General features: G+C 39.2%; 56 protein-coding genes (1 of these 56 running past the window's edge). 29 read left to right on the top strand and 27 right to left on the bottom strand.

The features are described from left to right. Together KIT27_03720 and KIT27_03715 are read left to right on the top strand one after the other, a co-directional pair. Positions 1 to 418, top strand: the 3' portion of a protein-coding gene (locus tag KIT27_03720) for a DUF922 domain-containing protein (protein ID MCW5588752.1). It extends 182 nt beyond the left edge of the window; the window shows 418 of its 600 coding nt (coding positions 183-600); the start codon falls outside the window, past its left edge; the stop codon is at positions 416 to 418. A gap of 5 nt (positions 419 to 423) precedes the next feature. Further along, positions 424 to 981, top strand: a complete 558-nt coding sequence (locus tag KIT27_03715; GenBank protein ID MCW5588751.1) for a DNA-3-methyladenine glycosylase I — start codon at positions 424 to 426, stop codon at positions 979 to 981. Positions 982 to 1131: 150 nt separating this feature from the next. On the opposite strand, the gene KIT27_03710 is transcribed toward KIT27_03715, so the two are convergent. Next, complete coding sequence (locus KIT27_03710; GenBank protein MCW5588750.1) at positions 1132 to 1689, bottom strand: porin family protein; 558 nt, start codon at positions 1687 to 1689, stop codon at positions 1132 to 1134. 174 nt (positions 1690 to 1863) lie between these two features. Here KIT27_03710 and KIT27_03705 point away from each other — a divergent pair, with 174 nt between their 5' ends. Beyond that, the gene (locus KIT27_03705) at positions 1864 to 2409 is read left to right on the top strand and encodes a peptide deformylase (protein ID MCW5588749.1); all 546 of its coding nucleotides are present in this window, start codon (positions 1864 to 1866) and stop codon (positions 2407 to 2409) included. A gap of 10 nt (positions 2410 to 2419) precedes the next feature. Here KIT27_03705 and KIT27_03700 read toward each other — a convergent pair whose 3' ends face one another. After that, the gene (locus tag KIT27_03700; GenBank protein MCW5588748.1) at positions 2420 to 2830 is read right to left on the bottom strand and encodes a DNA polymerase III subunit chi; all 411 of its coding nucleotides are present in this window, start codon (positions 2828 to 2830) and stop codon (positions 2420 to 2422) included. Next, entirely contained in the window at positions 2814 to 4313 is a 1500-nt protein-coding gene (locus KIT27_03695; GenBank protein ID MCW5588747.1) for a leucyl aminopeptidase, read from the bottom strand. The genes KIT27_03700 and KIT27_03695 overlap by 17 nt, the downstream gene beginning before the upstream one ends. 42 nt (positions 4314 to 4355) lie before the next feature. Here KIT27_03695 and lptF point away from each other — a divergent pair, with 42 nt between their 5' ends. Further along, positions 4356 to 5387 (top strand): LPS export ABC transporter permease LptF, encoded by a 1032-nt coding sequence (lptF, locus tag KIT27_03690; GenBank protein MCW5588746.1) that lies wholly within the window; start codon positions 4356 to 4358, stop codon positions 5385 to 5387. Between the two features lie 106 nt (positions 5388 to 5493). Next, a complete protein-coding gene (gene lptG, locus KIT27_03685) occupies positions 5494 to 6570 on the top strand; it encodes an LPS export ABC transporter permease LptG (protein ID MCW5588745.1) in 1077 nt (358 codons plus the stop codon). Between the two features lie 150 nt (positions 6571 to 6720). On the opposite strand, the gene KIT27_03680 is transcribed toward lptG, so the two are convergent. From KIT27_03680 to KIT27_03665, 4 genes are all read right to left on the bottom strand, one after another. After that, positions 6721 to 7383: an SCO family protein gene (locus KIT27_03680; GenBank protein MCW5588744.1), complete on the bottom strand. Its 663-nt coding sequence runs from the start codon at positions 7381 to 7383 to the stop codon at positions 6721 to 6723. A gap of 15 nt (positions 7384 to 7398) precedes the next feature. After that, a complete protein-coding gene (locus KIT27_03675) occupies positions 7399 to 8013 on the bottom strand; it encodes an SCO family protein (protein ID MCW5588743.1) in 615 nt (204 codons plus the stop codon). Then, positions 8000 to 8767, bottom strand: coding sequence for an SURF1 family protein (locus KIT27_03670; protein ID MCW5588742.1), 768 nt, complete (start codon positions 8765 to 8767; stop codon positions 8000 to 8002). The genes KIT27_03675 and KIT27_03670 overlap by 14 nt, the downstream gene beginning before the upstream one ends. Before the next feature lie 246 nt (positions 8768 to 9013). Then, on the bottom strand, positions 9014 to 9316 hold the full coding sequence (locus tag KIT27_03665) for a hypothetical protein (GenBank protein MCW5588741.1): 303 nt from the start codon (positions 9314 to 9316) through the stop codon (positions 9014 to 9016). Positions 9317 to 9450: 134 nt separating this feature from the next. Here KIT27_03665 and KIT27_03660 point away from each other — a divergent pair, with 134 nt between their 5' ends. From KIT27_03660 to KIT27_03650, 3 genes are all read left to right on the top strand, one after another. Next, the gene (locus KIT27_03660; protein ID MCW5588740.1) at positions 9451 to 10317 is read left to right on the top strand and encodes a LysR family transcriptional regulator; all 867 of its coding nucleotides are present in this window, start codon (positions 9451 to 9453) and stop codon (positions 10315 to 10317) included. A gap of 480 nt (positions 10318 to 10797) precedes the next feature. Beyond that, positions 10798 to 11610, top strand: a complete 813-nt coding sequence (locus KIT27_03655) for an SDR family oxidoreductase (protein ID MCW5588739.1) — start codon at positions 10798 to 10800, stop codon at positions 11608 to 11610. Positions 11611 to 11619: 9 nt separating this feature from the next. After that, positions 11620 to 17268: an AMP-binding protein gene (locus KIT27_03650; GenBank protein MCW5588738.1), complete on the top strand. Its 5649-nt coding sequence runs from the start codon at positions 11620 to 11622 to the stop codon at positions 17266 to 17268. Here the strand turns inward: KIT27_03650 and KIT27_03645 are convergent. The 3 genes from KIT27_03645 to KIT27_03635 are packed head-to-tail and all read right to left on the bottom strand — an operon-like array spanning position 17260 to position 19830. Beyond that, positions 17260 to 18390: an FAD-dependent monooxygenase gene (locus KIT27_03645; protein ID MCW5588737.1), complete on the bottom strand. Its 1131-nt coding sequence runs from the start codon at positions 18388 to 18390 to the stop codon at positions 17260 to 17262. The genes KIT27_03650 and KIT27_03645 overlap by 9 nt on opposite strands. Further along, entirely contained in the window at positions 18377 to 18847 is a 471-nt protein-coding gene (locus KIT27_03640) for a VOC family protein (GenBank protein MCW5588736.1), read from the bottom strand. The genes KIT27_03645 and KIT27_03640 overlap by 14 nt, the downstream gene beginning before the upstream one ends. 14 nt (positions 18848 to 18861) lie before the next feature. Beyond that, positions 18862 to 19830, bottom strand: coding sequence for a 2-dehydropantoate 2-reductase (locus KIT27_03635; GenBank protein MCW5588735.1), 969 nt, complete (start codon positions 19828 to 19830; stop codon positions 18862 to 18864). Positions 19831 to 19927: 97 nt separating this feature from the next. Here KIT27_03635 and KIT27_03630 point away from each other — a divergent pair, with 97 nt between their 5' ends. Continuing rightward, the gene (locus KIT27_03630; protein MCW5588734.1) at positions 19928 to 20629 is read left to right on the top strand and encodes a queuosine precursor transporter; all 702 of its coding nucleotides are present in this window, start codon (positions 19928 to 19930) and stop codon (positions 20627 to 20629) included. A gap of 38 nt (positions 20630 to 20667) precedes the next feature. On the opposite strand, the gene KIT27_03625 is transcribed toward KIT27_03630, so the two are convergent. Both KIT27_03625 and KIT27_03620 read right to left on the bottom strand, forming a co-directional pair. Next, positions 20668 to 21231, bottom strand: a complete 564-nt coding sequence (locus KIT27_03625) for a hypothetical protein (GenBank protein ID MCW5588733.1) — start codon at positions 21229 to 21231, stop codon at positions 20668 to 20670. A 51-nt stretch (positions 21232 to 21282) separates the two neighbouring features. Continuing rightward, the gene (locus KIT27_03620; GenBank protein MCW5588732.1) at positions 21283 to 21465 is read right to left on the bottom strand and encodes a hypothetical protein; all 183 of its coding nucleotides are present in this window, start codon (positions 21463 to 21465) and stop codon (positions 21283 to 21285) included. 134 nt (positions 21466 to 21599) lie between these two features. On the opposite strand from KIT27_03620, the gene KIT27_03615 reads away from it, so the two are divergent. Further along, on the top strand, positions 21600 to 21824 hold the full coding sequence (locus KIT27_03615) for a twin transmembrane helix small protein (GenBank protein ID MCW5588731.1): 225 nt from the start codon (positions 21600 to 21602) through the stop codon (positions 21822 to 21824). A gap of 145 nt (positions 21825 to 21969) precedes the next feature. Here KIT27_03615 and KIT27_03610 read toward each other — a convergent pair whose 3' ends face one another. From KIT27_03610 to KIT27_03590, 5 genes are all read right to left on the bottom strand, one after another. Further along, positions 21970 to 22854, bottom strand: coding sequence for a cytochrome c oxidase subunit 3 (locus KIT27_03610; GenBank protein ID MCW5588730.1), 885 nt, complete (start codon positions 22852 to 22854; stop codon positions 21970 to 21972). A gap of 235 nt (positions 22855 to 23089) precedes the next feature. Continuing rightward, positions 23090 to 23659 (bottom strand): cytochrome c oxidase assembly protein, encoded by a 570-nt coding sequence (locus tag KIT27_03605; protein ID MCW5588729.1) that lies wholly within the window; start codon positions 23657 to 23659, stop codon positions 23090 to 23092. A gap of 12 nt (positions 23660 to 23671) precedes the next feature. Further along, complete coding sequence (gene ctaD / locus KIT27_03600) at positions 23672 to 25258, bottom strand: cytochrome c oxidase subunit I (GenBank protein ID MCW5588728.1); 1587 nt, start codon at positions 25256 to 25258, stop codon at positions 23672 to 23674. 36 nt (positions 25259 to 25294) lie between these two features. Continuing rightward, positions 25295 to 26458, bottom strand: coding sequence for a cytochrome c oxidase subunit II (coxB, locus tag KIT27_03595; GenBank protein MCW5588727.1), 1164 nt, complete (start codon positions 26456 to 26458; stop codon positions 25295 to 25297). A gap of 244 nt (positions 26459 to 26702) precedes the next feature. Then, positions 26703 to 28301: a c-type cytochrome gene (locus KIT27_03590; protein ID MCW5588726.1), complete on the bottom strand. Its 1599-nt coding sequence runs from the start codon at positions 28299 to 28301 to the stop codon at positions 26703 to 26705. 208 nt (positions 28302 to 28509) lie between these two features. Between KIT27_03590 and murJ the strand changes: the two genes are divergently transcribed. Next, complete coding sequence (gene murJ / locus KIT27_03585) at positions 28510 to 30084, top strand: murein biosynthesis integral membrane protein MurJ (GenBank protein MCW5588725.1); 1575 nt, start codon at positions 28510 to 28512, stop codon at positions 30082 to 30084. Then, on the top strand, positions 30084 to 31010 hold the full coding sequence (gene ribF, locus KIT27_03580; GenBank protein ID MCW5588724.1) for a bifunctional riboflavin kinase/FAD synthetase: 927 nt from the start codon (positions 30084 to 30086) through the stop codon (positions 31008 to 31010). Before murJ ends, ribF begins: the two co-directional genes overlap by 1 nt. Here ribF and KIT27_03575 read toward each other — a convergent pair. Further along, positions 30985 to 31956, bottom strand: a complete 972-nt coding sequence (locus KIT27_03575) for a hypothetical protein (GenBank protein ID MCW5588723.1) — start codon at positions 31954 to 31956, stop codon at positions 30985 to 30987. The two genes, ribF and KIT27_03575, sit on opposite strands and share 26 nt — an antisense overlap. After that, on the bottom strand, positions 31949 to 32551 hold the full coding sequence (wrbA, locus tag KIT27_03570; GenBank protein ID MCW5588722.1) for an NAD(P)H:quinone oxidoreductase: 603 nt from the start codon (positions 32549 to 32551) through the stop codon (positions 31949 to 31951). The genes KIT27_03575 and wrbA overlap by 8 nt, the downstream gene beginning before the upstream one ends. 65 nt (positions 32552 to 32616) lie before the next feature. Here wrbA and KIT27_03565 point away from each other — a divergent pair, with 65 nt between their 5' ends. Next, positions 32617 to 33816 (top strand): YihY family inner membrane protein, encoded by a 1200-nt coding sequence (locus tag KIT27_03565; GenBank protein ID MCW5588721.1) that lies wholly within the window; start codon positions 32617 to 32619, stop codon positions 33814 to 33816. Positions 33817 to 33824: 8 nt separating this feature from the next. Here KIT27_03565 and KIT27_03560 read toward each other — a convergent pair whose 3' ends face one another. From KIT27_03560 to pilV, 4 genes are read right to left on the bottom strand one after another with little or no spacing between them, the layout of a single operon-like run. Continuing rightward, the gene (locus KIT27_03560; protein MCW5588720.1) at positions 33825 to 38159 is read right to left on the bottom strand and encodes a hypothetical protein; all 4335 of its coding nucleotides are present in this window, start codon (positions 38157 to 38159) and stop codon (positions 33825 to 33827) included. Positions 38160 to 38178: 19 nt separating this feature from the next. Further along, positions 38179 to 38703: a hypothetical protein gene (locus tag KIT27_03555; protein MCW5588719.1), complete on the bottom strand. Its 525-nt coding sequence runs from the start codon at positions 38701 to 38703 to the stop codon at positions 38179 to 38181. 15 nt (positions 38704 to 38718) lie between these two features. Continuing rightward, the gene (locus KIT27_03550) at positions 38719 to 39774 is read right to left on the bottom strand and encodes a PilW family protein (protein ID MCW5588718.1); all 1056 of its coding nucleotides are present in this window, start codon (positions 39772 to 39774) and stop codon (positions 38719 to 38721) included. After that, positions 39771 to 40253, bottom strand: coding sequence for a type IV pilus modification protein PilV (gene pilV, locus KIT27_03545; GenBank protein ID MCW5588717.1), 483 nt, complete (start codon positions 40251 to 40253; stop codon positions 39771 to 39773). The genes KIT27_03550 and pilV overlap by 4 nt, the downstream gene beginning before the upstream one ends. 450 nt (positions 40254 to 40703) lie before the next feature. Between pilV and KIT27_03540 the strand changes: the two genes are divergently transcribed. Continuing rightward, positions 40704 to 42011: a polysaccharide biosynthesis C-terminal domain-containing protein gene (locus tag KIT27_03540; GenBank protein ID MCW5588716.1), complete on the top strand. Its 1308-nt coding sequence runs from the start codon at positions 40704 to 40706 to the stop codon at positions 42009 to 42011. A 63-nt stretch (positions 42012 to 42074) separates the two neighbouring features. Further along, a complete protein-coding gene (locus tag KIT27_03535; GenBank protein MCW5588715.1) occupies positions 42075 to 42344 on the top strand; it encodes a zinc ribbon domain-containing protein in 270 nt (89 codons plus the stop codon). Between the two features lie 104 nt (positions 42345 to 42448). Here the strand turns inward: KIT27_03535 and KIT27_03530 are convergent, their stop codons facing one another. Beyond that, positions 42449 to 43357 (bottom strand): cation transporter, encoded by a 909-nt coding sequence (locus KIT27_03530; GenBank protein ID MCW5588714.1) that lies wholly within the window; start codon positions 43355 to 43357, stop codon positions 42449 to 42451. Between the two features lie 9 nt (positions 43358 to 43366). After that, a complete protein-coding gene (sohB, locus tag KIT27_03525) occupies positions 43367 to 44383 on the bottom strand; it encodes a protease SohB (protein ID MCW5588713.1) in 1017 nt (338 codons plus the stop codon). Between the two features lie 87 nt (positions 44384 to 44470). Between sohB and KIT27_03520 the strand changes: the two genes are divergently transcribed. Both KIT27_03520 and cls read left to right on the top strand, forming a co-directional pair. After that, positions 44471 to 45037, top strand: a complete 567-nt coding sequence (locus KIT27_03520; protein ID MCW5588712.1) for an acyloxyacyl hydrolase — start codon at positions 44471 to 44473, stop codon at positions 45035 to 45037. Next, positions 45037 to 46470, top strand: a complete 1434-nt coding sequence (gene cls, locus KIT27_03515) for a cardiolipin synthase (protein MCW5588711.1) — start codon at positions 45037 to 45039, stop codon at positions 46468 to 46470. The genes KIT27_03520 and cls overlap by 1 nt, the downstream gene beginning before the upstream one ends. A 7-nt stretch (positions 46471 to 46477) precedes the next feature. Here cls and KIT27_03510 read toward each other — a convergent pair whose 3' ends face one another. Further along, positions 46478 to 47029, bottom strand: coding sequence for a cob(I)yrinic acid a,c-diamide adenosyltransferase (locus tag KIT27_03510; GenBank protein ID MCW5588710.1), 552 nt, complete (start codon positions 47027 to 47029; stop codon positions 46478 to 46480). Positions 47030 to 47086: 57 nt separating this feature from the next. Between KIT27_03510 and rimI the strand changes: the two genes are divergently transcribed. The 8 genes from rimI (at position 47087) to KIT27_03470 (ending at position 54799) form a co-directional block, all read left to right on the top strand. Further along, a complete protein-coding gene (gene rimI, locus KIT27_03505) occupies positions 47087 to 47539 on the top strand; it encodes a ribosomal protein S18-alanine N-acetyltransferase (GenBank protein ID MCW5588709.1) in 453 nt (150 codons plus the stop codon). 108 nt (positions 47540 to 47647) lie between these two features. Further along, the gene (locus KIT27_03500; GenBank protein MCW5588708.1) at positions 47648 to 49234 is read left to right on the top strand and encodes a peptide chain release factor 3; all 1587 of its coding nucleotides are present in this window, start codon (positions 47648 to 47650) and stop codon (positions 49232 to 49234) included. Next, the gene (locus KIT27_03495; GenBank protein ID MCW5588707.1) at positions 49224 to 49553 is read left to right on the top strand and encodes a hypothetical protein; all 330 of its coding nucleotides are present in this window, start codon (positions 49224 to 49226) and stop codon (positions 49551 to 49553) included. The genes KIT27_03500 and KIT27_03495 overlap by 11 nt, the downstream gene beginning before the upstream one ends. A gap of 123 nt (positions 49554 to 49676) precedes the next feature. Continuing rightward, positions 49677 to 51404 (top strand): ubiquinone-dependent pyruvate dehydrogenase, encoded by a 1728-nt coding sequence (gene poxB, locus KIT27_03490; GenBank protein ID MCW5588706.1) that lies wholly within the window; start codon positions 49677 to 49679, stop codon positions 51402 to 51404. Positions 51405 to 51611: 207 nt separating this feature from the next. Continuing rightward, on the top strand, positions 51612 to 52094 hold the full coding sequence (gene coaD / locus KIT27_03485) for a pantetheine-phosphate adenylyltransferase (protein MCW5588705.1): 483 nt from the start codon (positions 51612 to 51614) through the stop codon (positions 52092 to 52094). 12 nt (positions 52095 to 52106) lie between these two features. Then, complete coding sequence (locus tag KIT27_03480) at positions 52107 to 52886, top strand: efflux RND transporter periplasmic adaptor subunit (protein ID MCW5588704.1); 780 nt, start codon at positions 52107 to 52109, stop codon at positions 52884 to 52886. Next, complete coding sequence (locus KIT27_03475) at positions 52886 to 54136, top strand: ABC transporter permease (protein MCW5588703.1); 1251 nt, start codon at positions 52886 to 52888, stop codon at positions 54134 to 54136. Before KIT27_03480 ends, KIT27_03475 begins: the two co-directional genes overlap by 1 nt. Before the next feature lie 3 nt (positions 54137 to 54139). Then, entirely contained in the window at positions 54140 to 54799 is a 660-nt protein-coding gene (locus KIT27_03470) for an ABC transporter ATP-binding protein (protein MCW5588702.1), read from the top strand. Positions 54800 to 54841: 42 nt separating this feature from the next. Here KIT27_03470 and mutM read toward each other — a convergent pair whose 3' ends face one another. Next, entirely contained in the window at positions 54842 to 55657 is an 816-nt protein-coding gene (gene mutM / locus KIT27_03465) for a bifunctional DNA-formamidopyrimidine glycosylase/DNA-(apurinic or apyrimidinic site) lyase (GenBank protein ID MCW5588701.1), read from the bottom strand. 55 nt (positions 55658 to 55712) lie between these two features. Between mutM and KIT27_03460 the strand changes: the two genes are divergently transcribed. The 4 genes from KIT27_03460 (at position 55713) to KIT27_03445 (ending at position 57597) form a co-directional block, all read left to right on the top strand. Then, the gene (locus KIT27_03460; protein ID MCW5588700.1) at positions 55713 to 55865 is read left to right on the top strand and encodes a hypothetical protein; all 153 of its coding nucleotides are present in this window, start codon (positions 55713 to 55715) and stop codon (positions 55863 to 55865) included. A 46-nt stretch (positions 55866 to 55911) separates the two neighbouring features. Beyond that, positions 55912 to 56094, top strand: coding sequence for a hypothetical protein (locus KIT27_03455; protein MCW5588699.1), 183 nt, complete (start codon positions 55912 to 55914; stop codon positions 56092 to 56094). A 2-nt stretch (positions 56095 to 56096) separates the two neighbouring features. Then, positions 56097 to 56558: a YchJ family protein gene (locus KIT27_03450; GenBank protein MCW5588698.1), complete on the top strand. Its 462-nt coding sequence runs from the start codon at positions 56097 to 56099 to the stop codon at positions 56556 to 56558. A 205-nt stretch (positions 56559 to 56763) separates the two neighbouring features. Then, entirely contained in the window at positions 56764 to 57597 is an 834-nt protein-coding gene (locus tag KIT27_03445; GenBank protein ID MCW5588697.1) for a hypothetical protein, read from the top strand. Positions 57598 to 57671: the final 74 nt, after the last annotated feature.

Genomic DNA, 57671 nt, shown 5'->3' with positions numbered 1-57671 from the left:
TCCTGAATTAACCGATTTTTGCGCGTATACCAAATGGCAAGTGAATTGGCAGTACCGCTATTTTCCAAGTCAGCAAGGTTGTCGACTGAATAATATTGAAGTGACGGCAAATATAATTATTTTATTACCACGTTGGGAAAATGTGGCGTCAACCGATTTAGTATCGCGACAATCCTGGGAACGCTTTTATCATGCATTAGTGCGCCATGAGCGCGGACATCGAGAAATCGCCATTAATGCCGCCAACGCCATCGCCCGCGAATTAAATTTGCAGCCCATGGCCAGCAATTGCCAAGTGTTAACTCAGCTAGCTAATGAAAAAGGTAATCAATTATTGCAAAGCTATCGAGCGAAAGAAATCGAATATGATAGAATCACTGACCATGGTCGAACGCAAGGCGCGATATTAGGGGGATAATAAAGATGGTTAAACGTTGTGAATGGTGTAATGATGATCCTCTATATCAGCATTACCACGATCATGAATGGGGAAAGCCACTGTACGACGAACAACAATTGTTTGAATTTTTACTCTTAGAAGGTATGCAGGCCGGTTTAAGCTGGATCACCATTTTGAGAAAGCGCGATCACTATCGCAAAGTATTTTATCAATTCGATGCTGAAAAAATTGTGCGCTATGTTCCGCGCAAATTTGCTACGTTAATGCAAGATCCAGGAATTATTCGCAATAAACGTAAAATTGAAGCGATTATTGATAATGCAAAAATATATTTGGATTTCAAACAGCGCGGAATTCATTTTAGTGATTATTTATGGCAATTTGTCGATGGCAAACCCATCATCAATCATTGGAAAAGCCTTACAGAAATTCCTGCAGAAACTCTCATTTCCCAACAGTTATCAAAAACGTTGAAAAAGGCAGGATTTCGGTTTGTTGGCCCCACAATCTGTTATGCCTTTATGCAAGCCGTTGGCATGGTGAATGATCACATGACTACTTGTTTTCTTTATAATGAGTGAAAAATAATAGGTTTTTAACGCTGCAATTTCAGATTTTGTAATCGCTCTAAAGCTGCCCAGTTTTGAGTAGAGAACAGTTTGAAAGATCCGCTCTCTCTTAATCAGACGAGAGCGGATCGCTATTTGCCTATTGCAAAAGAAAAGGCGAACTTAGTTGATGGTATAGGTCAAACCCACAGTACCTAAATACATAGCGGGTACTTGATCATTTTTAGTGGTGGCATTAACTTGCGCACTAATACCAAGATTATTGGTGAGTTGGTAACCTACACCTGCACCTACTAACAAAGCGGCGCGATGGAAAGTACCTGCAGTGGTGACACCTGAAATGCGGTGATGAACAGAGGCAACACCCACTTTACCAAACACACTGAAGCCTTGGCCTACCGGTAGAATGCCTTTTAACGCGGCATCCATAGAGTAGTTTTGGTCACCTTTTACACCAGGGCCAAAATCTTGGTTTTTGTAACGAGTGTAACCTACTTCAACGCCAACGTTTTGGTTGAATAAGTAACCTGCATTAACACTACCGGCTAAACCGTGATTTTTTTGCTTGGTGGCGCCGAGTACTTTTTCGTTGACTTTGCCGTAACCTAAGTTACCTTCGACGTAGACACCATTCGAAGGAAGCTCAGCTGCGAATGCAGTGGCGGCAAATACTACCGAAATAGCCCCAGTTAAAAATGATAATATGAATTTCTTCATCATAGTTAGTCTCTTCCTTATAAAATTTAAATATATGTACAAAAAGCACAGGCAAATCAAACGCTTAGCCCAACGCTTCGGTTGCACATTCTGCACAAGTATCATTAATTAATCAAGCAAAAGTTTGGGTAATTTTGTTACACTAGCGACACCAACACCACAACTTAAGATAAATCCATGGAAGCCTATTCAATTACTCGTATGGGAACACCACTATTGCATCAGCCCAGTGTAGCGATAAACGATTTTTCATCGGTGCAAGAGATTATTGATCGGATGATTAAAACTTTAGAACAATTAGGTGGTGTAGGGTTAGCTGCGCCACAAATTGGCAAGCCGTTACAAATTTTTGTGATGCGAATTTTACCCGAGCGTGCCGAACGTTGCGCGTGTGATCCACTTCCTTTTACAGTTTTTATTAATCCCAGTGTTATCATTAGCGATGAAAAAATAATTACCGAGCCTGAGGCCTGCTTTTCTCTTCCCGAATTAATTGGTGACGTGCCACGTTTTTATTCTTTAAATTATCAAGCTTATGATCGTGACGGTAATCTCTTTCAAGGCGAGTTTAGGGGATTTCCGGCACGTGTTTTTCAACACGAATATGATCATTTACAAGGAATTTTATATTGGCAACGCGTGACCGCCCCTCACCGGTTTGGTTATTTAGACTGTGTGCCAGGGGCGGTTGAACCACGCAGCGGTAGATTGATCATAAAATGATCTTAATCGGTTATTTATGCATTTTTAATTGATAATTCTGTTGTTGATAAAAGCGATAATGTGCGCGCGAAATTGTTTTCCAATTTTCATCGTTGGTAACGAGTTCGGCAATGCGATCAAACTCGTTAAAACAACGGGGAATTTCTTCGGCTAAATTAATTAATACCGCACAATTTTCAGTTCGTGGTGTATTTACCGCTAATAAAATAGGAGCAATGGTTTTTTCATCGATAGAATTGTGCGGCAAAAAGCTAATATCTTCGTGCGTCCATAATAATTTATCGCAATAATCATATTGTGCTGGTGTCCCCAAATTAATGAGCGTTTTTAAATTGCGCTGATACAATTGTTTCACTAAGCGTATTAAAAATGGGTAAGGATCGGAGGTTGTTAAAAGATAAAAATCAACTTGCTTCATCATACGCTTGAGATTCCTCCAATAAAAATTTCCATAATAATGGCATAGGTCGACCCGTGGCTGCCTTAGGATTTGCCGTATTAGCAACCCCCGCACAATCAAAATGTGCCCAGCGATATTGTTGGGTAAAGCGCGCTAGAAAGCGTGCGGCAACATTTGCGCCTGCTGCCGATTTTGGCGTATGCGAATTCATTAAATCGGCAATATTGCTTTCTAGTTCTTTATCGTATTCTTCCCATAATGGCATGTGCCAAGCTCGATCGAGTGAATCATTCGCAGCGGTTAATAATTTTTCTCGGAGACGGTCATCGTCACAATATAAACCACTGGCCAATGATCCTAATGCTACAATAATTCCTCCTGTTAACGTTGCAATGTCAATTACATAATAGGGATTAAAACGCGCAACATAGGTTAAGGCATCGCATAAGACTAAACGTCCTTCGGCATCGGTATTGGTAATTTCCACAGTAATACCGGCTAGGGTTTTGATGATGGAATCAGGCACGGTGGCGGTGGATGAAATTTTATTTTCAGCACTGGCAATGACGCCAACAATATTCATCGGCAGTTTAGCCAGGGCAGCCGCTTTTAAAAGTCCTAACACACTCGCGGCACCGCACATATCATATTTCATGGTAACCATATTAGGACCTGGTTTGAGGGTGTATCCTCCTGTATCGAACGTTATACCTTTGCCAACTAAGACGATTGGAGGTGAATTTTTTTTCCCGCCATCATATTCCAGACAAATCAAACGCGGTGGATGCTCGCTACCTCTGCCCACCGCTAATAGCGTATTAAGCCCCTGTTTTTGCAATTGCTTTTCATTGAGTATGTGAGTTTTTATCGAATTAAATTCTTTTGCTAAATCACGAGCGGCTTGGCTTAAAAATTCTGGCGTGCAAATATTGGGTGGTGAATTCGCTAAATCTTTACATAAAGTTAAACCTTCATTCAGCGCTTGCATGGTTTTGAGCGTTGACATTAATGCTTGATGTTGAGATTTTTCTGCATAAAAATGGGTTTCTCGCCAAGTCGGTTGCGATGCCGCTTGAGTTTTAAATTCAGTAAAACGATATAATTGATGATGAGTGTGCAAGATAAATTGTTCGATAATCCAAGCGAATGAGCGATCTTCTATCAATATGTCATCGAGCAAACACAATACCGATCGAGCTTGGGTGACCATAATTTTATGAATCGCTTGAGTGAAAAGTGCCGGAATTTTGTGGTCTTTAAGAGGTTTATTGGCAGTTATCATTATCAGCCGTTTTGAGGTTAAATGCGGTAACTGATAAAGTACAAATACCTCACCATCGCGATTGGCAATATTTTCTGACTTAATAAACTGGCGTATAGCGCCATCAGTTAGGGTATCTAATTGGGCGGCATGTCCTGTTAACTGCTGAGTATTGGTGAGTACGAGCATAATGGTATCTTGTTTGGCAGTGCTTAATTGACTTGAGGTTAATTTAAATTGCATAGCATCTCCAGCAGGTGTTTGGCATAATGGGTCTATCTGTAAATGCGGAGTATTGTAACTCTTGTGATTATTTTTCGCTATTTAGCTAAAGAAGTTTTATTGACGACGCTCACCGTCACCGTACTACTGGTGCTAATATTTTTGAGTAATCAATTTTTACGGTTGCTCTCAAAAATTGCGGCAGGTAAGTTAGCGTTTAGTTTGCTATTGCATGTTATTTGGTTAGAGGTTCCTATTTTATTAGGCTATTTATTGCCTGTCGGTTTATTTTTGGGGATTTTGCTGGCGTATGGGCGCCTCTATGCTGATAACGAAATGACGGTGCTGCGAGCATGTGGCATGGGGCAGGGGCGTATCTTAAGTTTTACATTGATTTTTAGTATCCCCATAATTATTTTGGTCGCAGTGTTAGTGATGGTAGTGGCACCTAATTTAATTCGCGTGCAAGAAAATAATTTATCTCAGCAAGGTGCCACCTTATTATTGCAAACCATTATTCCTGGGCGTTTTCAAACTTTGCAAGATAATAACCAAGTTGCTTATGTAGAAAATATCACGCGCGATCGCAAAACTTTAAATCATGTTTTTTTAGCACAATACACCAAGCCCGATCCACGTCATCCGGCATGGCATTGGGTGATAACCACGGCGCAATATGCGAATCAACAATACGATCCATTGCAAAATAAACATATTTTAGTGGCCCATCACGGCTATCGCTACGATGGCATTGCTGGTGTTAATAATTATGACATTACTCAATTTGGTAGTTATGGGGTGATAGTACCGCAAAATGAACAGCAAAACGATTTTAAAGTCAAAGCGCTCAGTACGCAAAAAATTTGGCAAGAAAAACATAATAATTTAACTTACGAAGCAGAGTGGCAGTGGCGATTAGCCTTGCCATTTTCTATGATATTATTAATTTTATTAGGTGTGCCCATTTCTTATGTGAAACCGCGGCAAGGGAAATTTGCAAAAATTTTGCCGGCCACATTAATTTATATTATTTATGCAAACATGTTATTTGTGTGCCGTGATTGGATTACAAACCAGACTATCCCAGTTGGTTAGTATGTGGGTAGCTCATGCCCCATTATTATTATTGGCACTGTATTTATTATTGGCAGAAAAATTAAATCGTGGGAGTTTTATTGCATTCAAAAAGGTTGGATAACAAATGAAACAGTTTTTGTTAACACGCTATCTTGTTATTACGATTATTTCCTCAATTCTTTTAGTGTTAACAGTGTTATTAGGCATGGATTTATTCGTGCAATTTTTAAATGAAATTGATGATATTGGTCAGGGACATTATCATCTCCTGCAAGCCATTGGTGTTGCTTTTTTAAATATGCCGCAATCTGTTTATCAATTTTTTCCTATGGCAGGATTAGTCGGTAGTTTATTAGCGTTGGGCAATCTTGCGCAAAACAGTGAATTAATCGTAATGCGCGCGGCTGGCATGTCGGTGTGGCAAATTATTCGCAATGTGATGTTGGCGGCAATTATTATGATGATACCCATTACCTTTTTAGGGGAGTGGATTGCACCGCATGCTCTGCAAGTGGCTACCGATAAAAAAATGCAAGCGATTAGTGGCGGGCAAGTCCTACGTAATTTAAATGGATCGTGGGTGCGAGATAATAATACGTTTATTTATATTCGTGCTGTATTATCCAAGCAAGAACTGCAAGGTATTCATTGGTATCACCTTAATCCTCGTAACATGCAGGTGGATGAAATTGGAGTGGCCGAGCGTGCTCAATTTTCCCAGCAACACTGGCAATTAATTCATGCGAATATCACCACGTTAGATGGGCTACAAAAAGTATCATCTCAACAGTATGCGACTATCTCTTGGCAAGTGAATTTGCATCCACATGTGTTAGTGTTAGGAAACATCGACCCCGATGAAATGAATTTAATTCAATTATGGCAATATATGCAATTTCGCCGCCATAACAATCTTCAATCCAGTCAATATGATTTAAATTTTTGGCAGCGTATCTTACAGCCTTTTGCTTCCATGATTATGATTTTATTAGCCGTGCCATTTATTTTTGGTCCGTTACGTGGCGTGACGATGGGCTTGCGAATTATTACGGGTGTTGGCATGGGAATTTTATTTTATTTTGCTAATCAATTATTCGGACCCTTCAGTATGGTATATCAATTTCCTGCCTTTTGGGCTGCTGCAATTCCCATTATCGTATTTGCAGGAATAGGATTATTTTTATTACGTAAAGCAAACTAGGGCGTGTTGACAATTCTACTCTGCTGGCTGTATCTCGTTGATTTTTTGTGCTCCGCTGCTCATTTACTTCGTGTAAACTGCGCGCTAGTGCTCAAAAATCAACAAGCTACGTCTCAGCATAGCGAATTGTCAACACGCCCTAAGCTAAGTTTATGCTGCCGCAATTTTCTTAAAATCCTTCACCATTTCTTGTGGCTTAAATGGCATTCTGAATAATGCTTGGATATTTCCCTCAGGATTAATTAATAAAACCGAACCACTGTGATCAATATCATAATCAGCAACCTTAGCATTATTTTCTTGGGTGACCGTTTGATAAAAAATACCAATTTTTTGTGTTAATTGTTGAATCGCCTGTTCATCGCCAGTCACACCAATAAAGTTAGGATTAAATTGTTTAACATAACTTTCGACAATGGGCAGTGTGTCACGTTTGGGATCAATCGACACAAAAATAAATTGAGTTACGTTATTCTCTGGTTCTTGTTTTAACAAATTAGCCACGCGATTTAAACTGGCCATGGTGGTTGGGCAAATATTTTGACAGTGAGTAAAGCCAAAAAATAAAAATGACCAATGTTGTTTTAGTTCAGCATTGCTAAATGCGCCTTGTTTGCTTTGTAAATTAAATGCAGGTAACAATCGTGCCGTGGGAAAATACGTGCCATTTTCAATCAGATGAGTTTGCTGATTTTTTTCTTTGACTTGCATCCATCCGGGTTTAATATTGGTGATCAGTGCAAACACCAAGCCTGCTAAAATCATTAATCCTACACCGACAATTTTCCACCAAAATGGTCTGGTATTTTCCATTAGTTTCTCCTTAAATTAACCAATCTGTGATACTTGTAGCAAACGTTTTAAATCCTGATAAATGGGTCTGGGTTTGGTATTATCCTGATACGTTAACATAATATTTTTTAGCGGATCGGCAATAAAAACGTGAGCTTGATTTGGGTTAAAGGATTTTACCTTGATTTGAGCAATAAAATTTTTCCACGCCACAGGATTGACACTGGCTTGGATAGTATCGGGAAAGACTTTGGCGATGGCTTCGTTATTTTGTACGGAGTCGATAGTAGATGGCGTGATGATAACGCGTTGCACGCGGTTTTGATCTTTGCCTAAAGCACGCACAATGGATTGTAAATTTTTTAAATTATCTAAACACGTTTGTGAGCACTGCGCGGGGGTAACATACAATAACAGCCATTTTCCTTGGAGATAGTTTGGATTGACGCTAAATCCATTAACCGTTTTTAGCGTTAAATTTTGTAAAACAGCCGGGGGTTGAATTAGTGTTCCACGATTAACGGTATCTTCAATGAATTCACCTCCACTGCGATATAAACTCCATGCCGCAATCATTGGGCCTATAAATAATAACAGCAATAAAATGGGCAAACCGTAACGTCGAAAAGAGAGATTATTAGGTCGATTCATTCAAGGTGTCCTCCGTGCGATGAATATTTAATCCAATGTATAAACATAATAACACAACTGCAAATGCAAACCATTGAAAGGCATAACCTAAATGTTTATTAGGATCGCGTGTCACCGGTTTCCAGTCACGGACAAATCCGTGTTCTGCATTTTTATTTAATAATAAAATAAAAGGATAGACAGGATGAGGCAGGAGATGGGTTAATTCCGATAAGTCGAGATAGGTTATTCGTAATGGCCATTGCCCTGGGTTTTCAGCGGCTTTTCCGAGGGCATAGGGATTTCGACTGGGAACATCGATAATGCCTTGGACGGTTTCTATGTTCGTTATAGGCGGAATTTGAGGTAATTGTTCGCGATGCAAAGAGGCTTGAATCCATCCGCGATTAATCAACAACCATTGATCACCTGAGTTAGGCTTAAATAAAGTGAATACATAATAGCCCATACGATGTTGATGAATAATATTATCCAAAAACAAGGTATATTGATTTTGATAAAATCCCGTGACACTCAGTGGAGAGTAACGCATTGAGCTGGGATTGGTGTTGAGATCGTTAAGTGTTAAAGAAGGTTGTTGCGCACGATTTTGATAAGTTATCTGTAACTGTTTTTTTTGATGATAACGATTGATTTGCCAAATTCCTAAGGCAATAAATACCGTAAAAAAAATTAAAAATAACAGTGTTAAGCCGATGCTTGGTGTGAAGCGGAGGCGTGATGATGTTGCGCCACTTTGTGAATCTTTGTTCATGACTTTCCCTGTGCGTTGCGATTGCTCGTGAGCCTGAGAATCCAAATCATAGACTGCGTAAACACAGCCAAATTCAATTCATGTGATTGAATTTTCAGGCATTATACTACAATTATTGAATGGCTAACCAGTGTTGAAAATTGGCAAGGCGAGTTAACGTTACGAAGGTGTCTATGCTGAATACACACCTCCGTAGTGTTAACTCGATAATAAAGCCTAAAATTTAATGTGAAGATTATATTGAAATTACCCACCACATTTCATACAAAACGCATGACCATGAACAGCCATACCTGTACCTGGCGAACCGTCATCAGTATGACACTCACCACATACATGCTGCAGATTCTGCTGCAAGTTTACAATTACCGTAGGTAATATTTCGTTTTCATCAAGTTCTGGATATTTTGCTTTCATCTGATGGGCAATAACCACAGCCTTTTGCATAATAGTAAGAGATGTGGCGGTATTACAAGCAGCATGCGAAACAGAGAAAACCATGGTACTCATTATCAATATAGCACTTACTTTTGTAATTAAATTTTGCATTTTTTGCTCCAAAATTAACAGTTAATAATATTTACATATTGATCACACGTGCTGTGGTCCAACAATGTATTTGTAATTTAATAAAAAATACATTATAAATATAATGAATTAATATGCTTATATGATGAAATAAAATGAGTTTACTGAATCCACAGCTACAAGCTTTTCAGGCAATTGTTAAATACAAAACGGTACATGGCGCTGCAAGTGCTATCAATCTTACACAAACAGCAGTAACCCAACGTATTCGTGCATTAGAAACTAAATTAAAAACAACATTATTTATTCGTACTCGCCGAGGAATGATGCTTACATCAGAAGGAGAAGCATTACTCCGTTATTGTCAAACCATTCGAGAAATAGAAGGAGAAACGTTAGCTAAAATTAAAGGAGTTGGAATTGAAGCTGATATTCAATTGAATATAGCTGGACCCACCAGTATTATGCGCTCTAGGATCATTCCGCAATGTGTTACGGTGGCAAAAAAATTTCCCAGACTATCCCTACGTTTTGATATTAATGACAGGGAGGATTATTGCGTTAAGTCTATTCGATCCGGTGAAAACCAATTGGCAATTGTTCAACAGCAAAACGTTTTGCCTGAACTGCAAACGAAACTGTTAAAACCTGAGCATTATGTGCTGGTTTGTACTCCAGCATGGAAACATAGAAAGTTACGAGAAATAATAACCAATGAGCGAATTATAGATTTCGATCCATCAGATAATTTAACTTATGCTTACCTTAAGCATTATAATCTTTTTGACCTAGCTCGCCATGATAGACAATTTGCAAATCGCACCGAATCACTCGCTCTTATGGTTACTGAAGGATTAGGATATGGTTTGCTTAGTAAAGAATTTAGCAAATCTTACCTCGAGGCTGGTGAACTCATTTTATTAAATTCAGGTAAATTTTATATAAACAAGATTTCATTAATATGGTATGAGCGACCTGAACCACCTACTTATTTTTCAGCATTATTAAATGCAATTATTTAATAGGTAATGGTTAACATGGCTAAACCATTGTCATCGATTTCTACTAAACGATCACGAACATTAATTTTATAAAATGCCAATTAAGAGCCAACTGTTACGCACATAATACCTAGCGCGGCTGCTAATTTTCCAAAGACAGCTACCAGCAATCCATTGAAGGAGCGGACTTTTGAAGCAATCTGTGGAGCTCTCCTAACTTCGGGAAAAGTAGTGGGAGTTCTACACGATAGATTGGCTTTTTTATATTTCAGCTCTTAATTGGCATTTTAATTTATTGATATAATTAGTGCTACTGTCATAGCTGCGTATTTGAAGCGCTCTAATTTTTACTTCCCATTTTTTTAGAATATAAGAAACAGTCTATTCATTAAAGAATGAAATCACTACTCATCAACAATTGCTCCCCCGTACTTTACATACAAAAATTATTTCTGTACACTATTTCGACTATCTATTTAGCTACAGAATAAGGAAATTAGCATGAAAGACCTAGCAATTGTTACAGGTGGTACAAGTGGGATTGGAAAAGCACTTGTTGAAAAGCTAGCAAGCCAAGGCATTACCGTGATAACTGTTGGTCGAGACGATGAAAGGCTAGCAGCTCTAAGTGATAGTGAGTTTGCTGAAAACATTATTGCGATAAAAGCTGATATAACTAAAGAGTCACATTTAGGCCGCATTTTAGAACAAATAGCCTCTTTGATGTCTACACATCACTTAACTTTATTGATACATAATGCTACTACATTACTTCCAATTAAGGCTATTACAGACGTTACAGGGGATGAAGCACGTGTGCAAATGGACGTTAACTACACAGGTCCAATGCTTTTAACGAATCAAGTAACCAAATATTTATATAAAGGTGCTCGTATCTTATTCTTATCGACGGGCGCTGCGGAAACAGCAATTCCCAAAATAGTTCCTCACTGTGCTGCTAAGGCTGCTCAATTAATATTAGCTGCTGGCTATAAAGACACATTTAAAAGTAAAGATATTTTTGTTGGAATCGTACGTCCTGGCATGGTTGATACACCAGCGCAGGAATTTGTTAGATCATTCAGTGAGGACGAACTTCCTTTTTCATCAATCTCAAAAGAAACTCATAGTTCTGGAAAATTGATAACGCCGAGCGATTGTGCTGATTTATTGTTTGCTTTGTTACGCAGCACAGACTCTGAAATTTACTCGGCAACTTGGCCTTGGTCTTTATCTAATGAGGAACATTTAGTCACATTAAGACAAATGATAAAAAGAGATAGCGAGCGATCTGTAATAAGTTTAACAAAGTAGTTGTTTCTCATGGAAATGAATTTAATTTCTCTTAATAATGCTCAAAAAAGCATGATTTCCGACTGCTTAGAGTCATCTAATAAATCAGTCTATGTAACACAAGTAAAGATTTGTTTGCGTACTATCAATGATGTAAATTTACTAAAATTTTGTTGCTTGAAAACGATTGAACACTATCCTTTTCTGAGATCATTTATTCAGTTTAAAGAAAATGATTGTTGCTTAGAAATCTCCCCACTAAAGAATGAGCAAGTCATACATCACGATCTAAGGAATTACTCCTATCACCAAGCAAAAATAACACAAGAAAAAATTATTGAAGAAGATCTTGAAGAAGGTATTAATATTGAGAATCAAATTTTAGCCCGCTTTATGCTAATTACACTTAAAGAAGATGAACATGTATTAATATTTACACATCATCATGTGTTGCTCGATTATCAGTCTTTCAAAAAAATTTCGATAGAAATATTAGATAATTTCATAAGATTAACGCAAAATAGAGAGATGGTGTTTTCTAATACTTATATTCAATATCAAACAAAAAATCACTCTCCAACTTATAAACAGCTCCACTTTCATCAAGCAAAATCACTGTCATTACCTGGTCGGATAAAAAAGAGTAAAGACGTAGCCGAGCATTCATTTCATGAATATAAATTATCAAGCCAATTAACGTCAGACATCAATCGCATCGCATCAACTTTAAAAACAACCCCTGGCAGATTGTTTTATCTCACGTGGGGATTGATGCTTTGTAAATATGGTTATTCAAACACAGCAACCTTTAATATCATACGTGATTTCAGGAGTAAAACTATAGGGAAAAAAAGTGAAGTTGGCGTTTTCCTTGAAACATTTCCCATCCAAATAGACTACTCCAAAAATAAGACTGCACGAGATATTGCTGAAATTTTAAATAAACAAATTCTTAGAGCAAATGATAATAGCATTTGCTTAGTCGAAAATATTGTTGATTTTAAAAAAGAGTCATTCCAACAAGAATTAGTCAATCAATTTGCCGATTTGGTGGTGAGCGCAGACTTTCTCAGCTTGACGAGCTATCCATTATGCATGGAGATTTGGACAGACAAAAAAAAATATTATTTACGATTTACCTTTGATAAAACACAGTTCCCCAATCAAGTTATCAAACAATTATCCGAAAATATAGAGTTATTTTTCAAAGAACTTTGCAATAATCACGAATTATCTGTTGCAAATTTTTGCATCGCAAAGCATACAATCAAGAAAAAAATAAAAAAAGAACTTGAAAGGTTTGATATGGTTAGCATGATGGAAAAAAATTTTTCTGCTATGGAAACAAAAGTAGCATTAAGATGTAAAAATATTGAGCTAACATATTTAGAGTTGGCTACTATATCAAATAATCTGATGAGATTAATTAGAAACCAATGTCCTGACAGCCAATTAATTCTAGTATGTTTAGAACGCTCAACTGATTTGGTTATTGCAATAATTACAGCAATTCGATTAGGTAAAACAGTAATGCCAGTTGACAGCACTTTACCACAACAAAGAATTGATAAACTATTACTGTTATCTAATTGTGATTTAATAATAACTGACAACTGCAATATAGATCGATTTAGTCAAAAAATTGCGAAGATATTAAACATCAATACGAAAACGGTCTATATAAATAAATCCATTCATCCAAAAACCAAATATAACGCAGACTATGCCATATTCACATCAGGCACAACAGGAAAACCAAAGGGAGTTCTTGTGCAACGCGCTGGCATTTCAAATACTGTTAAGTCGCTCATCAAACATATGAAACTAACATGTAACGATAACTTTTTATCTGTAGCCAACTTTGGGTTTGATATGGCTATTATTGATATATGGATGCCATTAACTCTTGGGGCCACACTGACTATTGCAACAGAAGAAGAAAGAATAACTCCTGAAACGATAATAAGTCTAATTGAGAAATACAAAATCAATTATATGGGTGCAACACCCGCCTTCTGGCAAGCACTAGTTGATTCCAAACTCACAAAGCCATCGCATAAAATTAAAATTTTGACAGGCGGGGAAACACTTCCGAAAAACTTAGCAAGGTCACTCATCAAGATCGGAAGTTTATACAATATTTATGGGCCTACAGAAAATAGTATATGTTCCACAATAAAAACCGTTATTGACGAAAATGATATTACTATTGGCAAACCAATTAATAATGTGAATTATGAGATAAGAGATATATTTGGTAAAAGTGCTCCGTGTTATGCTATAGGAGAAATTCAATTATCAGGGATAGGCTTGTCCCCCGGATATTTAAATGATCATGAAATAAGCCATACTTATTTGACAGGTGACTTGGCTTTTGTTAATGACAAGTCAGACATCGTTTTTTGTGGTAGAGCTGATCAACAAATAAAAATTAGTGGCTATAGAGTCAACAAAGATGAGGTTGTTGACGAAATAGAAAAAATACCAGGTGTTAAAAAGGCAGTTCTGGTTGACACTAAAAGTAATAATGAAACTTATAAGCAGGTTACCTTAACTGCTTATATTGTACCAAAGGCAGTAACAAAATTATCTGTTTTCAAACAAGAAATCGTCAATCATCTCATCGAAGTGTTTCCTCACTATATGATACCCACTAAATACGCTTTTTTATCGCACTATCCAACCAATCAAAATGGAAAGTTAGATATGAAAAATTTAGGTGAGTTCATCCTGAATGATGAGCCCATCGTACAAAATAGTCAGGATGAAATTATCGGAAAAATTGCTTCCATATGGTCAATAATATTAAATACTAAGGTTGATAAAAATCATAATAAAAACTTTTTTGAGCTAGGTGGCAACTCTATAAAAACTACCAAATTAGTCAGCCTTTTGAAAACACATTTTGATAACGTTGACATTAATGTGGTTGATATTTATCGAAATCCTATGTTATTTAGCCAAGCAAGCCTAGTTGCATCTGGGGAAAAAACCACAAGCAACACTATAAAACGCGACTCCAAAATGCGAAATGAAACTCAGTTTGCGATTATTGGAATGTCTTGTAGAGCACCAGATATTGAATCAACAGAAGATCTTTGGGATGTTCTATCCAATAAAAGAATAACCCTTAGTAAACATCAAAATGAGCATATTAATGCAAGCAACTTCGTTTCTACATGTGGAGTCTATGCAAATACTTATTACTTCGACAATGCTTTTTTTAATATTACGAATAGTGAAGCACGAAATCTTGACCCACAGCACAGAATATTACTAGAAATCAGCTATGAAGCGCTTGATGATGCAGGATATTGTGTTAATAAACCAGAAAAAACTGGTGTTTTTACATCATGTGGTGAGAATTATTATAACTATAATTTCCCAGATCGTGTTAATTGTTTTAGTCTAAATAACATTAAGCATCAACTAAATACATCGCCGTCATTCTCGGCTTCCCATATTGCATACTATTTAAACCTAACTGGCCCAGCCATTCATATTGATACGGCATGTTCATCCTCTCTTGTTGCTATTACAAAAGCGTGTCAAAGCATAAAAGACGGAGAATCCGATATTGCTATAGTCGCTGGTGTATCACTAATACTTCCTGAATTTTCAGGTTATTTATATCACAAAGATGGTATTTTTTCAGAAACTGGCGAATGTAGAGTATTTGATCAAAAATCGAATGGTGCTGTCCCTTCCTCTGGCGCAGGTGCATTGATATTAAAGCCGTTATCCAAGGCTATAGAGGATAAAGACAATATTTATGGTATTATCAAAGGTTACTCCGTTAATAATGATGGGAATAATAAAGCGAGCTATACGGCGCCGTCAGTAGATTCCCAGGTAAGATGCTTAACAGATGCTTTACAAAATGCAAATATTAAAACTGATGAAATAGATTATATTGAAGCACATGGAACGGGAACATATATCGGTGATCCTGTTGAACTGCAGGCTATATGTGAAGCGTATAGTGAACGACAGAACCCAGTTAACATAGGATCTTTGAAGGCTAATATTGGCCATACGAATCAAGCAGCTGGAATATTAGGGGTAATTAAGCTTCTGCTTATGATTAAAAATCAATCTATACCTCCACAACCATCCTTTGATAGTTTAAATAAAAATATTAAAACTGATTTAATTAAAATTGAAAAAGAACGTATAAATGCAAGCATTAACACTTGTGCAATCAGCTCATTTGGGCTAGGTGGAACAAATGCACATGTAATAATAACCCGTTATAAAGACACCAAAGCACAAGAATATACAGCAAAAAATTCATATGTGCTTATTCCTGTTAGCGCAAGAAGTGAAAATTTACTAGAAAAAAAGATAATTTCGCTACGAAATTTCTTAATCAGAATTAGAAGTGAAAGCTCATACGATCAAGCATCATTTCTTTATAATCTTGCGTATACACTTCAATACAAAAAAAACCATTGCCAATCACGTATTTTATTTGTTGTTAGCACCTTAGATCAACTAATTCTCCAGCTTGAGGAGCCATATGATCAGGGAAAAATGATTTATTCCATTCCTGATAAAAAAACCATCTCACTTGCAAGAAATTGGTTGTCTGGAGATATCGTTAACTGGAAAAGTTTGCGCCAGAATCCAAATGCAAAAACAACGCATGTCCCAATTTGTGTATGGGATAAAAACAAGCTTAATATTGCACAGGATATTAATATTAAACATAACAAACTAGGTGATAACAACGCCCTTGCTCAAGAAAAATTAATTGAAATATGGAAATACTATTTCAACGAAAATATTAATGTAACATCTGATTTCTACGATCTTGGTGGCGATTCTTTGATGGCCATTGAAATGGCCGACTCGATTTCGAAATTTTTTTCAATTAAAATAAATCCTAACACGCTCTTAGAAAAAAGAAATATAATAGAATTATCTATGTTAATTCAAGAGCTTGAGCATAACTCAAAAAAACAAAAAATATGCTTTTTAATACGACAAGGCACTACAGGAAAAAACTTATTCTTTTTGCCTCCAATTGGTGGTACATCTTTTTGTTATATAACTTTATCAAAGTATATTTCATCAGAATATAATATTTATGTATTAAATGATCCTGATATAGATAGTATAGAGTGCCAATACAGGTCTATTAGCGATATGGCAAAATTTTATTATGATGAAATACTTCGCATACAACCCAGCGGGAAATACAACTTAGCAGGATTATCGCTTGGCGGCATATTATCAATAGAAATAGCCCTAAAATTACAAGAACAACAAAAGACCTTAGGTTTTATCGGGCTAATAGAAAGCTGGGCAAAAGTGCCGTCTGAGCTACTGGATATGAATATTTTTTATTCCATTATTCAGCATCAGCATGATGTAATACTTAAGCAAATTGAGAATACCCCATACAAAATTAGTAAATCACCATGGTTAAAAGTACAAAATGCTAGAATGAATCAGTTGTTTTTGCATAAACAGAAGCCATTTAATTTTCCAGCTATACTTTTCAAAGCAAATGAGACAAACAAATATTTTGCACCGATCGACGAGGACACTAATCACTGGAGTTTTTACACGCAGAGTAATTTAACAATCCATAAGTGTAACGGAAACCATGAAACAATTCTTTATGGTGAATATGGGAAAGCCCTGTCTATACTTATCAATGAATATTTAGAATAATTCTTTCCAAAGATTAAAGTTTGCAAGACCGTTTTTTATGATGCTATTGTTGCGCAAATTTATGTCCTCTATAGCGTATGTGATCATATTCAAAATTGCTTGGTTTGAATTATCAAATACATACTTAATTCGCTCAATACGGATTTCTTCATAAATATTTATAACACGTTCATCTCTATTGGACTTGATGATATTTGCTAAGCACTCTGCATCTTCTAATGCTTGCGATCCACCTTGTTGCATAGATGGTGCACAGGCATGAGAGGCATCTCCTATTAATAATATTCGGCCTTTTCCCCAATATATACCATCTAAAGTTTCAATCTTTTTTTCACTTAAAGTGGATTTTAAAGTGTTTGACTTTATTAAATTATCTTTTAATGGAAAAGCAAAATTTGATAATGCATGATGAAAGTTATTATATATGTGATTTTTATCAAAGTTACTGAAATTATCTTTGCATACCAAACCACAATATGCCATTGAGTCACTTACTGGATGCAATAGCAAAAAGCAGTTCGTTCCAAGGTAGAAGTGGGGGTGCATTAAATTAGACGGCCGATTAAATAGAGCTCTCCAGCAAGTGACATCTAATTGGGTGACATCGCTATTCTCAAACAATAACTTTCTGGTTTTAGAGTAGATACCATCAGCACCTATTACATAGTTATAAGTTGCTTTTTGACCATTACTGAATATAACATTTACATGATTATCGTCTATATGTATGGAATCTAGTTCCAAATTAAATAAAATTTTAGATTTTTTCGCTGCTTTAGACAATGTATTATGCAATATTTCTCGCTCTACAGAAATAAAAGGTAAATTCTTGTGATATTTCTGAGAAAGCATATCTGTCAAATGTAAACCCTCATTGGTAAACACCTGCCATTTGTCAACAGAAAATGAGGCTTCGATCACTTCTTGAAGTAAATTTAAACTTTTTAAGCATTTAGTAGCATTTGCAGGTAAACATATTGCTGCGCCCGTAGATTTTAGTTCCGAATTAATTTCAATAATGTCCGAGCTAATATCATATTTAGCAAGATTAGCTGCCATGGCTAGACCAGCTATCCCTGCACCAATAATAAGTATTTTCAGATCAGCATTATACTTTAACAATTTCACAGCCTTCTTTCAAAGGGAAACAACCAACTTCCACCTTGATACCATTAGGGTCGGTCATCCATACTTGTAAGTTTGATGGTGCCAGCTCATCTCCTAAGCGATAGGGAATATTGTCAGTATTAAGTTTTTCTGGCAATTCATCAAAACCAGCTTTATTAGTCAAAAAAGCAACGTGATCTATTGCGCCTGTAGTCTTTCTTTTTTCCGTCGAGTTTTCTAAACTTGCATAAAGTTGAAATCCTTTAGGTTTGCTATTATCAATTTTTTTTGCCGTTTCGATATCAAGCATATGAACCACCGCTTGATCAGTTCCCGGAAAATATAAAAATTGTCCAAAGCCGCCTTCTAAAGGTTCTCCTAGTTCCAAACCAATATATCGAGTATAAAATTCTATTGTTGCTGACATATTATCTGTTAATAATGCAAAGTGATTCAATTGTACTGTTTTCATGATCTCTCCTTGGTTTAAAGCATTGATCTCAGGTGAACTAATGACTTAATAAATTTATATCCACTCTCTAAATTTGGAACCTTAATATCGTTTAGTTTTGCACATTTAAATACGTGATCAAAATTAGCATCCAGCTCAAGTTCTTTACCTTGATCAAAATCATTCTTCATACTTGGATAGGTTTTTTGTTTTGATGATCGTAGCAATCCCTCAGTTTTGATAATAAATTCGACATCAACGTCTACTGACATGGCTTTTGCAACAGCAATCAACTCACCTCGTAGCGCCTCAAGTTCATCAGCATATTCACTGCTCTTTAATATTTCATCAGAAGATAAATCATACTTAATTGTCAAAATAAACAAGGGTAAATTCAGAGTTAATTTTGTCCATAAATTTATAAAAAACTCATCGCCTTGAGTAACATCAAAACCAGCACGCTGTAGATCCAAAAACATTTTCCGACCCACATCATTAGATAATTGTTTAAAGTAAGCTTGTGTCTTTCCATGATAGCCAATTGAAAAAAGTTGGTGGCCAAAATGATGTGTAAATTTATTGGATTCAGGAGCATAACTTGCCTTAATCCAGGTAACTGTCGGAAAAATACTTGTATCCGGATATTTACGGCCAATTTGATATTCTATGCCGATACCATTTTGTAAAGTCAAGATAATCGTACGGGGTGTTATAACTTTTTTTAAAAGATTTAAAATACGTTCATTATCATAGACCTTAGCGGCTAATACAACAACGTCAATTTCCGATAGTGAGTCAACACTATTTACTATTCTTATATCGTGATATGTGGCTTTTTCTTGACTACAATCGTCACCATTAAAAAATGCAATTCCATTTTCTGATAAAACATGAAAATTGCTTCTAGCTAAAAAGCATACGTTACAGTCAGCAGCCAATAGCTTTGCGCCAAAAACGCCACCAATTGCGCCAACGCCTACAACTAGATAATTAAGTCTTGGCATATTCTCTCCTCAGCACCCATATTTCGACCTCTTAAAGTTGTAATTTTCATTGATATACACTAGCATTATCCCTCAATTATTATTAACTGAATCCAAGATGAATCAAGCAAGCTATCAAAAGCAATTAACAAACCAACCCAAATACTTAAATTTTTTGAGCATAATTTATGTTGCATTTTTATTGGTTGCATCTTTAATAGTCCATAAAATGGTAACTCTCGGTGGCCTAACTGTTTCCGCAAGCACATTAATTTTTCCCTTCACTTATTTCCTAGGTGATGTCATCGCTGAAGTATACGGTTATAAAGTCTCACGCCAACTCATTTGGGCTGCTTTTTGTGCTATCTTTATCTTTGACATGCTATCAGCACTCATTATTAAGTTACCATCTCCTTCCAGTTGGATACAACAAGCAGCTTACAATACTGTTATTTCTCCACTCCCACGAACATTTTGGGGTGATTTCGTTGGTCTGAATGTTGGTGCATTTGTTAATGTGTACCTCATTACAAAATCTAAGATCATCTTACGTGGTCGATTTTTCTTGCTTAGAAGTCTGTTATCAACAGCAGTTGGTGAGGCCATGTTCAACATCATTGCATTTTCCATTGTATTCATCGGTGTTATACCAATCAATGAAATCTTAGGCGCTATGTTTTTCTCATATATATACAAAGCCATTTTTGCACTGCTGGCTGTTTTTCCAGCTTACTTAATTGCTAAATTCCTTAAGAAAAGAGAAAATCTTGATGTCTATGATTACAACACCAATTTCAACCCTTTTAAACTAGAATTATAGCTATCTGCATAACCAAAACAATTTCAGTTTCTAGCATATTATTTTACTATTCTCAAAATTGGTGGAACATTTGATCGTTTTGACCAATGTTTTTTACCACTCTTTACATATTCAATTCCCGCTAATATACCAATGTAGCATGCCTGAGTTTGATCAAAATTCATAAGAACATATTCATTTCTAACAATATCAAGAGGTAACTCGCGGTGTGTTTGACGAGTTTCAAGATCTATATAAACAATAGGGCCTCGCAATATATGCGATCGGAAAGAATACTTACCTCTGTTTTGTTTTAAAATAATTTGAGGTCGGTTGGCACTCACATTTCCTGCTCGAACGCTTTCTTGATATATTATCCCATAATAATAACCAATCCAGCATGCATGAGTCGAAGGTATTTGTGAAAGCAGACCGGTGTCATCAATGAGATCAGCAAAGCTCAATTTAATAAATGCCTTATTCGTTCGATTAAACAAACGGACTTCCTGCTTTTGTAGATCGATACCTTCTACACGACAAAGTGTAAAACGCGTATTACGGATATACATAGCAAATGCTGTTACTCTATTAAAGTATCGTTTTATTGGCTTAAAGATCGCCATATCATTGTTCCTTATGACTCAATCAAAATCACATCGCGATTGAATAACAGGTTATATGATTTGAATTGTTTCATCGATAAAATCCCGCTTTTGTCGGGACGTTAATGATAAAACAACCGTTGTTCGGCCGTCAATTGAAATCTCTCTTAATGTGGCTTCGTCCGTGTCCTCATAATAAACAACAACGAAATCACCATCTCGCGGTTTTTGAGCAGGCCTAATAATCAGAGTTATTCCTCTTAGAAATGATGGCTCCTAAGCATCTCATTGAAGTTGGATATTTCTAAATTATAAGAGCCAATGAGAAACCTTGTCAGATCAAGGATTCTATGAAATGATCAGTAGACCTACCACAGAGGGATTACGCCATGTTACTAAAACTTCTTATCATCTTCACATTTTTTGCTATTTTATTTAGTTTAGGCAGCGCATTACGCGCTTTGATTAAGTCACGAACCAATCCAGCTTCATCACAGCGAATGGTCAAGGCATTAACCGTGCGAATTAGTTTATCGTTGGTATTATTTGGTTTTATTATTTTGTCGTATTTTTTAGGATGGATAACGCCTAATCATTGGGCTTTTATGCATTAATTGTTTTTTTTATCAAGCCTAAAAGTTAATTGTGAAAAATGTGAAATAAATATCGAAGTGAGAGCGTAGATTGGGGAGGTTGTTTACCAACCCAACCTACGCAATAGAACATGACCACGTCTAGCCGAGTAGAATGCTCAACGCGCTATAGCCAATACACAAAAATAAATAATCCTAACCAGACCACATCGACAAAATGCCAATACCACGAAACGGCTTCAAAGCCAAAATGATTGTGCTCGTCAAAATGACCACGCATGCAGCGGATGGTAATAACAATTAACATAATCGTACCAATTGTTACGTGCAATCCGTGAAAGCCCGTTAATAAGAAAAAGGTGGTACCAAAAATTCCTGAATGTAAGGTTAAGGCTTTTTCGGTATACGCGATATCGTATTCATGGGCTTGTAATGCTAAAAAGCAAACACCTAGTAATACCGTGCAAATCATGCCAATAATTAATTGTTTCCGCTTATTAGCAAGCAGAGACCAGTGCGCCCAGGTGATGGTCACACCACTGCTCAATAAGAGGAGCGTGTTAATCGCAGGAAGTCCCCAGGCTTCCATCACGGAATGAGGACCCACGAATTGTGAACCATCGGGATTTTTCAGTAATGGCCAGTGCGCTTGAAAGTTTGGCCAGAGCAATAAATGGGTGAGGATTGAACTTTCTTGGCCGTTACCCGATAACCAAGGAACCGTAATCACGCGGGCATAAAATAAGGCGCCAAAAAACGCCCCGAAAAATAAAACTTCGGAAAAAATAAACCAAATCATACCCCAACGAAAGGATTTATCGACTTGATGATCAAACAATCCCGCACGGCTTTCACGAATGACGGTGCCAAACCAGCCGAACATCATATATATCAACAATAGCCCACCAAATCCCATTAAATAGGGCGCAAACCAATGATGATGCAATAAATTGGCAAAACCAATTAAAAAGCAAAATAAGGCAATCGAACCAATAATCGGCCAATAAGTTGGTTCCGGTAAATAATAACTACCCTGATGATCGCTTGACATGTATTAACCCTCTCTTTCAGCGATAACAAAAAAATTCGTGTGATTATTGGTGAGTTTAATAGTCTACTGGCGCTTAACTATTTCTCGTTGCTTTTGGGTGTTTCACGGCCCATTTAACCGTGTAAATGGCGTAACCCCAAAAAAATTCAACAATCCATACCTCTGCCTAGTGAATTATTAACCCTACCTAACTCACGAATTCGTTTTATTTTTAAGTGCCGTAGATTAACAGCACTTAACTAATTTTGCCAACTGGTTTGCTATTATTTTGATTATCGTGTGCTTTATACATGGTATAAGACAATGTAATTGTGTGTATAGATTTAGGTAAATGTTCATCAAGATGGAACATTAATGGCATGTCGACAGTTTGATTGGCATTTAAATGTTGTTCAGCAAAACAAAAACATTCCGTTTTCTTTAAATATTTTGCTGCATGCCCAGGTGCAACACTGGGGATGGCACGAACATCGACTTTTTCATTGGCTTGATTGTGCGCGAAGAAATAAACCAGTTTATTTTCGCCAGGATGAATTTCGATGACTTTAGTTTCAGGTCGAAACTCAAAGGGAATATTACTTCCCATCGCGGCAAGAAACTCTACCCGAATTAAACGAGTTTTATCGACGTGACCTGCGTATACAGCGGCTGGATTCGCATTAGTTTTGCCGTTAATGCCTAACACATTACAAAATACGTCGTATAACGGTACCAATGCAAACCCAAAGCCAAACATGAATAGCGCAAATAGAATTCCGTAAATTAATAATTTGCGATTATTACGTTGTTGAATAGGTTTATCCATACTATTTTCCTATCAATCGATTTTAGGTGGCGTCACAAAACTGTGATAAGGCGCAGGGGAGGGGAGTGTCCACTCTAAACCATGCGCACCTTCCCATACCCGATCAGTGGCTTTTTCACCATGACCACGTACTGTGCGGATCACATTATAAAGAAATATTAATTGGGTAAAACCAAAAATAAATGCGCCAACAGTGGCTATCGCATTAAAATTAGCAAATTGCAACGCATAATCAGGAATACGACGTGGCATGCCTGATAATCCTAAAAAGTGCATAGGGAAAAACGTAATGTTTAACGAAATCGCGGTTAACCAAAAATGAATTTTACCTAAGGTTTCGTTATACATTATGCCGCGCCATTTGGGTAACCAATAATAAACGGCAGCAATAATTCCGAATAACGCACCAGGGACTAACACATAATGGAAATGCGCAACCACAAAATAGGTATCGTGATATTGGTAATCTGCAGGCACAATCGCCAACATTAAGCCTGAAAACCCACCAATGGTAAACATGATCACAAAAGCGATCGCAAATAACATCGGTGTTTCAAACGTTAGCGCGCCTTTATACATGGTGGAAACCCAGTTAAACACTTTTACTCCGGTGGGTACAGCAATTAGCATCGTGGTATACATGAAAAATAATTCGGCACTTAAGGGGACACCCGAAACAAACATGTGATGCGCCCAAACGATAAAAGATAAAATCGCAATGGCTGCTATCGCATAGACCATGAAATGATAACCAAATAAGGGTTTGCGGCTAAAGGTGGGAATAATTTCAGACATCACGCCAAACGCAGGTAAAATTAAAATATAGACTTCAGGATGACCAAAAAACCAAAATAAATGTTGGAATAATAAAGGGTCGCCACCACCGGCTGCGTTAAAAAAGCTGGTGCCAAAATGACGATCGCACAACATCATGGTGACAGCGCCAGCTAATACAGGCATTACGGCAATGAGTAAAAACGCGGTGATGAACCAGCTCCATACGAATACCGGCATTTTCATATAGCCCATACCAGGCGCGCGCATGTTCATAATCGTGGCGATAATATTAATCGCCCCCATAATAGATGAAATACCCATCATGTGAATGGCGAAAATCATAAAGTCTGTGCTTTTAGGCCCGTAGGTGGTTGACAGTGGCGCGTAAAACGTCCAACCAAAATTAGGTGCAGGACCGGATACCACCAGTGTGCTGAATAAAATAGTAAACGCAAAAGGTAAAATCCAAAAGCTCCAATTATTCAAACGAGGTAAAGCCATATCGGGCGCCCCAATCATCATCGGGATTAACCAATTAGCAAGACCTGTCATCGCCGGCATAATCACGCCAAAAATCATGATAAGTCCGTGCATGGTGGTCATTTGGTTAAATAAATCCGGTTCCACAAATTGCAGGCCAGGTTTAAATAATTCTGAGCGGATCACCAAGGCCATGGCGCCACCAATAAAAAACATAATACAACTGATCCAAAGATAAAGTGTTCCAATATCTTTGTGATTGGTTGTCGTGATCCAACGTTTACAAAAAGCCCAAAAACCTTGGGTGTGTGGATGTCCGTGATCCGAAACCATGTCACTCATGCGTGATCTCCTCCTGCTCTAGGGTCTTAAATTTTATTAACGTAAGGCTTTAACATCCGTGGGTTGAACAATACCACCCGCATTTTTACCGTATTTGCTTTGATTATCATTGCCCCAAGCATTACGTTCATAGGTAACAATCGCGGCAATCTCTAAATCGGATAATTGTGATCCAAACGCCTGCATTGACGTTCCAGGCACCCCGTTTAGCACGATTTTAATATGATCATTTACGGGGCCAATGACAATTTTACCGCCGATTAATGCGGGGAATGTGGGAGGCATGCCAGAACCATCGGGTTTGTGGCAGGCGGCACAGATTTTGTTATATTCTTTTTCGCCGGTTTGCATTAATTCTTCTTTAGTAAACGTTTTATTTAGAGCAGCAGCAGCGGCTTTCGCTGATTCGGCTTTTGCTTGGGTTTTACTCGCCACCCATTTGTCATAATCTTCGGGTGAAACTGCCTCGATGACAATGGGCATGAATCCATGATTAGCACCACACAATTCCGCACATTGACCACGATAAATTCCCGGTTTTTCAATATAAGCCCAATTGTCGTGGATAAATCCAGGAACAGCATCTTTTTTGAATCCAAGATCGGGTACCCACCAAGAATGGATTACATCGTTTGAGGTAATTAAAAAGCGAATTTTACGATGAATGGGGAGCACTAAAGGATTATCGACATCGAGTAAATACCATTTTCCTTTCGGTGCTTTATTGTGAATTTGATCCAGCGGAGTGGCGAGGTTACTAAAAAATGCAATGCCTTCGTTTAAGTATTCATACTGCCAACGCCATTGATAACCGGTTACTTTTATGGTGACATCAGCCTTGCTCGTGTCTTTCATGTCGATTAAAACTTTGGTGGCAGGTATGGCCATGACAATTAAAATAATAAACGGAATCACTGCCCATAAAATTTCGACGACGGTATTTTCATGAAATTGTGCGGCTTTCACGCCACGCGATTTCCGATGCATGATTAACGCATAAGCCAATACGCCAAAAACAATAATTCCAATCGCCACACAAATATAAAAAATAATCATGTGAAGATCGTAGACATCTCGACTGATGGGGGTGACTCCGCGCGTCATGTTAAGACTGGAGTATTTTTCTTCTGCTAGAGCGCTGGAAGAAAAAAAACTGGGAATCAATAATAACAATGAATTGACTAACGCTTTGGCTCGCATACGTCCACTCTCCTTGTATCAGCCAGTGCGAAATCAAACAATACTGTTTGACCGTTGGAATTTTAGTGAGACCATTGTAAACCGAATTATGGGCACAAGTATAGGCTTAATCATTGATTTATTTGCAAGAAAAAAGCGTATGCCAAACAATTATTGTGAGAGGTAAGAGGATAATTAAATTATCCCACTTAAAGTAGATACTCCAAGTGGGATAACTGTGATGTCATGGGCGTGAAATACGGTTTTACCACAACGATACATTACGATCGGGGATACTTTCTTGAATAATGTATTTCACGGCGGCTTGAATATCCGAGTTTTGACATTCTAAACACGCGCCTTTTTTCGGATGAAGTTTATAGCCGTTAATCGCATGTTCGAATACCGTGGGCATGCCGCCATCTTGGGTTAAGATTTTTTCCCAAGCGTCTTTATCACCTAAAATGGGTGCTCCGTATTTTCCATCGGCATGGCACATCGCACAAGATTGGCCATAAACCTTACGACCTAACTCTAACGAGGTGTCTACAACCGGTGGGGCTGTGCGTGCTGGTTGAGGTGCCGAACTTGAAGCATTTTTTCCTTCGGCTTCATTGACTAAATACCGTACCGCATCTTTGATTTCATCATCCGAGCAACTCATGCACGTACCTTTTGGTGGCATCGAGTTAATTCCTTGAATAGCATGTTTGAATAAGGTATCCATGCCTTGGGCAATGCGTGGTTTCCAATCGGCGGCATTACCTTTAATTGGTGCACCCGCAGCTCCCGTATTATGACAAACACCACAATGCGCATCATAAACTTTTGCCCCAATGGCTAATGCTGAACCACCTTCGACTTTTTCGACTTTAGGTTGAATGGCGGGTACGGTTTTTAAATACGTGGCAATGGCGATTAAATCTTGCTGTTGCAAATATTTCAAGCTATCGCGATCCACTTCTTCCATCGGTCCTTGCACTTTACCACTATTGCCTAACATTTCTTCTTGCGAAAACACTTTCACAATCTCGTCGATGGAATATTTTGCTAAGGTAGCGGAAGTGATATTGGGCGCGTAATAACCATTAACAAAATTACCACTTAAATACAAATTCCGATCAGAAGCGCCAAAGAGATTCATTGGACTGTGACACATAGCACAATGACCTAAGCCATCCACCAGGTAACGTCCACGATTCCACGCGGCGGATTGTTTTGGATCATATTGAAATTGGCCTTTATGAAATTGGAAAAATAATACTTTCCAACCGGCTTGTAAAAAGCGAATATTAAAAGGAAACGCCACTTTATTTTTACGATTACGCAAATTGACGGCGGGAATCGCACGGAAATAGGCCCAAAGATCTTGAATGTCTTGATCGGTAATTTGATTAAAATACACGAAAGGAAATACTGGATAATAGTTTCCATGGGGACCAATGCCATCTCTTAATGCGGTTTTAAAATCCGTCTCTGTCCAATTTCCCATACCCGTTTGTTTATCGGGGGTAATATTGGGTGAATAAAATATTCCAAAGGGTGTTTTAAAAGGTAGACCGCCAGCAAAGGGCGCTGTCCCTTCAGCAGAATTAGTGTGGCAAGCAATACAGTCACCAATTTTAGCGAGATATTCCCCGTGTTGAATAATTTTTACATCCTCGGCAGAATATTTTGAGTAATCAATGGTGGGATATGTGGGGTAACTGACTTGACTTGCACCATGTGCTGCCGTGTTGGGGTGCATGGGCTTTTGCGCAAACGCAGCTTGATAAAAGGCACCGCTTATTAATAATAAGCTGGTTAAACCCCAGTGAATAAATTTATTGCGTGTGAATTGTTTCATGGCATTCTTATATAACATAGCTCTTAATCCCTCTGCTTGGTGGGTCAACCCAGGGGCCAACCTTGCCCGATAGTGTATTGAGTTTTTTTTGAAATACAAGGGTTTTATTTGCGATCGGTGCTACTACTATTGATGAGACACTGATCAAAATTTCCTGCGATGTTACTCGCATCTTCTTGGCGGTTGAGTATAATATCGCCTTTTAAACGCCAATAAGTGTTACTTCATGACAGCCAACACCAACTCCTCTACTGCTCGCAAGCCACGACTCTGGCGCTCAACAATATTGGTGGCAAGCTTAACCTTGGTTTCGCGCATTTTAGGGTTTGCTCGCGATATGGTTATCGCCCAAATTTTTGGTGCGGGAGCGGAAGTAGATGCTTTTTTAGTGGCATTTAAAATTCCCAGTTTCATGCGCCGATTATTCGCAGAAGGGGCTTTTTCACAAGCCTTTGTACCCGTGCTTTCAGAATACCGCAAACAACACGATCATCAAACAGTGCGTAAATTTGTTAGTCATATGTCAGGTTTTTTGGCCTTAATCCTATTTATCGTGACTGTGCTGGCAATGTTAATGGCACCCTGGGTGGTACATGTTTTTGCTCCAGGATTTAAAACCACTGATCTGCGTTTTCAACTCAGCTCTCACATGTTAGTCATTACTTTCCCCTATTTATTTTTTATTTCCTTAGCCGCTTTGACTGCTGCGGTGTTAAATACCTACGATAAATTTGCAATTCCTGCTTTCACACCGACGTTATTAAACATTGTGATGATTATTGCCGCACTGTGGGGCGCACATTTATTTGCTGTTCCGGTCATGGCGTTAGCATGGGGCGTATTTTTTTCTGGATTAGTTCAATTAGTATTTCAGTTACCGTTTATTTGGCGATTAAATTTATTAGTTTTTCCCGTTCCATTATGGCGCGACCCTGCGGTGCGACGGGTGCTAAAATTAATGGTGCCGGCTTTATTTGGTGTGTCAGTGGCGCAAATTAATATTTTAATCGATACCATTTTTGCTTCGTGGTTACCCATTGGCAGCGTGTCCTGGCTTTATTATTCCGACAGACTTAGCCAGTTTCCCTTGGGGGTTTTTGGCGTGGCGATTGCTACCGTGATTCTTCCACACTTATCACGCAAACATGCTGAGCAATCTCAAAATGCATTTGCCGCAACACTCGATTGGGGAATTCGTTGTGTGTTATTTTTAGGAATTCCAGCAACCCTAGGGCTTTATTTATTATCTGGCCCGATTTTAGCCACGCTTTTTCATTACGGCGAATTTAAAATACACGATGTAGTAATGGCTAGTCAAAGTTTACAAGCGTTTTCCTTAGGTATTCCAGCATTTATGCTGATTAAAATTTTAGCGTCGGGATTTTATGCTCGACAAGATATTAAAACGCCGGTCAAAATTGGTGTCATCGCTTTAATCACCAATACTCTGTTAAATCTTATTTTAATTTTTCCTTTGGCTCATGCAGGCTTGGCGTTAGCAACCTCGCTTGCTGCCTGGTTAAATGCCGGTTGTTTAGGCTATTTATTAATTAAACGTAATATTTTTTTCTGGCAAAGTGGGATTAAAAAATTTTTGTTAAGAATTTTATTTGCTAATTTAATATTAGTTATCACTCTTAAGAGTTTACAACCACACATTCAACATTGGCTAACCTGGCCTGCGTGGTATCGTGCAGCTCATTTAGTGTTATTTTTATTTTTAGCAATAGTCAGTTATATCACTGCCTTGTGGTTGAGTGGGTTTAAACTTCAAGAATTATTACAAAATAAGGTTGAATAATGCATTTTCTTCATCGTTTAAATCAGCTTACTCAAATTCAACACTGTGTGGCAACAATCGGTAATTTTGATGGATTGCATTTAGGTCACCATGCAATTTTGCAACGTTTGGTTCATCTGGCTGAACAACGCAATATCCCTAGTGTAGTCATTTTATTTGAACCGACACCTACAGAATTTTTTCAACCCAATAACGCACCCGCGCGATTAACCGCATTACGCGAAAAATTAATGTTACTTAAAAAGTATCATCTAGATTATGTGGTGATGCTGGCTTTTAATCACACTTTGGCTGAAATGAGCGCAGATGATTTTATTGAAAAAATTTTACATCAACAATTAAACATTCAACATTTAATTGTTGGCGATGACTTTCGCTTTGGACATCAACGCCAAGGCGATTTTGATTTGTTACTTAACCGTGGTAAACACTACGGCTTTACCGTTGAAAATACACCAACCCTATTATATGCCGATGAGCGCATTAGTAGCACGCGTATTCGTTTAGCCTTGGCCGAAGATAATTTCAAGCTTGCAGAAACATTATTGGGAAGACCTTATTTTATGAGTGGCCGCGTGCGCCACGGTGCCAGGCGTGGACATACCATTGGTTTTCCCACGGCCAATATTCGGTTAAATCGCTTAGTATCACCGTTGTTAGGTGTGTTTGCGGTAAGGGTAAGTGGAGTGACTCAAGAAAAAATTCAGGGTGTTGTCAATATTGGTAAACGTCCTACGGTCGATGGCATCACTACGGTAGTGGAAGTGCACTTATTTAATTTTAATCAAACAATTTACGGTCAGCACATCACCATGGAATTTTGCCATAAAATTCGCAACGAAAAAAAATTCGCCTCCTTTGAACTATTACAACAACAAATTGTTCAAGATTGTGAAGTGGCTAAGCAGTTTTTTGCCGATAGATAGCTATCAATAAAATAAGTAAGCGTGCGCAAAATATGGTTATTAATGTCCAGCTAGAAAATTCATATAAATAATACCAAGTTTCATTGGACTGTTTAAGAATTTCCATTTTTTCTACGTACAATACTTCGCACGCACCGTTACCAGCATCATCGCGAGTTTTACTGCTACGTCGCCAATAAGGCGCGTGTTTCGATTGATAATTAACTAACATGCCCTGAATATAAATTTGATCGCCTACTCGCAGTTGTTGAATGCGTTGCCGAATAGCCTCATCTTGAGCAATTAAATGATTGTTCGATAACTGGCGTGGATTAAAAGCGGTGTAAGAATTTCCAGGAAAATCGATAAAGCAAGTCCATTGTTTATTCCAAATTTTCCACAGTGGAAATTGATCATTCGATAAATTATCTCCGTATAACACACAAATATCTTTAATATTGACATTATCTTTTTCGTAGCCCCAAAAGAAATTATCGACATCATTTTGCGAGGCGATAATGCCCCATAATTTATAATTCGCCACCGGTTCAACGGTAATATTATCGCCTAAATAATTAAACACGAAAGTTCGATGTTGAGTTACGGTTTGCTCGGGTTCGCGCAATAATAAGGGTGAAATTTCATTTGCATTCGGTAAGCGATCCTTATACCACCAGCTTAATAAAAATATTAGCAGTGAAATGATTAGGATGAGATCAAACATTCGCGCAAAAAAAATGAGTAGCGGATCTTGGATCACGCGCAACGCGTGTTTACGTTGTTGTGAGCGCATGGACGAGGAGACTCGCGGTGCGTGCATGTGAGGATTTTCTACTTTTGCGTAAATAATTCCGCATTGCGGGCACTGCCATTTAGGCGCTTTTTCATGTTCCTGGCGCACGTAAGAACATTCAGGACATTGTTTACCTGCGCCATAATACCATTCTTTAGGAATGTGACTAGTCATGTGGACGCTTAAGTTGTTGGGCAATTAGTGCCAGGCGTTTGCCTAATGCTTTACACAAATTTTTTTCCGCCTCTGCAATGGGTAATTGACTATCGGCTCCCGCTAGGTGACTCGGACCATAAGGTGTACCACCGCTGGTGGTAGAGGTTAATTCGGGCTCGCTATAGGGTAATCCAACTAAAATAGCGCCATGATGAAATAGCGGTAGCATCATCGATAATAGGGTTGCTTCTTGTCCACCATGTAAACTTGCGGTAGAAGTAAATACGGCTGCCGGTTTACCAATTAATGCCCCACTTACCCATAAACTGCTGGTAGTATCGAGAAAATATTTTAAGGGTGCTGCCATATTACCAAAGCGAGTGGGGCTTCCTAGAATCAAACCATCACAACGAATTAAATCGTCATGAGTGACATAGGGCGGACCCGATGCTGGTATGGTATCACTTGAGGTTTCGCAAGTGGCACTCACGGGTGGTACTGTACGTAAACAGGCTTCAGCACCGTTTATTTCATTGACGCCCATCGCAATAAATTCTGCCATTTTCGCCGTTGCCCCATAGCGACTGTAATAAAGAATTAAAATTTCGCTCATGATTTGCATTCCTTATTAAAAAAATCCACAATGATCGAAATTAACATGAGCTAAGAAAATTGTCCATGAAAAAACAAATAGTTGCCCAGTTGAATTTTTTGCAAATAATAATTAAACGTTTTTTTTCCGAAGGGTATTATGAACAAGCCGCCGTGCTCACAGTTACCAGTTTATTGGCCATTGTTCCGCTGATGTCGGTGACTGTCACTATTCTTGCAAGCTTTCCGGTATTTCAACACGTTGCTACCCAAATTCAACAATTTATTTTTTCCCATTTTTTAGTTAACTCAGGACAATTAATTGTCAGTTATTTGCAAAATTTTATGAATCAAGCGGCGAAATTATCGGTTTCGGGTTTGTTATTTTTAATGGTTACTGCGTTATTAATGATCCGCAGTTTAGAAAAATCCTTTAATTTAATTTGGAAAGTTCGGCAAAAACGCCAAGGGTTATCGGCTTTTTTAGTGTATTGGGCAATGCTAACACTGACTCCGATTTTATTAGGCGCCAGTTTCGTGGTGAGTTCCTATGTATTATCATTACCCTTACTGCAAGGCACGGCTAATAAAATGGCACATGCGACATTGATTTTAAATTTGAGCGCCATTTTTATTACTACGTTGGCATTTTATATTTTATATTCCGTGATCCCCAATACTAAAGTGCCATTAAAAGCGGGTTTAGTGGGCGCTGCAATTGCGGCGGTTTGTTTTGAACTGGCTAAAAAAACATTTACAGTTTATATCTTACATTTTTCCAGCTATCAAATGATTTATGGCGCACTTGCGACCATCCCGATTTTTTTCTTATGGGTATATTTATCTTGGATAATTATTTTATTCGGCGTGTTACTCACTCATTCCATAAGTCAGCGCAACGTTTACCGAGCACCTCAAGAGGGTAGTGCGTTTATTCAAGCATTAACCTATTTAAATTTATTTTGGCAAGCTCAACGTCAAGGCCAAGCACTCTCCTTATTTGAATTATTAAAATCCTATACGGGCGATTATCCCATCGCTCCAGAAGATCACATCAAGGTATTGTTGAAAGCGCGCTATCTTCACGTCGTCGATCGCGATCACTATATTTTAAGCCGAGATTTATCAGCAATTAATTTATATCAACTCTACCAAGATTTACCCTGGAAATTACCCAATGAACACGAGCTTACTCACTCCGAAAATTTTCCTAATTTAATCGCTGCCAATCAAGCCATAAAAGAAAATCTAACAATTAGTTTGGCAGAATTATTTAGCGTGCCTTGAGAGTGCTATTAACGGACTTGGATCCATGATTGTCTGCCCCAATCATTTAACCCAGGATTTTCGCCAACAATTTCAATATTACCACTGGTACTGGTTGAATATTTATATTCTATCGTTGGAGTAGAGATAATACTCGGTGGTTGAATTAAACCCGAACTCGATTTTATGCCACTGGCACTGATGGGTGCGCCTGCATAACTGACTTTATCGCTGTCGGTAAAATCATTATCTTTGTTTAAATCAAAGGGCGTATTATCCAAACGCGATCCGTCATTCATATCTAATTCCATGAGCCAACCGGTGCCTCCAAATTCACAGACATTTTGCGAAGGAATAATTGTCGTGAAAATAATTTTTTTGTTGCGAATAATTGAACGTGTGACTTGTCTCTCACCCGTTGCCGGTTGACCACTGACTTGTAAATCTAAATACCAACCGCGTTGTACCGCACTGATGAAATTATTGCTGACCACACGGATGGTAGGATTATCTCCTCCTACGTAAGTTTGTTCCGCTAAAATTTGTTGTTGTAATAATTGCCCCCGAATGGTAGGTGTCGTATGCAAATCTTTGACGCCGTAAAACGTTTGCACGCCTGACGTTGCAGGATTGTTATCAGACGCTTCAATGTATTTTCCGGTGCCAAAAAAGACATAAATGCCGCGCGGTGAATTTTCAACAACCCCTAATGAAGGTTGTGAAGTAATCGGTTGACGATTGCTAGAAGCATCGATAGCTACAAAAAGCGGTTGACCACTAAAGCTTACTCCCCAATTGGCTGGATTGGCATCGCGCAGATCAAATTTCCACAGATTGCCAAATAAATCTCCAGCATAGACATAATCTGCAATAAAATCACCGTCAATATCGGCAACAGCCGGTGTGGCAAGTCCATTCGGTCTGCCCGTGGCGAGTGGATCACTCGAGCTACCCACTCCGGTATCGATTTTTTTGATTAAAGTACCTGTTCTAATATCAACAATATATAAAACGGCATTTCCAGTAGTACTCGCATTACCATCCGCGACCGTATTGTTATAGCCATTACCAAAAATGGCAGCCCATTGACCGTTATTTAAACGCACAATTTGAGGTTGACTGAAGGTGTAACCTAAATCTGCATCATCGCTATCGTTAAATTCCCACAACACAATTTGCGAGGCATTATTTTCATCGGCAAATAAAGTAGGATTGGTAATATCCAATGCGAAAATCGCTTGTCCACCTTTGTTTAATCCGCTGGCTAAAACGGTATGCCATTTTTGATCGGTAGAAAAAAAGACGTCACCGACATTGGGACTACCATCCACAAAATATTGATGAGCATAATCGGGATTGGTTAAGACATTTAAGCGCGGCAACACTGCGGCTGGAATATACGACATTTCAATTCGACCATTATTAGCATTCACAAAATGAAGCATGCCATCATTAGCACCCACGTATAACATCGCCTGCCGATTAATATTATTGGCTTTAAATTGCGCATAGGTTTCAGCAGAACTGCCAGTTTCAGCCGATCCGGAAGGAAACGCTAATGCCGCATAAGGAAAACTCGGATAGGTGACAAATACTGGAGATGAATTGACAATATCTCCCATGACATGATCGCGGTTTCTAAACGTTCCACCATTTTGAATTTCTGCATTGCGTTTACCGCGAATATATTCGAGACGTGCTTGTCCTTGGCTATCTGAAACCCCCGACACCGGATTAATATGATGATAATTTTGCACCGTCGTGCCCACAGTAGACCAATCATATTTTACGCCGGTATTACTGGCTTTTAGATAAGTAATAATTTCACGTCCAGAACTCCAATTTTGATTATCCAAAATTAATCCGGCGTCCCATAATGAACCGAATGGACCCGAGCCCGTAGTAATTAATGCGCCGGTGGCTGGATTAAGGGCAAATGAAAGTAATGACCCAGTCCAATTTTCACTATTAAATTTTGCTTGATAAAGCCTGGTTTCCGAATTTAATGCGCTACTATTTACCGAACTACTGGAGGCGGAACTCGATTGTGCTAAGACATTATTAAATAACGTTGTTAATTGTTGTTCGATAAATTGTGGTTGAGAAACTAAAAAATAATTATCTGGCACGCCATCTCCATCTACATCCCATTCTAATGGATTATCGGGAATATTATTGCCATTAATATCATTAAAACTTCCCCATTTTGCAGCATACCATAGTGGATTGGGTAACACAGGTGTTGCAACGCCAGTTGCGCTCGGGGTAAAAGTTCGAGTGGTATTTAAAGGTAATGCCGTATTATCATTCCAATTACCACCCGGCAATTGCCCTGGGGGGGTATCTAAAAAATAATCGACATCCGCACCTGTGCTAGTATCCGCATCGCGAACTTCTAAATAAGTGCCATCGGCGGTGGTGCCGGAAATCACATATCCCATGTGTTGGATAATACAACCGGCGGCATAGGTACTATTTAGTGTAATACTCACCGTATTATTGGCATTCACTTGATAGCTATAACGCACGATAGCATCCATATCATGATCGGCACCTTGTTCAGCATCTTCAAAATTGACTCGAAATACACCGACTGTTGGGCCTAATCCTTCAACATAGAAATCAACAATGGTATTGGTCGGCATATACCCATTGCCTTTACAGCCGCCCACCGATTTTGCAAAAGGTGCAATAGTAATGGTTTTATCGCCGACTTGAATGGGGATCGTGGCTACAGGAGATGAAAAAGTCATGGTAAATGTTTTGGCCTTTTGATTACCTTGCGCGCTGTTTAAATCGTTAGTTGCACCGAAATACGCCACGCTGGCTGAATAATAGGAACCTTCTTTAGTAGGTTCTTCAGGAGCAAGTCCTCGAATATTGCCAAAACTGGTAATCGTTTTTAAGGTTGGCGCTTCATCGTTATCAGCACCACTCACGCCAATAAATTTTGATTGAGGTCCACCCATTTCATGATCCCAAATGGTTTGACCCAGAGTGCTCACGTTTAATCCCGATAAATCACCGGTAAAAGAACCAAACGCACTACCAGGAAGTTGATCACTGTCGTAAGAGGGATTGGTATCTGAAATTACTAACATATTGGGTTTTGCACAATAAGGATTATTGGCGGGGGCATAGGGATTTTGCCAAGCAGGAGCGGGCATGCCAAGTGCGGCGTCATCGCCACCGAGGTAATAATAATCGGCAGTCGGCGAGCCTTTTCCCGCAAAATAACGCAATGATTCATACATCATTTCCGCAATGGGATTGCCCCAGGCTCGGCATTCTCCTTCGAAAAATTTGCGATCAAAAATATATCCGCAATTCGAGGTATGTTCGTAACCACTACTAAATCCCAAAATACGCATATTATTAATTGTTCTGATGATGCCCGTCGTCGCCGTTAAAATACCGCTGTTGGGATCAATTTCATCAGTGATATAACCAATATTTTTTCGTAGCATACCGCCGGATAAGTTTTTTCCCCAAGAACCCGTGATCAGTCCAAATTTCATCGATTGATTTTCACCAAAGCGATGCAATAAGCCTATGGGTTTAGAATTACCATTAGGATAACTTTGGCAATTATTTTCTTCTAACCCCGACGCGCACACTAAAACGCGTACGTAAAAATCTGTAGGTGTCACAGTGGGACCACTTCCCCCGTTGAGCACTCGATTATTCGCCACCGGACGTTCAATACTCACCCATTCCCAAATGCGATAACCGCTATTAAGTAGTACCCGTAACCGTGGATGTCCGCTGGCATCCGATTGCAATGTGGTATTGGCAAATAAATGTCGGTTGCTTCCAGTGGGTGCGGAATAGGGTGTGTAATCTGCAATATTATAGCCATCGACTGCGATGCTTCGATATTCCTTACCCCAACTATGCGCGTCTTGCACAATACGAGCGCGCTCGAGAATAGTAGCCGTATTGGAATCGGTAGAGCGGAAACCGCCATATAACGATTTGCGTAAAATATCCATGCGCGTCATGGTTAAATAATTTAAAAAATCGCCACTCCATTGCCCACTGCATTTTTTATTTGCCGTGACACTCACAGGATTAAAACGACTACTGCCATAGCTATAACATTTATAAGAATCAAAATAACCATAATAATCGATAGTATCGGGTTTGTAGCCCACATCAATTACGCCATCGCCATCGATATCGGCAGCATCGTTATACGCTTCATAAAATAATTTATGATCACGTCCTAACACCAACATAGTGAGCGGTGGCACCGTATCGGTTAAAAATAATGGACTATCGGCTAAATTTAAGGGCGCGGCTGTTGTCGCACAAGGTATGCCGAATGCCAGCAAACAAAGAAACGTAGTTAATAGTGATTTCATTTTCATCATCGTCACCGTATTAATATCGCCTTGCGACTGTGGCTTTTAAAATCGTAATAGCTTGAGGACTGGTGCCCACGGCTCTGGTAGTAACCCGATAATAATGTTTGCCCTGAGGTACTCCGGCACCAATTTGCATGGAACTATCGGAAACAAAACGTAAATATTCGATCACATATTGCGATGAACCCACGGCACTATTGACGGGCGTTGCCATCGCCGCAGAATTAGCACCCCACCAAATTTCAGTTTGATCTTGCAAATAGCGGTTAGAATCATAGGAAATAACACACGGTTGAGTGGCGCACGCGATCACGGGGATGGGTTCTGTGGTTAAATTTAAAATCCAATTTTCTCCTTCACGCAGACCGGCTTCAGCGGAATGAAAAGACACTTCACTATCGCGCATATTGGCACTCATTTTTTCTTCTAATAGACTCGTCCGAATGCCGGCAGTGCCCAGTAACGATAAAACCAATAACATGATTAAAGCGACAGCCAGTGCGGCACCGCGATGTTGATTAAATTTAATTTCATGTCTCATGTGTAGGTTCCTGGTTTAACGGTTACGTAAAGAAATAAACACATTCCATTGTCGCCTCGATAAATTATCCCCGGGATTGGTAACGGTGCTTCCATTAAAAGTATAGGCGGTTTCCATTTCATTGACGGCTTCAATACTACTGACCAACGCGGCAATATTGACACTGACGACATTGGGCCATTCATTATTACTTTCCACTTGGTCAGCCGTGCGATAAGTATCGGCATTACCATCACTCGTGGTATCCACTCCGTAGACGACTTGAATATTTTCCACCCCTTCAATTAATTCGCGTTCTTCGCCATCTTCCTCTTGGCGATAGAGTGAATAAATAGGATCGCCGGCATTATTCGTGCGGTTAGAGTCTTTAATATAATAAGCCGTTAATTCCAGACGCGTCACTTGCGCGTCGGTTTGATACAGTTTGGATAAATTATCCGACGTATTGCCTGTAGCAGCATGGGCAATCTGATAATCGCTAGCCCCGCCGCCACCCACGGCAGTCGCACGGAAAATATCGGTAAATTGGCAGTCGCTGATCATTAAAATATCATTTGCTGCAATTTGGATGCGATTACCCGGTACAGTGACCACGCTTGATGTGGATGTCATTACGCTGGTTAAATTAACACTATCGCTAGCGCCTTTACGAACAATAATCACATCCGTATTCGGGCGAATACTGGTACCACTTTCGAGAGCGGTAGTTAACCAACTGGGAAGCGCTGGCACCCAAGCGCTGCCACTGTATTCGTGGCCGCTGATCACAGAATTGGTACCAAAGGCCAAATTGGTAGATGCGGGGCTTAATAAATTATTTGGTGTGGTGGTATTTAAATTCGTGCACCCTTGAAATCCTGCGGGGCGAATATCGTTAGTTAAAAATCGATGGAGCATGCGACCATTTTCTTGAATGCGCGCTAAACCTTCTTGAATGCGATAACTGGCTTTATTACTGATAAAAATATCGATAATGCCGAGGACTAACACTAACCCTAATACTAATGCCAGCATCAACTCGACTAACGAAAATCCTTGCTGTTTTTTTAGAGTCAATATCGCAGTACTCATTGTACTAACTCAACAGAAAAACAGCTTAAATTGGTTAAGGGATTACTGCCGCAGACTGGATTGGGGGCATCAGTGGGACGACGATCCCATTTCACGGTAACCGTATAGCGTCCGGTTGCGGCATTAAAACTAATTTCGCCGGCACCACTGGGTAACATAGTCGCGAGAGTTTGATTCCAGGTAAAGGCATCCCTTGCCGCATTATCCGCAGGATTACACGTGGTGCAACCTGGCGCGACCGTGGGGATGCCTCCGCTAAAATCATAATTGCCATTATCCACAGCTTCAGGGTTGGCGCGCATGCGATCCAACATTTCATAGGCATGGCTGGAAGCAATGCTACTTAAATACGCATCTTGGCTATAACGCACACTATTGGTTTGCAACATTGCCATGCCGAGCAAGCCAATCGAAATGACCATCACGCTGACTAATATCTCGATCATGCTAAAACCATGTTGAATATGTATTGTCTTCATTATCATTTCACACTCATCGAATTAAATAGTGTGCGATAATTTACTGAAGAAATAGGGCGGATGATGCTTGAAACGCCAAGCTGAATTTTGCTACTGCTTTGAATCCCACGGGTTATCTCCGATCAAAAATACGAGATAACAATCCAAGAGATTTGCCCAGCTCTCCACGCTTAAATATGCACACTTGCACTTATAAAGCTAGTCAAAAAAAATGTAATATGCAAGTTTGCAGCATTTTTAACGGGTTTTTCGCTGATAAAAAATCAATTTGACAAATTCAAGGAAAATTTTGCCGGATCTTGTCAAGTAAAACGAGCTTGATTATCGTAATCTCACCCATGCACGATCATTCCGATTTTTAATAAACAGCGATTACCAATCATGAATTTCTGGTATGATTGGCCAAACGATAAGCATTCGACGTATCTTATGATTCATACTGGGGAAAAAATGCATTATAGAATTCAAATTAATTTATTATTACTCATGATAACCAGTTTACTGGTAAAAATCGTCTTTAATATCTTTTTAGCGCGACATTTGCCTAGCCATGTTTACGGTGATGTCAACTTAAGTTTGCAATTAGTGGGATTTGCGGCAGTGTTTATTTTATTAGGCACCGACAGTGGCGCTAAACGTTATTTAGCTAAATACATTTCTCGACGCTTGGATTATGCGGTGGAAGGTTATCTTAGTTGGAATTTTAAATTATTAATAAAATTGGTGGGATTGTTTTTATTTTTAGCGTTGATCACCTGTTTTATAACGCTTTTACTCAATATTCACGATCCAGAAAAACTTGAACAATTACACATAGTATTGTATTTAATTTGGATTTCTCCTTTGTTAGCATTGGTCAATTTAATGGGAAGTTATTTGCTCAGCACGCAGAATTTATATTATTCTTATTTTTTTAAAAATATCGCAATTTATCTAGCTTATGCATTGGGGCTCGGGTTTGCCGTCTATGGTTTTGAATTATTGATTTCCAGCGGTTTGATTCTGGTTATTTTTTCGATCGGCTTATTGCTGGTGATTGCCATTCAATTTATTCTCTTTTCAATGTCTTTAAATTCTGCCTTAAAAATTAATTATGTCAATGTTCTCATGAATCCTCCGCTTTATAAACCCAAATGGATTAAAACATCAGTGCAGTTAATTTTTAATAATATGATTTACACCGTTTCCGCTACCCTGGATTTACTGGCAGTTGAAATCATCCATCCTTCAGAAAATGCGGTGGGTTATTATTCGGCAGCATTAGCCCTCACCGCCATCGTTTGGAAAACCACGGATGTGCTGAATTTCTTCAAGCCGAAAATTAGTACCTTGGTGGCGGAAAAAAGTTGGCAAAAACTCCAGGCCGATGTGCAAATTTCTACGCTCATTATGTTGGCTGCTGGCGCCGTATTCGGATTATTAATCATTGTTTTTGCCCAAGGTTTACTGGGAAATCTATTTGGCGCGGAATATACCGCGGCCAAGTCTACGGTGATGTTATTAGTGATTGGAAATTTTATTAATACGTGGGGCAAACCTGCGCGGGTACTTTTATCTTATTCGGATAATGAGCAAGCCGTGTTGCGAATTTTACTGTTAGGCTTAATATTAATAACCGTATCCTCGCTCATATTAACCCATTTTTATGGCATGATAGGCGCAGCCTTCGCCACCATTCTTACCTCGGTGTTTACCACCGTTGGATCAATTAAGATATTGCGCAAACACATTCCTTGTAAAACCTTATTATTTATTTGATAAATCTTGAAGAGAGCGCTATGATTTTGCAGCAAAATATGTTTGGTAATAGGAAGAAAAGCAATGCCATTTTATGAATATCAGTGCCAAGCCTGTGGCCATCATTTTGAAGTATTACAAAAAATCAGCGACACACCGTTAAGTCAATGTCCTCAGTGTGGTAAACCCCAATTGAGTAAACTGGTGTCTGCGCCGAGCTTTCAATTAAAGGGCTCGGGGTGGTACGAAACTGATTTTAAAAATAAACCTCAACCGGAAGCCAAACCAGCGGAAAGTACCACCAGCACGGAAGCGAAAAAAACGGATAGTCCTGCGGAAACCAAAGCCGAGTAAATTTCCGCATTCATTTTGACGTGAAAAGGGTTCAAACGTTTGGAATAGGCTCTTATACATCCTTTAATACGCGATAACAAAGCTTGGAAATCTTGAACAAGTGCTTAATGCTCTTTCAATTCATCGATGGGTTTAAGCACTGCTTCACTCACCATTTCTGGCTGAATAGTAATATGTTCAATGGCAAATTCATTTTTTAATAAATGCTTTATCGATCCTAATATGCGATCCCACTCCTCAAAACGCAAAATAGTCACATGAGCGGTGAGCGCAATCATGCCAGATGATAAAGTCCAAATATGTAGATCGTGAACGGATTTAATTTCTTTAATGTTGGCTAAACGATAACCTACTTCGTTTAAATTAATATGCCGAGGCACGCCTTCCATTAATACGCTTAAAGTATCGCGTAATAAACGCAGACTGGAAATTAAAATTAAAATACAAATAAAAAACGATAAGATCGGATCGATGGGATACCACTGAGTAAAATACACTACCGCACCGGCGATTAACGCAGCCACTGAACCCAACAAGTCACCGAGCACATGCAATAATGCTGCGCGCATATTTAAGGATTGTTCGCCGCGCGCTAAAATAAGGGCAACACTAATATTAACGATTAATCCCACAAAGGCTATCACCATCACGCCGCCACCTGCGATAGGTGAGGGATTTTGTAATCGCTGAATGGCTTCAACGGTAATCGCAATCACGACTAAAATAATAAAAATACTACTGATTAATGCTGCCATAACTTCCGCACGTCCCAAACCATAGGAATGTTTGTGAGAAGGAGGTCTGGCCGCAATCCACGTGGCAACTGCTGCTAAAATTAAAGAGAGCGAATCTGCAAACATATGACCAGCATCGCTTAACAACGCCAGCGAACCCGATAAATAGCCACTAACGGCTTCAATCGCGGCAAAAATACAAGTAATGATGACTGCTAACCATAATTTTTTAATATTTTCACGCTGATGATGGTGATGTTCATGATGGTGATGACTCATAGCACTAACCTATAAAAATACTTGAGATTGCGGTTGTTCTTGCCAGGCCTCTTTACTGTGACGAATAATCATTTGCATCCCCTGACTGATTTTTTGCGCTAAATTTTTTCTTAGTTTAAATCGTACTAAAAGAATTTTTCGTTGAGGATGCAGTGATAATAAATAATCATCACTGGTTTGAATGGCATCGATTAAATTTAATCCTACGGCTTGTTGGCCGTACCAATATTCACCCGTAGCAATTTTTTCTAAGTCGACCGCGGGGCGGTGTTGTTTGATAAATTGTTTAAACAGTTGATGCGTATCTTCTAACTGCTCTTGAAATTTTTGGCGACCTTCCACAGTATTTTTTCCAAGCAGGGTGAGAGTACGTTTATATTCGCCAGCGGTTAATAACTCCACATCGACTTTATGATCTTGTAAAAACCGATGAAAGTTGGGAATTTGAGCAACGACACCGACAGATCCCACAATGGCAAAGGGTGCTGCGAGAATTTTATCGGCAACACACGCCATCATATAGCCACCACTCGCTGCTACTTTATCGACGCAGACGGTTAATTTAATCTGCTGGTTTTTAATGCGTTGTAATTGTGATGCCGCCAATCCATAACCATGCACGACACCGCCTGGGCTTTCTAACACTACCACGACTTCATCTGCGGGCGTCGCCGCCATTAAAATAGCATTGACCTCTTCTTGCAAGTGCTGAACAGAGTTGGCTTGCACATCACCTTTGTAGTGGATCACAAATACAGTATTAGATGTTTTATCCGCGCTATTTTTTTGTAGATGCTTTTTTTCTTTGCGCCATTTTTTTAAGGCAGCTTTATCTAACACCGCTTCTTGTATCGCCTCTTGATAATCGGTGAATTTTTTATTTAAGTTTTTTAATTTTATTTTGCCATTTGCTGCTAATTTATTTTTACCGGCAACCGCCGCGACACTGACTAACACGATAATCACCGCCATCACCAGGGTGAAGGTTTTTAATAAAAACATCCCATACTCTGCAAGAAAATGCATACTGCACCTACCTAAAAACAATGTGTATTTTTATTTGAGCGATTTTATGTTAAAAATCGCAACAAGGCTATAACACGAGAGAAACTTATGACATTTAAATGGAACATCGCAATAGGACTGATGACGTTAATTTTAAGTTTGACTACTTATGCTAGCGGGATCGACAGTGCCTCATTGAGTATAGGTGCTGGTAATCCGGCGCATTTGCGAGGAGCGCGGATTGCTGTTCAGAAACTCTGGAATTTACAGCTTTTTCCCTCCGATGGCTGGTCGATTGGTGGATATTGGGATGCCAATCTTGCTTATTGGCACACCAAAGGTGATAGCAATGGTCGTTATAAATCGATTAGTATTATTGGATTAAATCCGGTATTTCGTTTGCAACCGAATCACAACGTTTTGTGGACATTGCGTCCCTATTTTGAAGCCAGTGTGGGGATTGCCGCCCTGAGCGCCAAAAATTTAGCGAATCGTGGCTTGGGGGCAAATTGGTCGTTTGAAGATTTATTGGGACTCGGTGTGCGTTTTGGACAACACCAACAATATGATGTGAGTTTGCATTACCTGCATTATTCTAATGCGGGAATTAAACCGCCGAATAATGGCATCGATGTCAAATATTTATTAACCCTACGATATTATTTTAATTCTTGATGTTACACCATCTATTTTTTATCACTAGCTTATTATTGCTCCTTATTCATGTGTTAGGGGTAGTCTATGCGGCGCACGCCGTGTTAACCGTGCGCACGGCGCAAGGTGCTATTGCTTGGATTATGGGATTATTGATTTTCCCCTATATTACCTTGCCGTTGTATTTGGTTTTTGGCAGTAAACGTTTTCATGGTTATGCCGAAGCACACCGCAAAATTTATGCAGAATTTCGCGATAACATCAGCAATATTTATTCGCAGTTGGAGCCGTTTCAATATCAATATTTCGAAAAATTTCTTCCTATTCAAAATTTAGCTCGCGATATTCAAGGTGTTGGATTTTTATCTGGAAATTACAGTCAGTTATTAATTAATGGTCAAGAAATTTTTGACGCCATGTTAGCAAAAATTCGTGATGCAACAACCTATATTTGTCTGCAAACCTATATTTTTCGACCGGATGTGGTGGGTAATCAATTTAAGAATATACTAATGCAAAAAGCACGGAATGGCGTTAGAGTTTATTTTTTATACGATGAAATTGGCTGTTATTTTTTGAAAGATCGCTATTTGCAAGAAATGCGCGATGCCGGCATCCAGGTGAGTGCGTTTCAAACGACCCGCGGACATGGCAACCGTTTTCAAATTAATTTTCGCAATCACCGTAAAATTTTAATTATTGATGGTGAATATGGATTTTTAGGTGGAATTAATTACGGCAAAGAATATTTAGGCTTAGATCCTAAAATTGGCAATTGGCGCGATACTCATTTACTAATTCAAGGACCAGCCGTGCAATGTTTGCAAATTACCTTTGCCAAAGATTGGTATTGGGCGACTCATCAATTTGTGAATTTGAATTGGCAAGTAAAAAAAACACCCAACAATCAACCCTGTTTAATTTTACCCACAGGACCTGCGGATCATATCGCTAGTGCTAGTCTAATGCTGTTAGATTTAATCACCAAAGCCAAACATAAAGTGTGGATTGCTTCTCCCTATTTTGTTCCGGATGTGAGCATTCTCCAAGCCTTAGAATTAGCTGTATTACGCGGAGTGGATGTGCGAATTTTATTACCGTCCCGCTATGATCGACTATTTGTTTATTTATGTTCGATTTCATTTTATCCCGAGCTTGCTAAATCCGGCATTCAACTTTATCGCTATGAAAATTGTTTTTTGCATCAAAAAGTATTATTAATTGACGATGAACTCGCAGGCGTTGGCACTTTAAACTTAGACAATCGATCGTTATACATTAATTTTGAAATCACCGCATTAAGCACCGATGCGCAGTTTGTAGCGAAAGTAGCGCAAATGTTGACGGAGGATTTTACTAAAAGTTATCGAGTGAATTTAAATTCGTATGAAGAACATTCTTTATGGTTTAAAATTTTAGTGAAATTCGCCGGATTATTCTCACCGATTTTATAAATCTCGATTAGCTACGCTGCCGGCTCCATAATACTTCTGTCCCACCGTCCTGGCGGGCAAGCGCACGAGCAAAGACAAATAATAAATCGGATAATCGATTCATATAATGAAGCGTTGCTAAATTAATGGGGGCAATACGATTTAAAGTTACTAACTCTCGCTCAGCACGCCGACACACAGTCCGCGCCACATGCGCGTAAGCGGCGGCGGTATTTCCACCAGGTAAAATAAATTCTTTCAAACGCGGTAAATCCGCATTCACGGCGTCTAAATTTTTTTCTAAACGAGTAACATAGTTTTCGGGAATAAACTGTGTGCCAGGCAAACACAATTCGCCGCCAATATCGAATAAGTCGTGTTGGATTTCGATTAGACAAGCAGCTAGGTTTTCAGGTAAATTGGGCACGGTGAGCAGCAAGCCGATGAAACTGTTTAATTCATCAATCGTGCCGTACGCTTGAACACGGATATCGTCTTTGCTAATCCGCGAGCCATCGCCAAGACCAGTGCTGCCATCATCGCCAGTGCGCGTGTAAATTTTTGATAAACGGTGTCCCATAAATAAAAACCTAGTATGAATAAATTGTGGCTCATACTACACGATCGAGACAAATGAATGAAGAGTGAAATAATCATCCGCACCATGCGCCAAGAAGACGTGTGGAACGTCAAGCTCATCGAAGATGAGGTGCAAATTGCGCCATGGAGCGAACAAATTTTTCGGGATTGTATCGATGTTGGCTATTCTTCCTGGGTAATGATGCAAGAGGAGATCATGCTGGGGTTTGCCATGATGTCAAGTGCGGTGGGTGAAGCGCACCTACTCAATATTTCCCTGGCAAAACACGCCCAACATCAAGGTCATGGGCAACGGTTAATGAACTTTATGATTGCCAAAGCCCGCGAATTACAGATGATCAAAATGTTTTTAGAAGTGCGTGTTTCGAATCAAGCCGCCATTCAATTGTATAAAAAACTAGGATTTACATTATTATCGATGCGCAAAGATTACTATCCTGCAACCGATGGGCGCGAAGATGCGTTGGTGATGGTTTTGAATTTAACCTAAGAGCTTCAGAGGGTAAAGGCGTTAAAAACCACGCTTAAAACGCGCGAGTCTATTCGCATCTAGAAATGAAACGAGTATAATCCATTTTTAATTTTGATTGAGAATGCTATGCAAAATTCCCCTATCCACAAACGCCGCACCTTTGCGATTATTTCTCACCCCGATGCCGGTAAAACCACTATTACTGAAAAATTATTATTATTCGGTGGCGCAATTCAATTAGCAGGCAGTGTCAAAGCACGTAAAGCATCGCGGCACGCTACTTCAGACTGGATGGAATTGGAAAAACAACGCGGTATTTCGGTGACAACATCGGTGATGCAATTTCCCTATCGCGACTGTATTTTTAATTTACTCGATACGCCAGGACATGCCGATTTTTCCGAAGACACCTATCGCACGTTAACTGCAGTTGATGCGGCATTAATGGTGATTGATGCGGCAAAAGGTGTTGAGGAACGCACGATTAAACTCATGGAAGTATGTCGATTGCGTAATACCCCGATTATTACCTTTATTAATAAAATGGATCGCGATACCCGTGAACCCATCGACTTATTAGATGAGATCGAAGCCATTTTAAAAATTGGTATTACACCGCTGACTTGGCCGATTGGGATGGGAAAACATTTTCGCGGAATTTATCATTTAGCGCATGATACGATTTATTTATATCAAAGTGGTCTCAACGAACAACGCCAACAAGCACAGCAAATTCAAGGACTCCATAATCCCAAACTCGACGAAGTGTTAGACTATCAGGCGACACAATTACGCGATGAAATTGAACTTTTAAAAGGTGCGGCGCCTGAATTTAATCAGCAGCAATTTTTACAAGCCAAATTAACTCCAGCTTATTTTGGATCGGCGATTAATAATTTCGGCGTGCAAGAATTATTAGACGCCTTCGTTGAATTTGCACCACCTCCACAACCACGCGCCACTTTAACCCGAGAAATTACACCACAAGAAGAAAAATTCTCCGGTTTTGTTTTTAAAATTCAAGCCAACATGGATCCTGCTCATCACGATCGCGTGGCATTTTTACGGGTGTGCTCAGGAAAATACTCAAAAGGCATGAAAATTTTTCATGTGCGCGATCAAAAACAAGTGCAAATCAGTAACGCTTTGCAATTTATGGCGGGTGAGCGTGAACAAGTGGAAATTGCATGGCCTGGTGATATTATCGGATTACACAATCATGGTACGATCCAAATTGGCGATACCTTTAGCGAAGGTGAAACACTGCAATTCACGGGAATTCCAAATTTTGCACCAGAATTATTTCGGTTAGTGCGGTTGCGCGATCCCCTCAAAACTAAAGCCTTATTAAAAGGCTTGCAACAGTTATCAGAAGAAGGCGCTACACAATTATTTCGACCACTGGATAGTAACGATCTCATTTTAGGTGCAGTCGGGATTTTGCAATTTGATGTCGTAAAATATCGTTTACAAAATGAGTATCGTGTAGAGTGCGCTTACGATAATGTCTCGGTGCTTACTGCGCGCTGGGTGTATTGTGATGATATAAAATTACTCGAGCAATTCAAACAAAAAAATCGCATCAATTTAGCCCTGGATTCCGGTAATCATTTAACCTATTTAGCACCGAGTCGGGTGAATTTAAATTTAGTCATGGAACGTTTTCCCGATATTCGTTTTGCCCAAACTCGAGAACACGCGCATGCCGAGTAATGAAATTTTTGCATTAAGTGAAAAATTATTATTAGAATTGCAATCCGATTATTGTGCGTTGTTTCCAGAAATTAAACAGCAATTGATCCGGCAACTGCGGTTTATTTTAACCTCATCCGCACAAACACTTTCCACAGAAGAACGTTTGCGCGATCTATATCATCTGCTGCTTAAGTTTGAAGCGGAGCTACGCAATGTTAGTCAGATTGAAGGCTTACTCGAAAGTTTATTATTACAACTATCACCGAGCATGCGTTCAAGTTTCTCCCCTAAACCCACACCATTTGGCGGCGGGCGCGGTAAAAACGAAGAGAGCTGAGAATTTTCTCGCGGGTGCTATGGCGAGTAATAATGTTAATGTGATAAATTCAAACCTGAAGAATACAGGAGTTTCGCACCTTCAATGTGTTACTCCTTCCGGCATTAATTTCAAGGAGAAGACATGGCTAATTCTACTGTGGCGGATGTATTGGTGGATACGTTACAAGCCGTTGGTGTAAAACGGATTTATGGTGTGGTTGGAGATTCGTTAAACGGGATCACTAATTCTTTACTGAATAAAAAAACCTTGGAATGGGTGCATGTGCGTCACGAAGAAGCTGCGGCCTTTGCCGCCGGTGCGGAAGCCCAATTAACTGGAGAACTCACCGTATGTGCGGGAAGTTGTGGGCCTGGCAATATGCATTTGATTAACGGCTTATACGATAGTCATCGTTCGCATGCCCCAGTGTTAGCAATCGCCGCGCATATTCCCTCACCCGAAATTGGTGGAAATTATTTTCAAGAAACGCGACCACAACAATTATTTCAAGAATGCAGTCATTTTTGTGAAATTGTTCATTCACCCGAACAAATGCCACGCTTACTGGCTATTGCTATTCAAACCGCTATCACCAAACGCGGTGTTGCGGTATTAATTATTTCTGGTGATGTCGCCTTAGAAAAAGCTATTTATACGCAACCCGCCACGTGGCCGCGACAAGCAAAACCTTATATCATTCCCCAGCAAAGCGAATTACAACAACTCGCTAAATTATTAAATCAATCGCAAAAAATCACAATTTTGGCGGGAAGTGGTTGTGCGGGTGCGCATGCGGAACTCATGCAATTATGCGACACCTTACAAGCTCCAATGGTGCACGCCTTGCGCGCGAAAGAATGGGTAGAATACGATAATCCTTATGATGTGGGCATGACTGGATTAATTGGTTTTTCTTCGGGTTATTACGCCATGGAAGCGTGCGACACGTTGCTCATGCTCGGCACTAATTTTCCATATCGTCAATTTTATCCGAGTAATGCCAAAATTATTCAAGTTGATATTCGCGGTGAAAATATTGGTAAACGCTGTGCGGTGGATTTAGGCGTCGTCGGCGATGTAACAGAAACGATTCGTGTCTTATTACCATTACTCACTCGTAATGCCTCTAGTCAACATTTACAACAAGCCTTGAAACACTATCACAGTGCGCGTAAAAATTTAGATGATTTAGCTACCGGTAAACCCGGGCGCAAACCCATTCACCCACAATATGCGATGAAAGCGATTAGTGAAACGGCGCAGGATGATGCTATTTTTTCGTGTGATGTGGGCACCGTTACATTGTGGGCTGCTCGTTATTTAAAAATGAATGGTAAACGTCGTTTATTAGGATCATTTAATCATGGTTCAATGGCGAATGCCTTATCGCAAGCGATTGGTGCAAAAGCGGCATTTCCAAATCGCCAGGTCGTAGCTTTGTGTGGCGATGGTGGTTTTGCGATGTTAATGGGCGATATTTTAACCTTAATGCAAATGAAATTGCCGATCAAAGTCATTATTTTTAATAACGGTTCCTTAGGCTTTGTCGAATTAGAAATGAAAGCCTCAGGATTATTGGATTTTGGTACCGATTTACAAAATCCGAATTTTGCGCAGATGGCACAAGCGATGGGAATTGAGGGTATTCGTGTGGAAGATCCAAGCGAAGTGTATCCTGCGTTAGAAACGGCGTTAAAAACACCGACGCCAGCAGTCATTGATATTGTAACGAATCGCAGTGAATTAGCCATGCCACCGAAAATTACCGGTGAACAAATCAAAGGATTTAGTTTATATTTAACCAAAGCTATATTAAACGGCCGCGGCGATGAAATTTTAGAATTGGTAAAAACCAATTTATGGCGCTAGTCACGTAGCTTGGAACGTAGCGCCCTTGTAGCCTGGAACGTAGCGCAGTAGTAGCCTGGAACGGAGCGCAGCGAAGATCCAGGATCGGTGAAATTTTAAAACTTCGATCCTGGATCTTCGCTGCGCTACGTTCCAGGCTACAGGCTGCTCCGTTCCAGGCTACTACTACGATCCAGGCAACGGCTATCCAGGCCACAAGGAAATAACATGACAAACACAGCAATTTATCCTGGCACTTTCGATCCCATTACCAATGGGCACATCGATTTAGCGGAGCGCGCTGCGCGAATTTTTAATCACGTGATTATCGCGGTGGCTGCAAACACGGGAAAATCTCCCGTGTTCAGTTTAGACGAACGCGTCCATTTTGCGCAGCAAGCGTTAAGCCATTTGAACAATATCAGTGTCGTAGGTTTTAATACCTTACTCGCGGATTTTGCCAAACAGCACCAAGCCACTATTTTATTACGCGGTTTACGCGCGGTTTCTGATTTTGAATATGAATTTCAATTAGCCAGTATGAATCGTAACATTGCACCAGAATTAGAAAGTTTATTTTTAACCCCCTCCGAAAAATATTCGTTTATTTCGTCGAGTTTAGTGCGAGAAATTGCTCGTCTAGGGGGAGATGTGCGTGCATTTGTTCCCGATGTTGTTTTGCAAGCCTTAAAAAAAACTCAGATCACCTAAAGAAGAATCACTATGAAATTACTGTCACGTCGTTTGGTTTTAATTCTCAGTCTAATAATATTACTCATCCTCGTGGGTATATTTTTTTATTGGCACAAACACCGTCAACACAGTTGGGTACCCGTGAAACGAGGCCCCATGGTTACTGCCATTTACGGCTTAGGCACCGTGACCTCTAAACACATATACCACTTAAAACTTGGGATCACGACCACAGTAAAAAAATTATATGTAGTAGAGGGTGATGATGTGCGGAAAGGTCAAGCCTTAGTTGAATTTACCGACTCACCCTTGGTGCGAGCTAATTTTGCTGGCACCATTACCTCATTACCGTTACACGAAAATGAAACGGTTTATCCACAAACAGAAATTCTTACCTTAATGAATTTAAATGAAGCCTATATTTTGGTTTCCTTAGAACAAGAAGCTGCAGTAAAAATTCACAAAGGGCAAGCGGTTAAAGTAAGCTTTGATGGCCTAGACAATCAAACGTTTCAGGGGATTGTGGAATCGGTTTATCCTAATCAACAAGAATTTTATGTGCGCATTAAAGTCGATAATTTACCTAAAAATATTTTACCCGAAATGAGTTCTGATGTGGCAATTATTTTAAATACCACCCCTTCAGCGCAATTAATTCCAGTCAATGCTATCCAAAATGATACAGTAACGATTAAACGCCATCACAAAATCATCAAAGAAAAAATTAAAATCGGCATCATTAATAATAACCAAGCTCAAGTTATTTCTAATAATTTGCAAGACAGCGATCACGTTTTGGTGATGCCCTAATGTTATTTTTAGCTAAACGACAATTATTGGCGCGTAAAAAACAAACACTATTAATTTTAGTGGGTATATTATTGGGCAGTGCTGCGTATGTAATTATTTCTGGAATGATGTTAGGTTTTCAAAGTTATGTCAGCGATCAATTAATTAATAACGATGCCAATATTCGCGTGTCGGCTCGCCAAGAAATCATTAATCCAAACAGCATGCAACGTGAATTTTTTGGTCAGCAAAGTTTCGTCAATTGGTTAATTGCCCCCTCGGGACGACGCGATGATGAGCGTATTCAAAATCCGCAAGAATGGTATCACCGTTTGCGCCAAAATAAACACGTCGTTGCCTTCGCCCCACAATTAACCATCCAAGCGTTGATGAGTAATGGTCAACTTTCTAATGCTGCGACGCTGATTGGCACAGAACCCCAAGCGCAATTAAAAGTCACCAATCTCGGTAATTATTTATTAACGGGGAGTTTTAACCAATTAAAAAGTGGCGGAAATCGCTTAGTGATTGGCGATGGTTTGCTGGCAAAAGTGGGTGGACGCATGGGAGGTAATGTTTTAATTTCTGTAGGAAATAATTCACCACAACTCTTTAAAATTGCCGGCATTTTTCACGTCGGCATTCAAACCATCGATGATACGATAGCCTATGGAAACTTAGCGGACATTCAAAAAATAAATCGTACCCCGAGTCAGATTTCAACCATTGCGATTAAAATTGACGACATCAAACTCGCCGCCACCTTGGCAAGTGAGTGGGCGAAGATGACTCGTGATCAAGTACAAAGTTGGGATCAACTGAATTCAAATGTGATGGCGGTGTTTCGCACGCAAACGGCCATCCGCTATTTTATGACGCTTTCAATTTTATTGGTGGCGGCATTTGGAATTTATAATGTGCTTTCTGTATTAATTAATCAAAAGAAAAAAGAAATTGCGATTTTGCGCGCCATGGGTTATGAACCTAAAGAAATTCGGCAATTATTTTTATACCAAGGATTAATTGTGGGTTTAATGGGAGGGCTCATTGGATTAATGCTGGGATTTTTAGCCTGTCGCTATATGGCTACCATTCCTATGTTTCGCGATAGCACAGGAAAAATTAATTATTTACGCATCTCTTATGATGTGAGTATTTATGGTTACGGTTTATTATTAGCTTTACTTTCTTCATTAATTGCCAGCGTTTTACCTGCTAATCATGCTAGCAAAATGACGCCGATTGATATTATTCGTGAGAGTGGAACCTAAATCATGATCAGTGTGCGCAATGTTTCAAAATTTTTTGGTAGTGTGGAACAAACCGTCCTGCATAACATTTCATTTGAAATCAAAAGCGGTGAATTAGTGAGTCTCACTGGGCGCTCGGGTTCGGGTAAAAGCACACTGCTTTATATTATCAGCACATTAGATTTTCCAAGCACAGGTGATGTGATTATCAACGACTATCACACACAAACTACCCCGAGTGCAATTTTGCATGCATTTCGCAATCGTCACATTGGGTTTGTGTTTCAATTTCATTATTTATTAACCGAATTAACGGCACTGGAAAATATTTTAATGCCCGCGCGCAAATATGGCATTCATCAACAAAAAGCCACTATCGATTACGCTTATTATTTACTAAATACTTTTAATTTAGCGAAAAAGGCACAAAAATTTCCTGCGCAAATGTCGGGCGGAGAACAACAACGCATTGCCATTGCTCGCGCATTGATTATGCAACCGCAATATATTTTTGCCGATGAACCGACGGGTAATTTAGATTCAGCCAATGGCCAAGTGGTCATGGATATTTTTCGTCAAATTAATCGGGAACAAAAAACGACAATCGTTTATGTTACCCACGATGTAGAATTTGCAAAATTAGCCGAGAGACAAATTGTGTTAGTAGATGGTAAATTGGCTTAGGAGCCTTTTTTTGATCAGGCTCTTAGAGAAATGAATGTTACGCTAAATTTGGCAATTCGGACAAAACACACTGCTGCGCTGATTAATTTTCACACTTTGCAAAGTGGATGCGCACTTCACACAGGCTAAATGTTCACGTCCATAAACCAATAAAGATTGTTTGAAATAACCGGGTTTGCTATCTCCAGCGACAAAATCGCGTAGGGTAGTGCCACCCACTTGAATTGCTCGTCGCAATAATAATTTAATGTATTTTACCAAGCGGGCATATTCTGATAATTCCAAAGTATTGGCGAAGCGCTGTGGATGAATGTTGGCTAAAAATAATGCCTCGCTGGCATAAATATTACCCACCCCGACTACCACATGATGATCCATAATATAACTTTTGACGGCAATGCGGCGAGTGATGGCCTGCGCTAATAAATAGCGTGCGTTAAACTCGGCGGTTAACGGTTCTACGCCAAGTGTTTGTAATAAGGAATGGTGCAATGGCGATTCTTCTTGCCATAAAAATAAACCAAAACGTCGTGGATCGTGGTAACGTAATTCTATATTTCGATCAAAATGCAAAATAATATGATCGTGTTTTTTGCGGGGGGTTGGAGTATGACAAATTCGTAGCGATCCCGACATACCAAGATGAATTAATAAATAGCCCGCTGATAATGTCATCCATAAATATTTACCGCGACGATGAATATTGAAAATCGTTTGATTGCGCAATCGCGAGGTTAAGTCGTGATTCACCGGCAAACGCAAGTGCGAGTTCCAAACATCGATGTCTCGAATAGTGTTCATTGTAATATGGGGCTCCACACCGCGCTTGGTGGTTTCCACTTCGGGTAATTCTGGCATGATACAATTTATGTTACACTGCGATGGCGTTGAGTATAACGCAGGAGTATTTTAAATGTGGAAAATTTTAATCGTGGGTGTGATCGTAAGCCAATTAAATGCTTGCTATTATTTAGGCTACGCCAGTGGCAAAGCAGTGCAATTGAGCGGCGAGGGCACGCGGATGGTGGTTACTGCGGCACCGGCGATGCTGGTGCACCCAGTTTAACCGCGATTAAGGTATTAACGGCAGCATTTAGTTTTAAGGATGAAGCATGCGATATTGGGGATTAATTATTATTGTAAGTTTACTCAGCGGATGTTATCCGGTGTCATTAAGTACTCAAGATCCCATGATACAAAAATATCGTGCAAAAATTTATTTCGATCAAGCCAGTGAACCCGGATTAGAATGGGCGGTGTATCATGCCGAGCATTTGGAGCTGGCTAAGAGGTAGCGATTATGCAATGTCCCTGTGGCCATCCTGAACTGTATCAACAGTGTTGCGGACGATTTATCGATCAACAGCAAATGCCTGCCACTGCGGGTGAATTAATGCGCTCGCGTTACACCGCATATGCCACAGGGAATATCGATTATATTGAAAACACCATGCGCGGGCGAGCTTTGCAAGGATTTAATCGATCGGCTGCGCAAACTTGGGCTAAGAGCGTGACGTGGCTAGGCTTACAAGTGCTTAAAGAGGCGCAAGTTACAGATAATCCTAACCGTGCCACCGTCGAATTTATCGCGAGCTATCAAACCCAAGGCCAACTGCAACGCCTACAAGAAATCAGTGTATTTGCACGTCACCAAGGGAAATGGTTTTATATCGATAGCAATACAGTTGCTGCCAAACCTGGCCGTAATGAACCTTGTGAGTGCGGCAGTGGCAAAAAATATAAAAAATGCTGTGGCTAATATGCTTTCTGCGCTGCATCATCCTAGCTTCAATTTTTCACCGTGTTACCCCGCAGTATTTTATTTTTTTTGTCGCATTCTGTTAAGTTTTTGCTGCTAGAGTGGGAATTATAAGCAAAAATGGTTTAAATGTAACAAATCGAAAAAAAAAACCAGCTTAAATTCACGAGGGATGTTTAATCATATTAACGAGGCGGGGTGTGTGATGGGTAATGAAACTAGTAGAGCGGCTCAAAATGAAAGATTATCCCGCAGATATTCTCCTTTCACGTGGCTTAGACGGTTTCTGGATGTTCTTCTAAGACCAAAGAAAATTTTATCGAATATTGATACGGAATTAAAGGATCTAATTTCAGGAGTATCTCTCGAAACTAAACTAAGTGAATTGTGTCGTTTACACAATATTTTGCTAGAGTCAAAGACTATTTTACTTAAACAAAATCAACATAATGATGTTCTTACTTCTTATGAGGGTGAATTATTTAGAATATTTCAGGAGATAGAAGCAACAAGGCACGGAACAAAGCGCAATCAACCTAATCATGCTTTACAAAGTTGGACTGATACATTTAATAATCAATTTGCTGAGTTAGCACATTCCTTGAAAAATACCATTAAGCGAAACACTGGTTTTTTTGCCTGGTTTATTAAAGGTAGTGCTCAACGAGCAGAATTGGCTCGGTTAAAATTAGATATATTTAGTAATCTAAAATCTAAACTTATTGAAGATAGTGCGCAACAAATGGAACTGGTTCAGTCAAAATCTGATCCTATTGGAAATAAGAAAAAATTAAGAAAATCAAGCAGTAGTGTTATTGATTTCAAACCAGAAGCTCTCAAAAAAATAGATGGTGAAAACGACAGAAATCAAAATAATATTCAACAAAATTTTAGTATTGATAGTCCTCCTGTATTTTTTAATCCTGGTTTCTTTAGTCGCACTTCCAGCGAGATTCAAAATTCCAAATCTTCGCATCATTCTCAGTTGCAATCAGTTGCAATCAGTTGCAGAAATAATTCGAGATTACCCGCAGGATGAAAATAACAGAATAGCAATTATCCTAAATTTATTCAGATAATAATTCGTGTAAATTTGTCATAGCCAGCTCATTG

It is taken from the genome of Legionellales bacterium (assembly GCA_026125385.1).
Lineage (GTDB): Bacteria > Pseudomonadota > Gammaproteobacteria > JAHCLG01 > JAHCLG01 > JAHCLG01.
This window is presented reverse-complemented; position numbering and strand designations above follow the sequence as displayed.

Excerpts from the sequence above, each read along its gene's own strand:
- KIT27_03715 (MCW5588751.1), top strand. The coding sequence starts at position 424 with ATGGTTAAACGTTGTGAATGGTGTAATGATGATCCTCTATATCAGCAT.
- KIT27_03710 (MCW5588750.1), bottom strand. The coding sequence starts at position 1,689 with ATGATGAAGAAATTCATATTATCATTTTTAACTGGGGCTATTTCGGTA.
- KIT27_03705 (MCW5588749.1), top strand. The coding sequence starts at position 1,864 with ATGGAAGCCTATTCAATTACTCGTATGGGAACACCACTATTGCATCAG.
- KIT27_03700 (MCW5588748.1), bottom strand. The coding sequence starts at position 2,830 with ATGATGAAGCAAGTTGATTTTTATCTTTTAACAACCTCCGATCCTTAC.
- KIT27_03695 (MCW5588747.1), bottom strand. The coding sequence starts at position 4,313 with ATGCAATTTAAATTAACCTCAAGTCAATTAAGCACTGCCAAACAAGAT.
- lptF (MCW5588746.1), top strand. The coding sequence starts at position 4,356 with ATGCGGAGTATTGTAACTCTTGTGATTATTTTTCGCTATTTAGCTAAA.
- lptG (MCW5588745.1), top strand. The coding sequence starts at position 5,494 with ATGAAACAGTTTTTGTTAACACGCTATCTTGTTATTACGATTATTTCC.
- KIT27_03680 (MCW5588744.1), bottom strand. The coding sequence starts at position 7,383 with ATGGAAAATACCAGACCATTTTGGTGGAAAATTGTCGGTGTAGGATTA.
- KIT27_03675 (MCW5588743.1), bottom strand. The coding sequence starts at position 8,013 with ATGAATCGACCTAATAATCTCTCTTTTCGACGTTACGGTTTGCCCATT.
- KIT27_03670 (MCW5588742.1), bottom strand. The coding sequence starts at position 8,767 with ATGAACAAAGATTCACAAAGTGGCGCAACATCATCACGCCTCCGCTTC.
- KIT27_03665 (MCW5588741.1), bottom strand. The coding sequence starts at position 9,316 with ATGCAAAATTTAATTACAAAAGTAAGTGCTATATTGATAATGAGTACC.
- KIT27_03660 (MCW5588740.1), top strand. The coding sequence starts at position 9,451 with ATGAGTTTACTGAATCCACAGCTACAAGCTTTTCAGGCAATTGTTAAA.
- KIT27_03655 (MCW5588739.1), top strand. The coding sequence starts at position 10,798 with ATGAAAGACCTAGCAATTGTTACAGGTGGTACAAGTGGGATTGGAAAA.
- KIT27_03650 (MCW5588738.1), top strand. The coding sequence starts at position 11,620 with ATGGAAATGAATTTAATTTCTCTTAATAATGCTCAAAAAAGCATGATT.
- KIT27_03640 (MCW5588736.1), bottom strand. The coding sequence starts at position 18,847 with ATGAAAACAGTACAATTGAATCACTTTGCATTATTAACAGATAATATG.
- KIT27_03635 (MCW5588735.1), bottom strand. The coding sequence starts at position 19,830 with ATGCCAAGACTTAATTATCTAGTTGTAGGCGTTGGCGCAATTGGTGGC.
- KIT27_03630 (MCW5588734.1), top strand. The coding sequence starts at position 19,928 with ATGAATCAAGCAAGCTATCAAAAGCAATTAACAAACCAACCCAAATAC.
- KIT27_03625 (MCW5588733.1), bottom strand. The coding sequence starts at position 21,231 with ATGGCGATCTTTAAGCCAATAAAACGATACTTTAATAGAGTAACAGCA.
- KIT27_03615 (MCW5588731.1), top strand. The coding sequence starts at position 21,600 with ATGTTACTAAAACTTCTTATCATCTTCACATTTTTTGCTATTTTATTT.
- KIT27_03610 (MCW5588730.1), bottom strand. The coding sequence starts at position 22,854 with ATGTCAAGCGATCATCAGGGTAGTTATTATTTACCGGAACCAACTTAT.
- KIT27_03605 (MCW5588729.1), bottom strand. The coding sequence starts at position 23,659 with ATGGATAAACCTATTCAACAACGTAATAATCGCAAATTATTAATTTAC.
- ctaD (MCW5588728.1), bottom strand. The coding sequence starts at position 25,258 with ATGAGTGACATGGTTTCGGATCACGGACATCCACACACCCAAGGTTTT.
- coxB (MCW5588727.1), bottom strand. The coding sequence starts at position 26,458 with ATGCGAGCCAAAGCGTTAGTCAATTCATTGTTATTATTGATTCCCAGT.
- KIT27_03590 (MCW5588726.1), bottom strand. The coding sequence starts at position 28,301 with ATGTTATATAAGAATGCCATGAAACAATTCACACGCAATAAATTTATT.
- murJ (MCW5588725.1), top strand. The coding sequence starts at position 28,510 with ATGACAGCCAACACCAACTCCTCTACTGCTCGCAAGCCACGACTCTGG.
- ribF (MCW5588724.1), top strand. The coding sequence starts at position 30,084 with ATGCATTTTCTTCATCGTTTAAATCAGCTTACTCAAATTCAACACTGT.
- KIT27_03575 (MCW5588723.1), bottom strand. The coding sequence starts at position 31,956 with ATGACTAGTCACATTCCTAAAGAATGGTATTATGGCGCAGGTAAACAA.
- wrbA (MCW5588722.1), bottom strand. The coding sequence starts at position 32,551 with ATGAGCGAAATTTTAATTCTTTATTACAGTCGCTATGGGGCAACGGCG.
- KIT27_03565 (MCW5588721.1), top strand. The coding sequence starts at position 32,617 with ATGAAAAAACAAATAGTTGCCCAGTTGAATTTTTTGCAAATAATAATT.
- KIT27_03560 (MCW5588720.1), bottom strand. The coding sequence starts at position 38,159 with ATGAAATCACTATTAACTACGTTTCTTTGTTTGCTGGCATTCGGCATA.
- KIT27_03555 (MCW5588719.1), bottom strand. The coding sequence starts at position 38,703 with ATGAGACATGAAATTAAATTTAATCAACATCGCGGTGCCGCACTGGCT.
- KIT27_03550 (MCW5588718.1), bottom strand. The coding sequence starts at position 39,774 with ATGAGTACTGCGATATTGACTCTAAAAAAACAGCAAGGATTTTCGTTA.
- pilV (MCW5588717.1), bottom strand. The coding sequence starts at position 40,253 with ATGAAGACAATACATATTCAACATGGTTTTAGCATGATCGAGATATTA.
- KIT27_03540 (MCW5588716.1), top strand. The coding sequence starts at position 40,704 with ATGCATTATAGAATTCAAATTAATTTATTATTACTCATGATAACCAGT.
- KIT27_03535 (MCW5588715.1), top strand. The coding sequence starts at position 42,075 with ATGCCATTTTATGAATATCAGTGCCAAGCCTGTGGCCATCATTTTGAA.
- KIT27_03530 (MCW5588714.1), bottom strand. The coding sequence starts at position 43,357 with ATGAGTCATCACCATCATGAACATCACCATCATCAGCGTGAAAATATT.
- sohB (MCW5588713.1), bottom strand. The coding sequence starts at position 44,383 with ATGCATTTTCTTGCAGAGTATGGGATGTTTTTATTAAAAACCTTCACC.
- KIT27_03520 (MCW5588712.1), top strand. The coding sequence starts at position 44,471 with ATGACATTTAAATGGAACATCGCAATAGGACTGATGACGTTAATTTTA.
- cls (MCW5588711.1), top strand. The coding sequence starts at position 45,037 with ATGTTACACCATCTATTTTTTATCACTAGCTTATTATTGCTCCTTATT.
- KIT27_03510 (MCW5588710.1), bottom strand. The coding sequence starts at position 47,029 with ATGGGACACCGTTTATCAAAAATTTACACGCGCACTGGCGATGATGGC.
- rimI (MCW5588709.1), top strand. The coding sequence starts at position 47,087 with ATGAAGAGTGAAATAATCATCCGCACCATGCGCCAAGAAGACGTGTGG.
- KIT27_03500 (MCW5588708.1), top strand. The coding sequence starts at position 47,648 with ATGCAAAATTCCCCTATCCACAAACGCCGCACCTTTGCGATTATTTCT.
- KIT27_03495 (MCW5588707.1), top strand. The coding sequence starts at position 49,224 with ATGCCGAGTAATGAAATTTTTGCATTAAGTGAAAAATTATTATTAGAA.
- poxB (MCW5588706.1), top strand. The coding sequence starts at position 49,677 with ATGGCTAATTCTACTGTGGCGGATGTATTGGTGGATACGTTACAAGCC.
- coaD (MCW5588705.1), top strand. The coding sequence starts at position 51,612 with ATGACAAACACAGCAATTTATCCTGGCACTTTCGATCCCATTACCAAT.
- KIT27_03480 (MCW5588704.1), top strand. The coding sequence starts at position 52,107 with ATGAAATTACTGTCACGTCGTTTGGTTTTAATTCTCAGTCTAATAATA.
- KIT27_03475 (MCW5588703.1), top strand. The coding sequence starts at position 52,886 with ATGTTATTTTTAGCTAAACGACAATTATTGGCGCGTAAAAAACAAACA.
- KIT27_03470 (MCW5588702.1), top strand. The coding sequence starts at position 54,140 with ATGATCAGTGTGCGCAATGTTTCAAAATTTTTTGGTAGTGTGGAACAA.
- mutM (MCW5588701.1), bottom strand. The coding sequence starts at position 55,657 with ATGCCAGAATTACCCGAAGTGGAAACCACCAAGCGCGGTGTGGAGCCC.
- KIT27_03460 (MCW5588700.1), top strand. The coding sequence starts at position 55,713 with ATGTGGAAAATTTTAATCGTGGGTGTGATCGTAAGCCAATTAAATGCT.
- KIT27_03455 (MCW5588699.1), top strand. The coding sequence starts at position 55,912 with ATGCGATATTGGGGATTAATTATTATTGTAAGTTTACTCAGCGGATGT.
- KIT27_03445 (MCW5588697.1), top strand. The coding sequence starts at position 56,764 with ATGGGTAATGAAACTAGTAGAGCGGCTCAAAATGAAAGATTATCCCGC.